General features: G+C 64.2%; 45 protein-coding genes, 1 tRNA gene, 3 pseudogenes and 2 riboswitches (1 of these 51 running past the window's edge). Of the genes and pseudogenes, 24 read left to right on the top strand and 25 right to left on the bottom strand.

What is annotated here, in order from left to right; genetic code table 11:
- Nucleotides 1-494 carry the 5' portion of a GyrI-like domain-containing protein gene (locus tag DIE02_RS29850; protein ID WP_124486836.1) on the bottom strand. Its footprint begins 385 nt before the window's first position, so only the first 494 of its 879 coding nucleotides appear in the window; it begins with the start codon at nucleotides 492-494; its stop codon lies beyond the left edge, outside the window.
- Between the two features lie 279 nt (nucleotides 495-773).
- Between DIE02_RS29850 and DIE02_RS29845 the strand changes: the two genes are divergently transcribed.
- The 4 genes from DIE02_RS29845 to eutC all read left to right on the top strand — a co-directional run bounded on the left by DIE02_RS29845 (nucleotide 774) and on the right by eutC (nucleotide 6,155).
- Entirely contained in the window at nucleotides 774-2,237 is a 1,464-nt protein-coding gene (locus DIE02_RS29845; RefSeq protein WP_124486837.1) for a mechanosensitive ion channel, read from the top strand.
- Between the two features lie 210 nt (nucleotides 2,238-2,447).
- Nucleotides 2,448-3,860 (top strand): ethanolamine permease, encoded by a 1,413-nt coding sequence (gene eat, locus DIE02_RS29835; RefSeq protein ID WP_124486838.1) that lies wholly within the window; start codon nucleotides 2,448-2,450, stop codon nucleotides 3,858-3,860.
- Between the two features lie 106 nt (nucleotides 3,861-3,966).
- Nucleotides 3,967-5,364 (top strand): ethanolamine ammonia-lyase subunit EutB, encoded by a 1,398-nt coding sequence (locus tag DIE02_RS29830; protein WP_124486839.1) that lies wholly within the window; start codon nucleotides 3,967-3,969, stop codon nucleotides 5,362-5,364.
- The gene (eutC, locus tag DIE02_RS29825) at nucleotides 5,361-6,155 is read left to right on the top strand and encodes an ethanolamine ammonia-lyase subunit EutC (RefSeq protein ID WP_124486840.1); all 795 of its coding nucleotides are present in this window, start codon (nucleotides 5,361-5,363) and stop codon (nucleotides 6,153-6,155) included. Before DIE02_RS29830 ends, eutC begins: the two co-directional genes overlap by 4 nt.
- Before the next feature lie 36 nt (nucleotides 6,156-6,191).
- Here eutC and DIE02_RS29820 read toward each other — a convergent pair whose 3' ends face one another.
- Nucleotides 6,192-7,076, bottom strand: coding sequence for a LysR family transcriptional regulator (locus DIE02_RS29820; RefSeq protein WP_044848388.1), 885 nt, complete (start codon nucleotides 7,074-7,076; stop codon nucleotides 6,192-6,194).
- Between the two features lie 150 nt (nucleotides 7,077-7,226).
- Between DIE02_RS29820 and DIE02_RS29815 the strand changes: the two genes are divergently transcribed.
- The gene (locus tag DIE02_RS29815) at nucleotides 7,227-8,834 is read left to right on the top strand and encodes an MFS transporter (RefSeq protein WP_124486841.1); all 1,608 of its coding nucleotides are present in this window, start codon (nucleotides 7,227-7,229) and stop codon (nucleotides 8,832-8,834) included.
- 277 nt (nucleotides 8,835-9,111) lie between these two features.
- Here the strand turns inward: DIE02_RS29815 and DIE02_RS29810 are convergent, their stop codons facing one another.
- Nucleotides 9,112-9,540 (bottom strand): pyridoxamine 5'-phosphate oxidase family protein, encoded by a 429-nt coding sequence (locus DIE02_RS29810; protein WP_124486842.1) that lies wholly within the window; start codon nucleotides 9,538-9,540, stop codon nucleotides 9,112-9,114.
- Nucleotides 9,541-9,857: 317 nt separating this feature from the next.
- On the opposite strand from DIE02_RS29810, the gene DIE02_RS29805 reads away from it, so the two are divergent.
- The 3 genes from DIE02_RS29805 (at nucleotide 9,858) to DIE02_RS29795 (ending at nucleotide 13,429) form a co-directional block, all read left to right on the top strand.
- Entirely contained in the window at nucleotides 9,858-11,384 is a 1,527-nt protein-coding gene (locus tag DIE02_RS29805; RefSeq protein ID WP_124486843.1) for an aldehyde dehydrogenase family protein, read from the top strand.
- Nucleotides 11,385-11,663: 279 nt separating this feature from the next.
- Nucleotides 11,664-12,209: a hypothetical protein gene (locus tag DIE02_RS29800; RefSeq protein ID WP_124486844.1), complete on the top strand. Its 546-nt coding sequence runs from the start codon at nucleotides 11,664-11,666 to the stop codon at nucleotides 12,207-12,209.
- A gap of 185 nt (nucleotides 12,210-12,394) precedes the next feature.
- A complete protein-coding gene (locus DIE02_RS29795; RefSeq protein ID WP_044848383.1) occupies nucleotides 12,395-13,429 on the top strand; it encodes a helix-turn-helix domain-containing protein in 1,035 nt (344 codons plus the stop codon).
- A gap of 66 nt (nucleotides 13,430-13,495) precedes the next feature.
- Here the strand turns inward: DIE02_RS29795 and DIE02_RS29790 are convergent, their stop codons facing one another.
- Complete coding sequence (locus DIE02_RS29790; RefSeq protein WP_124486845.1) at nucleotides 13,496-14,584, bottom strand: ADP-heptose--LPS heptosyltransferase; 1,089 nt, start codon at nucleotides 14,582-14,584, stop codon at nucleotides 13,496-13,498.
- Nucleotides 14,585-14,586: 2 nt separating this feature from the next.
- Nucleotides 14,587-16,290, bottom strand: coding sequence for a thiamine pyrophosphate-binding protein (locus tag DIE02_RS29785; RefSeq protein WP_124486846.1), 1,704 nt, complete (start codon nucleotides 16,288-16,290; stop codon nucleotides 14,587-14,589).
- A gap of 119 nt (nucleotides 16,291-16,409) precedes the next feature.
- Between DIE02_RS29785 and DIE02_RS36205 the strand changes: the two are divergent.
- From DIE02_RS36205 to DIE02_RS29770, 3 genes and pseudogenes are all read left to right on the top strand, one after another.
- Nucleotides 16,410-16,723, top strand: a pseudogene (locus DIE02_RS36205) (hypothetical protein); the annotation flags it as partial.
- Nucleotides 16,720-17,004 carry a type II toxin-antitoxin system RelE/ParE family toxin gene (locus DIE02_RS29775; protein WP_124486847.1) on the top strand — a complete coding sequence of 95 codons (285 nt, stop codon included), beginning with the start codon at nucleotides 16,720-16,722 and terminating at the stop codon, nucleotides 17,002-17,004. The pseudogene DIE02_RS36205 and the gene DIE02_RS29775, both read left to right, overlap by 4 nt.
- Nucleotides 17,005-17,032: 28 nt before the next feature.
- Nucleotides 17,033-17,167: pseudogene (locus tag DIE02_RS29770) on the top strand (VapC toxin family PIN domain ribonuclease); the annotation flags it as partial.
- Between the two features lie 66 nt (nucleotides 17,168-17,233).
- Here the strand turns inward: DIE02_RS29770 and DIE02_RS29765 are convergent.
- The 7 genes from DIE02_RS29765 to DIE02_RS29735 form a co-directional block, all read right to left on the bottom strand.
- Entirely contained in the window at nucleotides 17,234-18,622 is a 1,389-nt protein-coding gene (locus DIE02_RS29765) for an L-serine ammonia-lyase (protein WP_124486848.1), read from the bottom strand.
- Nucleotides 18,623-18,652: 30 nt separating this feature from the next.
- Nucleotides 18,653-19,792: an alginate lyase family protein gene (locus tag DIE02_RS29760; protein ID WP_124486849.1), complete on the bottom strand. Its 1,140-nt coding sequence runs from the start codon at nucleotides 19,790-19,792 to the stop codon at nucleotides 18,653-18,655.
- Nucleotides 19,793-19,944: 152 nt separating this feature from the next.
- Complete coding sequence (gene gcvP / locus DIE02_RS29755) at nucleotides 19,945-22,872, bottom strand: aminomethyl-transferring glycine dehydrogenase (RefSeq protein ID WP_124486850.1); 2,928 nt, start codon at nucleotides 22,870-22,872, stop codon at nucleotides 19,945-19,947.
- A 59-nt stretch (nucleotides 22,873-22,931) separates the two neighbouring features.
- Nucleotides 22,932-23,312, bottom strand: coding sequence for a glycine cleavage system protein GcvH (gene gcvH / locus DIE02_RS29750; RefSeq protein ID WP_044848374.1), 381 nt, complete (start codon nucleotides 23,310-23,312; stop codon nucleotides 22,932-22,934).
- Nucleotides 23,313-23,438: 126 nt separating this feature from the next.
- Nucleotides 23,439-24,557, bottom strand: coding sequence for a glycine cleavage system aminomethyltransferase GcvT (gene gcvT / locus DIE02_RS29745; RefSeq protein WP_124486851.1), 1,119 nt, complete (start codon nucleotides 24,555-24,557; stop codon nucleotides 23,439-23,441).
- Between the two features lie 86 nt (nucleotides 24,558-24,643).
- Nucleotides 24,644-24,777: riboswitch (glycine riboswitch) on the bottom strand.
- Nucleotides 24,778-24,808: 31 nt separating this feature from the next.
- Nucleotides 24,809-24,912: riboswitch (glycine riboswitch) on the bottom strand.
- A gap of 120 nt (nucleotides 24,913-25,032) precedes the next feature.
- A complete protein-coding gene (locus DIE02_RS29740; RefSeq protein WP_044848372.1) occupies nucleotides 25,033-25,401 on the bottom strand; it encodes a hypothetical protein in 369 nt (122 codons plus the stop codon).
- 200 nt (nucleotides 25,402-25,601) lie between these two features.
- Complete coding sequence (locus DIE02_RS29735; RefSeq protein ID WP_044848371.1) at nucleotides 25,602-26,654, bottom strand: oxidoreductase; 1,053 nt, start codon at nucleotides 26,652-26,654, stop codon at nucleotides 25,602-25,604.
- Between the two features lie 494 nt (nucleotides 26,655-27,148).
- Between DIE02_RS29735 and DIE02_RS29730 the strand changes: the two genes are divergently transcribed.
- The gene (locus tag DIE02_RS29730; RefSeq protein WP_124486852.1) at nucleotides 27,149-29,236 is read left to right on the top strand and encodes a UvrD-helicase domain-containing protein; all 2,088 of its coding nucleotides are present in this window, start codon (nucleotides 27,149-27,151) and stop codon (nucleotides 29,234-29,236) included.
- A gap of 97 nt (nucleotides 29,237-29,333) precedes the next feature.
- Here the strand turns inward: DIE02_RS29730 and DIE02_RS29725 are convergent, their stop codons facing one another.
- Nucleotides 29,334-30,233: a cytochrome c5 family protein gene (locus tag DIE02_RS29725; protein WP_124486853.1), complete on the bottom strand. Its 900-nt coding sequence runs from the start codon at nucleotides 30,231-30,233 to the stop codon at nucleotides 29,334-29,336.
- A gap of 265 nt (nucleotides 30,234-30,498) precedes the next feature.
- Between DIE02_RS29725 and DIE02_RS29720 the strand changes: the two genes are divergently transcribed.
- Nucleotides 30,499-30,574 (top strand) — tRNA-Arg (locus DIE02_RS29720).
- 175 nt (nucleotides 30,575-30,749) lie between these two features.
- On the opposite strand, the gene DIE02_RS29715 is transcribed toward DIE02_RS29720, so the two are convergent.
- A complete protein-coding gene (locus DIE02_RS29715) occupies nucleotides 30,750-31,259 on the bottom strand; it encodes a hypothetical protein (protein ID WP_124530099.1) in 510 nt (169 codons plus the stop codon).
- Between the two features lie 320 nt (nucleotides 31,260-31,579).
- Between DIE02_RS29715 and DIE02_RS29710 the strand changes: the two genes are divergently transcribed.
- Complete coding sequence (locus tag DIE02_RS29710; RefSeq protein ID WP_124530098.1) at nucleotides 31,580-33,202, top strand: AAA family ATPase; 1,623 nt, start codon at nucleotides 31,580-31,582, stop codon at nucleotides 33,200-33,202.
- Nucleotides 33,203-33,237: 35 nt separating this feature from the next.
- Complete coding sequence (locus tag DIE02_RS29705) at nucleotides 33,238-34,458, top strand: hypothetical protein (RefSeq protein ID WP_124530097.1); 1,221 nt, start codon at nucleotides 33,238-33,240, stop codon at nucleotides 34,456-34,458.
- A 19-nt stretch (nucleotides 34,459-34,477) separates the two neighbouring features.
- Here DIE02_RS29705 and DIE02_RS29700 read toward each other — a convergent pair whose 3' ends face one another.
- Nucleotides 34,478-35,656, bottom strand: a complete 1,179-nt coding sequence (locus DIE02_RS29700; protein WP_175874055.1) for a site-specific DNA-methyltransferase — start codon at nucleotides 35,654-35,656, stop codon at nucleotides 34,478-34,480.
- Between the two features lie 245 nt (nucleotides 35,657-35,901).
- Here DIE02_RS29700 and DIE02_RS29695 point away from each other — a divergent pair, with 245 nt between their 5' ends.
- The 4 genes from DIE02_RS29695 (at nucleotide 35,902) to DIE02_RS29675 (ending at nucleotide 40,714) form a co-directional block, all read left to right on the top strand.
- Entirely contained in the window at nucleotides 35,902-36,804 is a 903-nt protein-coding gene (locus DIE02_RS29695; RefSeq protein ID WP_124530096.1) for an HNH endonuclease, read from the top strand.
- Between the two features lie 352 nt (nucleotides 36,805-37,156).
- A complete protein-coding gene (locus tag DIE02_RS29685) occupies nucleotides 37,157-38,911 on the top strand; it encodes a recombinase family protein (RefSeq protein ID WP_124530094.1) in 1,755 nt (584 codons plus the stop codon).
- Entirely contained in the window at nucleotides 38,904-39,818 is a 915-nt protein-coding gene (locus DIE02_RS29680) for a ParB/RepB/Spo0J family partition protein (RefSeq protein ID WP_124530092.1), read from the top strand. The genes DIE02_RS29685 and DIE02_RS29680 overlap by 8 nt, the downstream gene beginning before the upstream one ends.
- Nucleotides 39,815-40,714 (top strand): plasmid partitioning protein RepB C-terminal domain-containing protein, encoded by a 900-nt coding sequence (locus DIE02_RS29675; RefSeq protein ID WP_124530090.1) that lies wholly within the window; start codon nucleotides 39,815-39,817, stop codon nucleotides 40,712-40,714. Before DIE02_RS29680 ends, DIE02_RS29675 begins: the two co-directional genes overlap by 4 nt.
- A 76-nt stretch (nucleotides 40,715-40,790) precedes the next feature.
- On the opposite strand, the gene DIE02_RS29670 is transcribed toward DIE02_RS29675, so the two are convergent.
- The 3 genes from DIE02_RS29670 to DIE02_RS29655 form a co-directional block, all read right to left on the bottom strand.
- Nucleotides 40,791-41,171, bottom strand: a complete 381-nt coding sequence (locus DIE02_RS29670; RefSeq protein ID WP_124530088.1) for a hypothetical protein — start codon at nucleotides 41,169-41,171, stop codon at nucleotides 40,791-40,793.
- Between the two features lie 1,202 nt (nucleotides 41,172-42,373).
- Complete coding sequence (locus DIE02_RS29665) at nucleotides 42,374-42,685, bottom strand: helix-turn-helix domain-containing protein (RefSeq protein ID WP_124530086.1); 312 nt, start codon at nucleotides 42,683-42,685, stop codon at nucleotides 42,374-42,376.
- Nucleotides 42,686-43,090: 405 nt separating this feature from the next.
- Nucleotides 43,091-43,501 (bottom strand): hypothetical protein, encoded by a 411-nt coding sequence (locus DIE02_RS29655; RefSeq protein WP_124530082.1) that lies wholly within the window; start codon nucleotides 43,499-43,501, stop codon nucleotides 43,091-43,093.
- A gap of 377 nt (nucleotides 43,502-43,878) precedes the next feature.
- Here DIE02_RS29655 and DIE02_RS29650 point away from each other — a divergent pair, with 377 nt between their 5' ends.
- On the top strand, nucleotides 43,879-44,271 hold the full coding sequence (locus DIE02_RS29650) for a hypothetical protein (protein ID WP_124530080.1): 393 nt from the start codon (nucleotides 43,879-43,881) through the stop codon (nucleotides 44,269-44,271).
- A 58-nt stretch (nucleotides 44,272-44,329) separates the two neighbouring features.
- Entirely contained in the window at nucleotides 44,330-45,103 is a 774-nt protein-coding gene (locus DIE02_RS29645; protein ID WP_124530078.1) for a hypothetical protein, read from the top strand.
- Nucleotides 45,104-45,279: 176 nt separating this feature from the next.
- Here DIE02_RS29645 and DIE02_RS29640 read toward each other — a convergent pair whose 3' ends face one another.
- The 6 genes from DIE02_RS29640 to DIE02_RS36200 form a co-directional block, all read right to left on the bottom strand.
- On the bottom strand, nucleotides 45,280-45,639 hold the full coding sequence (locus DIE02_RS29640; protein ID WP_124530076.1) for a hypothetical protein: 360 nt from the start codon (nucleotides 45,637-45,639) through the stop codon (nucleotides 45,280-45,282).
- Nucleotides 45,640-45,732: 93 nt separating this feature from the next.
- Nucleotides 45,733-45,987: a DUF2442 domain-containing protein gene (locus tag DIE02_RS29635; RefSeq protein ID WP_124530074.1), complete on the bottom strand. Its 255-nt coding sequence runs from the start codon at nucleotides 45,985-45,987 to the stop codon at nucleotides 45,733-45,735.
- A 148-nt stretch (nucleotides 45,988-46,135) separates the two neighbouring features.
- A complete protein-coding gene (locus DIE02_RS29630; RefSeq protein WP_124530072.1) occupies nucleotides 46,136-46,912 on the bottom strand; it encodes a hypothetical protein in 777 nt (258 codons plus the stop codon).
- Nucleotides 46,913-47,522: 610 nt separating this feature from the next.
- Entirely contained in the window at nucleotides 47,523-48,311 is a 789-nt protein-coding gene (locus DIE02_RS29625) for an ATP-binding protein (RefSeq protein WP_124530070.1), read from the bottom strand.
- Nucleotides 48,292-49,242 (bottom strand): DUF1376 domain-containing protein, encoded by a 951-nt coding sequence (locus tag DIE02_RS29620; protein ID WP_124530068.1) that lies wholly within the window; start codon nucleotides 49,240-49,242, stop codon nucleotides 48,292-48,294. The genes DIE02_RS29625 and DIE02_RS29620 overlap by 20 nt, the downstream gene beginning before the upstream one ends.
- 5 nt (nucleotides 49,243-49,247) lie before the next feature.
- Nucleotides 49,248-49,643, bottom strand: a complete 396-nt coding sequence (locus tag DIE02_RS36200; protein ID WP_260441534.1) for an AlpA family transcriptional regulator — start codon at nucleotides 49,641-49,643, stop codon at nucleotides 49,248-49,250.
- A gap of 297 nt (nucleotides 49,644-49,940) precedes the next feature.
- Between DIE02_RS36200 and DIE02_RS29610 the strand changes: the two genes are divergently transcribed.
- A complete protein-coding gene (locus DIE02_RS29610) occupies nucleotides 49,941-52,079 on the top strand; it encodes an ATP-dependent endonuclease (protein ID WP_124530066.1) in 2,139 nt (712 codons plus the stop codon).
- Nucleotides 52,079-53,872: a UvrD-helicase domain-containing protein gene (locus DIE02_RS29605; protein ID WP_124530064.1), complete on the top strand. Its 1,794-nt coding sequence runs from the start codon at nucleotides 52,079-52,081 to the stop codon at nucleotides 53,870-53,872. Before DIE02_RS29610 ends, DIE02_RS29605 begins: the two co-directional genes overlap by 1 nt.
- A gap of 176 nt (nucleotides 53,873-54,048) precedes the next feature.
- Here DIE02_RS29605 and DIE02_RS29600 read toward each other — a convergent pair whose 3' ends face one another.
- Nucleotides 54,049-55,188 carry a site-specific integrase gene (locus DIE02_RS29600; protein WP_124530062.1) on the bottom strand — a complete coding sequence of 380 codons (1,140 nt, stop codon included), beginning with the start codon at nucleotides 55,186-55,188 and terminating at the stop codon, nucleotides 54,049-54,051.
- Nucleotides 55,189-55,939: 751 nt separating this feature from the next.
- Between DIE02_RS29600 and DIE02_RS29595 the strand changes: the two are divergent.
- Nucleotides 55,940-57,671, top strand: a pseudogene (locus DIE02_RS29595) (heme utilization protein); the annotation flags it as partial.

The raw sequence follows: 57,671 nt of genomic DNA, 5'->3' as shown, positions 1-57,671 counted from the left end.
AACGCGTCGCCGACCTTCAGGTAAGCGCCCGTATGCGCCACCGCGTAACCGCGCAGTTCCGGCTGCCGCCGGATCTCGACTTCATGCTTGAACATGTCTTCCTCTCCTCGCTGTAACGGATAGATCGGCCGGTGGACCCCGGCGCGACGGTGCTGCGCGGGCGGCACGCCGTAAGCATCCCGAAATGCGCGTGCGAACGCGTGCGTCGAACCGTAGCCGGCGCGCCGGGCGATCGCGTCGAGCGGCAGCGCCGTGCAGACGAGGTCCTCCGATGCGCGCACGATCCGCATCCGCCGCACCGTCAGCACGATCGACTCGCCGTACAGCGCGCGATAGACGCGCTGCCAGTGATATGGCGACAGGCACGCGATGTCGGCGAGCCGGTTCAGGTCGAGCGTGTCGTCGAGGTGCGTGCGGATGTGGTCGTGAACGCGCGCGATGCGTGCTGCATAGCGGGTCCACGCGGGCGTTTCGGCTTTCGTGTCGACGGTCATGCGTGCGTCCCCCGGGCAGGAATCGACGTCACGGTAGCACGCCGCCGATTGATAAATCTTGCGGAGATGCGTAGGCCAACAAAATCTGCCCCTTTTTAATTTCGCCGAAATGGGGTCTCGTCCCCGTCGAGATATGTCTAAAGTTAAAGACGGTGAAATCGGGTGATCGCGTCATTTTTCTCGGGTAAGTTGCTTGGGGCGGCAACGCACGGTTTTCGAAGTACGCAGGTAGTTCGTCGATGTTCAATCGCAACGCCACGTTTTTCGGGAGAAGAAGAAATGGATGCTTCCAGCTTCATCACGTCGCTGCAGACCACGCTAGGCGGATACCTGCCGAAGATTGCCGGCGCGATCGGCATCCTGGTGATCGGCTGGCTGATCGCCGTCGCGGTGCGCGCCGGCGCGCTCCGGCTGCTCAACGCGCTGAAGGTCGATCAGCGGATCAACGAAAGCACCGGCCAGGGCGCGCGCGTCGAGCGGATCATCGCCGGCGGGCTGTTCTGGCTCGTGCTGCTCGTCACCGCGGTGGGCATCTTCAACGTGCTCAACCTGTACGCGGTGTCCAATCCGTTCTCGCTGCTCGTCACCCACATCGTCAACTACCTGCCGAACCTGATCGGCGGCGCGGCGCTGACGCTGATCGCGTGGCTGATCGCGTCGCTCTTGCGCAGCCTCGCGAACCGTGCGCTGAAGGCGAGCAAGGTCGACGACAAGCTGTCCGAAAGCGCGGGCATGCAGCCGATGAGCGGCTATCTCGGCGACGTGCTGTTCTGGCTCGTGATCCTGATGTTCCTGCCGGCGATTCTCGCGTCGTTCGCGCTGTCCGGCCTGCTGTCGCCGGTGCAGGGGATGGTCGACAGGCTGCTCGCGATCGTGCCGAACCTGTTCGCGGCCGCGGTGATCGGCTTCGTCGGCTGGGTCGTCGCGCGCGTGCTGCGCGGCCTCGTGACGAACCTGCTGGTTGCCGCAGGCGCCGATCGCCTCACGCAGGGCCTCGACAGCCCGACGCCGGTGCGCGTGTCGAGCCTGATCGGCACCATCGTCTACGTGTTCGTGTTCGTGCCGACGCTGATCTCCGCGCTCGACGCGCTGAAGATCGACGCGATCTCGATTCCCGCCACCAACATGCTGAACCAGTTCCTCGGCGCGGTGCCCGACATCGTCGCGGCGATCGTGATCGTGCTCGTCACGTTCTATTTCGCGCGCTTCGTCGCGTCGCTCGCGCAGAAGCTGCTGGAAGCCGCCGGCGCCGACGGGCTGCCGGCCGTGCTCGGCGTCGAGCGCGTGTTCTCGGGGATCCTGCAGCCGTCGGTGCTGGTCGCGCGGCTGATCGTGTTCTTCGCGATGCTGTTCGCGTCGGTGGAGGCCGCGAACCGGCTCGGCTTCACGCAGGTGCGCGACGTCGTCACGCTGTTCATCGAATTCGGCGGCCATGTGCTGACGGGCGGCGTGATCCTCGTGATCGGCGTATGGCTCGCGGGCCTCGCGCGCCGCGTGATCGAGCAGGCCGATCGCGAGCACAGCGTGCTGTTCGCACGGATCGCGCAGTTCGCGATCCTCGGCCTGGTGTTCGCGATGGGGCTGCGCGCGATGGGCATCGCCAACGAGATCGTGCAGCTCGCGTTCGGCCTCGTGCTCGGCGCGATCGCGGTGGCGGTCGCGCTGTCGTTCGGCCTCGGCGGCCGCGAGGCGGCCGGCAAGCTGCTCGACCGCTGGTTCAACCAGCGCGGCGGCGGTCAGTAACGCTGGTGACGCGTCGGCCGTCCGGCCGCTTCGCGCGGCCGGACGGTGTGTGCACGACGCTCGTGGAGAGCCGCCCACCGCCCACCGTTGCCGTCAGCGAAACGTCAGCCGTCATCTTTGCCGAATTTCGATAACACGTCGTTTAATGACTCTCTAGCATCGATTCTCAGTCGCGCGGGCCCGCAGGCCGGCGCCTTTCAGGAGAATCCGATGAAAGCAGAGTCGAATGGCCGGCCCGCCGCCGGCGCCAAGTCGTCCGGCCAGCCCGCGCTGCAGCAGACGCTCGGGACCTGGCAACTGTGGGGCATCGCGGTCGGCCTCGTGATTTCAGGCGAATACTTCGGCTGGAGCTACGGCTGGGCGAGCGCCGGCACGCTGGGTTTCGTCGTCACCGCGCTGTTCGTCGCGGCGATGTACACCACCTTCATCTTCAGCTTCACCGAGCTGACGACGTCGATCCCGCACGCGGGCGGCCCGTTCGCGTATGCGCGCCGCGCATTCGGCCCGGCCGGCGGCTATCTCGCCGGCGCCGCGACGCTCGTCGAGTTCGTGTTCGCGCCGCCCGCGATCGCGCTCGCGATCGGCGCGTACCTGCACGTGCAGTTTCCGGGGCTCGAACCGAAACACGCGGCGATGGGCGCGTATCTCGTGTTCATGGCGCTGAACATCGTCGGCGTTCAGATCGCCGCGACGTTCGAGCTGGTCGTCACGCTGTTCGCGATCTTCGAGCTGCTGGTGTTCATGGGCGTCGTGTCGCCGGGCTTCGCGTGGAGCAACTTCATGAAGGGCGGCTGGTCGGGCGCCGATCATTTCAGCGTCGGCGCATTCCACGGCATGTTCGCCGCGATCCCGTTCGCGATCTGGTTCTTCCTCGCGATCGAAGGCGTCGCGATGGCCGCCGAGGAGGCGAAGAACCCGAAGCGCTCGATCCCGATCGCGTACGTGGCAGGCATCCTGACGCTCGTCACGCTCGCGATCGGCGTGATGGTGTTCGCCGGCGGCGCGGGCGACTGGACCAAGCTCGCGAACATCAACGACCCGCTGCCGCAGGCGATGAAGTACATCGTCGGCGCGAACAGCGGCTGGATGCACATGCTCGTGTGGCTCGGGCTGTTCGGGCTCGTCGCGTCGTTCCACGGGATCATCCTCGGCTATTCGCGCCAGATCTTCGCGCTGGCCCGCGAAGGTTATCTGCCGGAATGGCTCGGCAAGGTGCATCCGCGCTTCAAGACACCGCATCGCGCGATTCTCGCGGGCGGCGTGGTCGGCATCGCCGCGATCTACAGCGACGAGCTGATCCAGTTCGGCGGCCAGACGCTCACCGCGAACATCGTGACGATGTCGGTGTTCGGCGCGATCGTGATGTATATCGTAAGCATGGCGGCGCTGTTCAAGCTGCGCCGCTCGCAGCCGAACCTGGAGCGACCGTTCCGCGCGCCGCTGTACCCGTTCTTCCCGGCGTTCGCGATCGTTGCGGCCCTGATTTGCCTTGCGACGATGGTGTACTTCAACGGGCTGGTGGCGATGGTGTTCATCGCGTTCCTCGCGCTCGGCTACGCGTACTTCCTCGCGACCCGTTCGCAGCGTGCGAGCGCACCGGGCGACGCGCTGCTCGAGGAATGAGGATGGCCGACCCGAACGGCCGTTCGTGACGGCATGCGGCGCGCCCCGTCGAACGGGCGCGCCGTCGGCGTCAGGCAAGGCAAGGACTGGCAAGGAGATTCGAACGATGTCCTACACGGAGACGATCGGTCCGCGCACGTACCGTTTCGCGGACCTGAAGACGCTGCTCGCGAAGGCGAGCCCGCTGCGCTCGGGCGACCAGCTCGCCGGCGTCGCGGCGGCGAGCGAGGAGGAGCGCGTGGCCGCGAAGATCGCGCTCGCGGGCGTGCCGCTGAAGGCGTTCCTGAACGAAGCGCTGATTCCGTACGAACACGACGAGGTCACGCGCCTGATCCTCGACGATCACGACGCGGCCGCGTTCGCGGAGATCTCGCACCTCACCGTCGGCGACTTCCGCAACTGGCTGCTGTCGCCGGCTGCCGACGGTGCCGCGCTCGAACGGATCGCGCCGGGCCTCACGCCCGAGATGGTCGCGGCCGTGTCGAAGCTGATGCGCAACCAGGACCTGATCGCGGCCGCGCGCAAGCGCCGCGTCGTCACGCGCTTTCGCAACACGGTCGGGCTGGCCGGCCGGATGTCGGTGCGGCTGCAGCCGAACCATCCGACCGACGACGTGAAGGGCATTGCCGCGTCGATGCTCGACGGGCTGATGTACGGCTGCGGCGACGCGATGATCGGCATCAACCCGGCGACCGACAGCCTCGCGGCGATCGTGAAGCTGCTCGCGATGATCGACGGATTCCGCGAACGCTACGGCGTGCCGACCCAGTCGTGCGTGCTCACGCACGTGACCAACACGATCGCGGCGATCGAGAAGGGCGCGCCGGTCGACCTGGTGTTCCAGTCGATCGCGGGCACCGAGAAGGCCAACGCGAGCTTCGGGATCTCGCTCGGGCTGCTCGGCGAGGCGCGCGAGGCCGCGTTGTCGCTCAAGCGCGGCACCGTCGGCAACAACCTGATGTACTTCGAGACGGGGCAAGGCAGCGCGCTGTCGGCGAACGCGCACTTCGGTGTCGACCAGCAGACCTGCGAGGTGCGCGCGTATGCGGTCGCGCGCAAGTTCGATCCGTTCCTCGTGAACACGGTGGTCGGCTTCATCGGGCCCGAATACCTGTACGACGGCAAGCAGATCATCCGCGCGGGGCTCGAGGATCATTTCTGCGGCAAGCTGCTCGGCGTGCCGATGGGCTGCGACATCTGCTACACGAATCACGCGGAAGCCGACCAGGACGACATGGATACGCTGCTGACGCTGCTGGGCGCGGCCGGCATCAACTTCATCATGGGCATCCCGGGCGCGGACGACGTGATGCTGAACTATCAAAGCACGTCGTTTCACGACCAGCTCTACGTGCGCGAGGTGCTCGGCCTGCGCCGCGCGCCCGAGTTCGAGGAATGGCTGGAGACGATGGAGATCGCCGACGCGCACGGCGCGCTGCGCGCCGCGAGCGCGCGCGTGCCGCTGCTCGCGGGCGCGAACGACTGGATGGGGATTTCGGCATGAGCGACGCCGTCGAAAAGAACCCGTGGGCGCAGCTGAAGTCGTTCACGAACGCGCGGATCGCGCTCGGCCGCGCGGGCAGCAGCCTGCCGACCGCGCCGCTGCTCGCGTTCAACCTGTCGCACGCGCAGGCGCGCGACGCGGTGCACCAGCCGCTCGACGCGGACGCGCTGCGCCGCGAGATCGACGCGGCCGGCTTCGCGACGCTCGGCGTGCAGAGCGCGGCGCCCGACCGCCAGCACTACCTGCGCCGGCCCGATCTCGGCCGCAAGCTGTCCGATGACGGACGCGCGCTGCTGGCCGGCTACGGCGCGGCGCTCGACGACGCGCCGGAGGTGGTGTTCGTGGTCGGCGACGGGCTGTCGGCGTTCGCGGCCGCGAAGCAGGCGCTGCCGCTGCTGCAGGCCGTGTGCCCGCGGCTCGAAGCGGACGGCTGGCGGATCGGCCCGGTGGTGGTCGCGACGCAGGCGCGCGTCGCGCTCGGCGACGAGATCGGCGAACTGCTGCGCGCGCAGGTCGTCGCGATGCTGATCGGCGAACGGCCGGGGCTCAGCTCGCCGGACAGCCTCGGCGTGTACCTGACCTGGGCGCCGAAGGTCGGCTGCCACGACGCACTGCGCAACTGCATCTCGAACGTGCGGCCCGAAGGGCTGCCGCATGCCGCGGCCGCGCACAAGCTGCATTACCTGATGACGCACGCGCGCCGGCTCGGCCTCACGGGCGTCGGGCTGAAGGACGACAGCGATGCGCTGTTGCCGCAGGCGGAAGCGGAGCGGATCGGCGCGGATTGGTGAGGATCGATGGCGCGACCGCGCCGTCCGTCTACTTGTCTACTTGAACAGCCGCTCGCACAGGAAGTCGACGAACACGCGCAGCTTCGGCGACAACTGCCGGCTCGACGGCCACACGATCGAGAACTGCCCCGGCGCGATCCGGTAGTCGTCGAGCACCGTGACGAGCGCGCCCGTGTCCAGCGCGTCGCGCGCGAGGAAATCGGGCATGTAGCCGATGCCGAGCCCCGCCATCACCGCGCCGCGCAGCGCTTCCATGTTGTTGCAGGTCATCGCGGTGCGCAGCTTCAGCGGCGTGCCGTCGTCGGCGGCGAGCGCCCAGTCTTGCAGCTTGCCGGTGGTCGGGAAACAGTAGCGCACGCAATCGTGCGCTTCGAGATCGCGCGGCGCCCGCGGCGTGCCGGCCTGCGCGAGATACGCGGGCGTTGCGCACAGCACGAACGCGAACGGGCCGAGCCGCCGCGACATCAGGCTCGAATCCGACAGCGGGCCGCTGCGGATCACCGCGTCGAAGCCGCCTTCGACGACATCGACCATCCGGTCGTTGAAATCCAGGTCGAGCTCGACGTCCGGATAGCGCTGCCTGAATTCGGGTAGCACCGGCAGCAGGAACCGGTAGCCGATCACCGGCAGGCTCACGCGCAGCTTGCCGCGCGGGCGCTGGGCGGCGGCCGTCACGGTCGCCTCCGCATCGCGAAAATCCTCGAGGATCCGCTGGCAGCGTTCGTAGAAATGGCGCCCTTCGTCGGTCAGCGTGACGCGCCGCGTCGTGCGGTTGAACAGGCGCACGCCGAGCGACTGCTCGAGCCGCGCGATCGTCTTGCCGACGGCGGACGCCGAGATGCCGAGCGCGCGGCCGGCCGCGACGAAGCTGAGCGCTTCGGCGGTGCGGACGAAGGCGGCGATGCCGTTCAGGTTTTCCATCGACGTAGGCGGGCGAGCGGATGCGATGCGGTGAATTGAGGAATTTTAGTCCGTTATATACGGAGTAACGCATTGTTTTTCGGTGATTGAATCGAAATTATCCTTGATCGCGCTTGAGGCGCATCCGCGCCGGCTTTTCGAGGAGCAATGATGGATCACCCGTTTTCAGCCGATTCAGCCACATCGGCACGCCGGCGCGCGTGGGTGCTGGCCGCCGTCTGCATGGCCGCCGTCGCGCTGCCGCTGTCGTTTTCGGGCGGCGCGGTCGCGACGCCCGCGATCGGCCGCGACCTGCACGGCGGCCCGGTCGCGATGAACTGGATCACCAACGCGTTCATGCTCGCGTTCGGCAGTTTCCTGATGGCGGCGGGCGCGCTGGCCGACCAGTTCGGCCGCAAGCGCGTGTTCGCGATCGGCGTCGGCGGCTTCACGCTGATGTCGGTTGCGCTCGCGTTCGCGCCGTCGATGCTCGCGGTCGACCTGCTGCGCGGCGCGCAAGGGCTCGCGGCGGCCGCGGCGCTCGCGGGCGGCACGGCCGCGCTGGCGCAGGAGTTCGACGGCGCGGCGCGCACGCGTGCGTTCAGCCTGCTCGGCACGACCTTCGGCATCGGGCTCGCGTTCGGGCCGGTGCTCGCCGGCTCGCTGATCGCGCACGGTGGCTGGCGTGCGATCTTCGTCACGGGCGCGGCGGCCGGCACGCTGTCGCTCGGGTTCGGGCTGCCACGCATGCACGAGTCGCGCGATCCGCACGCGACGGGGCTCGACTGGCCCGGCACCGCAGCGTTCACCGCCGCGCTCACGCTGTTCACGTTCGGCGTGATCGAGGCACCCGCGCGCGGCTGGACGCATCCGCTCGTCGTTGTGCTGCTGGCGGGCGCGGCGCTCGGCGCGTGCGCATTCGTCGCGATCGAGACGCGCGTCGCGCGGCCGATGCTCGACCTCTCGCTGTTCCGGATTCCGCGCTTCGTCGGCGTGCAGGTGCTGCCGGTGTCGACCTGCTGCTGTTACATCGTGCTGCTCGTCGTGCTGCCGCTGCGCTTCATCGGCATCGACGGTTTCAGCGAAATCGACGCGGGCTGGCTGATGCTCGCGATCTCCGCGCCGATGCTCGTCGTGCCGCTCGTCGCGGCGACGCTCACGCGCTGGCTGTCGGCCGGCGTGATCTCGGGGCTCGGGCTCCTGCTCGCGGCGGCGGGCCTCGTGTGGCTGGGCGTCGCGCTGCGCGGCGGCGCGGGGCCGGCGGCGATCGCGCCGATGCTCGCGATCGGCGTCGGGGCCGGCATGCCGTGGGGGCTGATGGACGGGCTGTCGGTCGGCGTCGTGCCGAAGGAGCGCGCGGGGATGGCGACCGGGATCTTCAGCACGACGCGCGTGGCGGGCGAGGGGATCGCGCTCGCGATCGCCGGCGCGGTGCTGGCGACCCTCGCGCACGCCGATTTGCGGCAGGCGGCGACGGGAACATCCGACGCGACGCTGCGGGCGGCCGCGCGCCTCGCGACCGGCGATCTCGCCGGTGCGGCGGCCGGGTTGCCGGGCGTCGGTCGTGCGGCGCTGCTCGCGAGCTATGTGCATGCATTCGATCGGCTGCTGATCGGGCTCGCGGTCGTCACGGTGCTGTGTGCGGTGGTGGTGTTCGCGTTTCTCGGTGCACGGCCGGCAGTGGCGAAAGCGCGCGGCGATGACGGCGAGCAGGCGCATACCGACGCGCGGGCGCGTCGCCGGACCGAACCGGCTTGCGTGGAAGCAAGCGGGCGGTGAGTGTGCGGTGAGCGGGGCGTCGTCGGGGGCGTGCAGGTCGACAATCGCGGACCGCGCGCCCGGGCATTTTGCGATGGCGCGAATCCGCGTACCGACGATCGGCCCCGTGCGAATGACCGTAGAGCGTTGCGTCGCCGGGCACACGTTCATCGGGAACGGCGCCGGCGCGCTCCTGCACCGACGACTCACCCGGCGCGTCACGTTTGCGCAAGCGGCCGCAGCGCCTCATCGGCCCATGCGCGCCCGCCTTGCCGCGACGGCGGCATGGTGCGGCGACTCACGCCAGCACGAGCGGCGGCAATTCCGCATCGGCCCGCGCGTGCGCGCTTTCCACGTCAACGACCACATAACGCAGCGCATCCGGCCACAGCTGCGCGCGGCTTCCCGCCTCTTCGTCGATCGTCGCGCGCCCCTGCACGAGCCACGTCGTCTGCCGGACGAAATCGACGAACAGCAGCGCGATCGCCGGATTCACGAGCAGGTTGCCGATCGTGTTGAACAGGTTGTTGCCCGCGAAGTCGGGCAGCACGAGCGTGCGGCGATCGGGCAGGTCGACGAGCGGGGCGAACGAACCGTCCGCGCGCGGCTGCCGGCCGCGATACGAGCAGTCGGCGTCGCCCGCCGCGTTCGCGGTCGCGACGATCAGGAATGCCTGTTCATGGATGAACGCGACGACATCGTCGCTCAAGGGGCCCGGTTGGTTCATGGTTCGGTCGGCGCGTGGCCGATGCGTGCGGATCCGCGTTCCGCACGCAAGCGACATGCCATGCGGCGAGCGTGACGCGCAGCGGTGCGTGCGCAGCTGCGCTGTGAAAAATCCGAACACCCGTCGTACCCGCTGTGCCGTCCCGGTGTTCAGAATCGGGACACTCGTGTTCGATGCGCCGGCATCGCCCCCGGCGGGCGCCCGGACGCACCGCTCCTGTTCCGTTTCCGCCCGGTTTGGCACGCATGTTGCGTAAACCGTGCAGCGCGATCCAACCGGCGCTGCATTCACACAAGCACGATGAACAGGAGACATGTATGAACCCGTTTGACCTGAAACAACTGGGCCTCGACGTCGAATACCCGTACCGTCAGCAGTACGACAACTACATCGGCGGCAAGTGGGTTCCGCCGGTGAAGGGCGAGTATTTCGAGAACGTGTCGCCGATCAACGGCAAGCCGTTCTGCCGCGTGCCGCGTTCCAGCGCCGACGACATCGAGGTCGCACTCGATGCCGCGCACGCCGCGCGCCGCAAGTGGGGCAAGACGTCGGTCACCGAGCGCGCGAACCTGCTGCTCGCCGCCGCCGACCGGATGGAAAAGAACCTGAAGCTGCTCGCGGTGGCCGAGACGATCGACAACGGCAAGCCGCTGCGCGAGACGATGGCGGCCGACCTGCCGCTCGCGATCGACCACTTCCGCTATTTCGCGGGCTGCATCCGCGCGCAGGAAGGCGGCATCTCCGAAATCGACGACAACACCGTCGCGTATCACTTCCACGAGCCGCTCGGCGTTGTCGGCCAGATCATCCCGTGGAACTTCCCGCTGCTGATGGCCGCGTGGAAGCTCGCACCGGCGCTCGCGGCCGGCTGCTGCGTGGTGATGAAGCCGGCCGAGCAGACGCCCGCGTCGGTGCTGGTGCTGATGGAGCTGATCGGCGACCTGTTCCCGGCCGGCACGATCAACATCGTCAGCGGCTTCGGCAAGGAAGCGGGCGAGGCGCTCGCCACCAGCAAGCGGATCGCGAAGATCGCGTTCACCGGTTCCACGCCGGTCGGCAAGCACATCCTGCGCGCGGCGGCCGAGAGCCTGATCCCGTCGACGGTCGAACTGGGCGGCAAGAGCCCGAACATCTTCTTCGCCGACGTGCTCGACCAGGACGACGCGTTCCTCGACAAGGCGCTCGAAGGCCTCGCGATGTTCGCGCTCAACCAGGGCGAAGTGTGCACGTGCCCGTCGCGGATCCTGATCCAGGAATCGATCTACGAACGCTTCATCGAGAAGGCTGTCGCGCGCGTCGAGCGCATCAAGGGCGGCCACCCGCTCGACCTGCAGACGATGATCGGCGCGCAGGCGTCGCAGCAGCAGCTCGACAAGATCCTGTCGTACATCGACATCGGCCGCGACGAAGGCGCGCAATGCCTGACGGGCGGCGAGCGCACGGCACCGGCCGCCGACCTCGGCACGGGCTATTACGTGAAGCCGACGATGCTGTTCGGCAACAACAAGATGCGCGTGTTCCAGGAAGAGATCTTCGGGCCGGTCGCGTCGGTGATGACGTTCAAGGACGAGCAGGAGGCGATCGAACTCGCGAACGACACGTTCTACGGGCTCGGCGCGGGCGTGTGGACGCGCAACGGCACGCGTGCGTACCGGATGGGCCGCGAGGTCGAGGCCGGCCGCGTGTGGACCAACTGCTACCACCTGTACCCGGCGCACGCGGCGTTCGGCGGCTACAAGCAGTCCGGCATCGGCCGCGAGACGCACAAGATGGCGCTGTCGAACTATCAGCAGACGAAGTGCCTGCTGGTCAGCTACCAGGCCGAGGCGCTCGGGTTCTTCTGATCGCCGCAGCAGGGGGCGAAGTGCCGGGGCCGGACGGCGGCGACGCGTCCGGTGCCGGCTTGCCGTGGAAGGTGCGGCGGTCGGGCGCTGGCTGTCCAGCCTTCGGCCGTCGGGCGGCGTCCGCGGCGAGGCGGCAATGCGCTGGCGCCGGTTCGTCCGGCACTTCGCCGTTTTCGTGTTCCGATCTTCGATACGGGCGTCGGCATTCGCACCGGCCGGTGCGCGTTCGCGCCCGTATCGTGCCCGTATCGCACCCCGATGGCCCCGACGGAAACCAGCATGTCAGAACTGCCCGGATCCTATCCGCGTCACCCGGTGTTTCACGCGGGCGAGCTCGACGCGCATCACCGCTTCGGCGTCGCCGACGAAGCCGAGCGGATGAGCGACGTCGTGACGACGCGGCTGAGCATCGGTGTGCGCCAGTTCGTCGAATCGCAGCCGTTCATGTTCGTCGGCACGGCGAGCGGCGGCCCGGCCCCGTCGCGCATGACCTGCGACATCGTGCAGGGCATGCGCGACGCGAACGGGGATCTATGGCCGGTCGTGCGCGTGATCGACACGAAGACGCTGCGCTTCGCGCTGCCGGCGCACGGCGGCCACCGGCTCGATGCGCTGGCGTGCGACGGCTGCGGCGTCGGGCTGCTGTTCATCGATTTCGTGCGCGGCATCCGCTACCGGATCAACGGCCGCGCGACGTTGCGCACCGATCTGCCGGAAGCGGACGCGGCGCCCTGGCCGGCGGGCAGTCCGATCGTCGAACTGGCGGTCGCGCAGGCGTACGGCAACTGCGGCACGCGGGTCGTGCGGTTGCGGCCGGGCGCGTAGCGCGTCGCCGGGCGGCCGGCGGCACGCATGCCGCACCCGCGCGGTGCGCGGCATGCCGCCTCCGGGTGCGCCCGCATGGCGCGCATCGGCCGCACGGCGTTGAATGACGGGCTTGTCGCCGGACAACGCGGATCGGCACGGGACTTGCGTGTTGGACGTGGTCCCGGGCGGGTGAGGAGAACATGATGGGTCAACGAGTGGAGTGCATGGCCGAGCCGACGGCCGAGGACACGCGGTGCAGCGCGCAGGGCGACGACGCGCTGGCCGGCCAGGCCGTGGTCAGCGTCGCGCACGACGCCGACGAGCAGGCGCGCAACCTGATCGGCTGGCGGCAGACCTACGACCAGCTCGCGGCCGGCCGCTTCGTCGGCACGCTGACCGAGCTGCCGCTCGACACGATGAAGCTGTTTCGCGAATCGACCAGCCACCTGCTGCGGCAGGCGTGCGAGGTGCGCGGCGACGCGTACTGGTTCGGCATCCCGCTGACGAGCGACGGCACCGCGCGGGTCGATGCGTGCCGCATCGGCCCCGGCGCGCTCGCGTTCCGGCCCGGCAACGTCGAATTCGAATTGCTGACACCCGCGCAGTTCTCGATCTACGGCGTGGTCGTGCGCGGCGACGTGCTGCGCCGCTACGCGGAGGAAGTCGAACACCGTGCGCTCGACGAGCGGCTGTTCGCGCAGCGCGTGATCCAGATCGGCGATATGCGGCTCGCGCGCCTGTGTGCGCTGCTCGGCGGCCGCCTCGACGGCGCGGCGGCCGCGGGCGGGCCGCTGCCCGACGCACAGCGCGACGACCTGCAGGCCGAGGTGCTGGCCGCGCTGTTCGACGCGTGTGCGCAACCCGCTGACGACGGCGCGGGCGGCGCCCCGTCGACACGGCGCTGGATCGTCGAGCAGGCGCGCGAGTACGTGCTCGCACACCGCACGCGCCCGGTCGGCGTGCCCGAGCTGTGCGAGCAGTTGCACGTGAGCCGGCGCACGCTGCAGTACTGTTTCCAGGACGTGCTCGGCATGGCGCCCGCGACCTATCTGCGCACGCTGCGGCTGAACGGCGCGCGGCGCGACCTGTGCGGGCGGGCGGCCGGTTCGGTGCAGGACGTCGCGGAGGCGTGGGGCTTCTGGCACCTGAGCCAGTTCGCGACCGACTATCGGCGGCTGTTCGGCAAGCGGCCGTCGGAGACGCTGCGCGAGCGGGCGGTGACGGTGGCGGCCGGGTGAGGCGGGCGGCGGCGCGCGGATGCCGCGGTGCGTCCGGTCATCCGGGCGACTCCCTTTTCTCCATCCCTATCCGGCGGTAGCCGCCGCTTCGCGCGGTGCAGGCCACGGCAAGGCATCCCAGTCGATCGCCCGGTAAGCGGCTTCGACCGCCGCGAGGTCGTCCGGCCGCTCGCTGCGATGCAGCCCGTGCAATGCGTCCGGCACATCGAGCGCGACCGGTACGCAGTGCGGATAGTCGCGCACGCGCAGCGCCGGGCCGATCGTCGTGAAACAGCCGAGCGTCGGCACGTCGAAACCGTCGGCGAGATGCAGCGCGGCCGTGTCGGGCGCGAACAGCACGCTCGCCCCCCTGACCCAGGCAATGAAGCGCGCGGTATCGGCCGCGTCGCGGCTCACGTCGACATAGGCCGGATGCGCGACGGGGCCGAAGCCGACCACCGGCAGCCCGTAACGCCGCGCGAGCCGCTCCACGAAAGCCGCGCGCAGCGCCGGCGGCACGCTGCGCACCGCGGTGCTCGCGCTCGGGCAGAACAGCACGTACGGCCGCCGCCATTCGGCCGGCAGGGCGGGCAGGGGCAGCCGCGCGAGCCAGCGATTGCGCTTCGCGGTGGCCGGCACCGTGGCCGGGTCCGTGCCGAGCGCGTCGAGGAAGAAGTCGATCATCGGTTGTCGCGCGAAAGCGGGCCAGTACAGGTGATTGCCGAGATCGATGCGCGGCGCGTGCTCGGGCAGTGCGTCGGCGGCGCACGGCAGCGCACGCGACGGCGCGACGACGTCGGCGGCGAGCGCATACAGCGCGTCGACGTAGCGCGGCGCGCGGGCCGGCCGGTAGAGCGTGAAGCGCAGGCCGGGATGCATCGCGCGCAGCGCGGCGAGCGCGGTCAGCCCGATCACCGAGTCGCCGAGCGCGACGCCCATTCCGTTGATCACGTACACGTCCGCCGTGCGGCCGTAGTCGAGCCGGAACGGCCGGTGGGCGGCGTGCAGCAGGCCGAGCGCCGGTGCGGCCGGCACGTGATCCTCCGCGGGGCCGCCGCCGTGCTCGAGGTCGTAGGGGGCGACGAGCGTGCCGTCGGGCGCGAGCAGCGTGCCCGGATGCGTCAGCGCGTCGTCGCGCGACAGCGCGAGGCCGGCCGGCGCGGCGCGCATTTCCATGATCACGCGCCGCGCGCGCGGCGGCCCTGCTCGCGGATTTGCTCGAGCGTCGCGGCCGGCGTGCTGGCGTCCTGCGGGATGCGGATCTCGATCAGCGCCGGCAGCCCGCAGGTCAGTGCGCGCTCCAGTGCCGGCGCGAAGTCGGCGGTGCGCTCGACCGTCTCGCCATGCGCGCCGAACGCGCGCGCATACGCGGCGAAATCGGGGTTCGTGAGCCCGGTGCCGTGCACGCGCCCCGGATAGTTGCGCTCCTGATGCATGCGGATCGTGCCGAAATGCCCGTTGTTGACGACGATGGCGACGATGTTCAGCCCGTACTGCATCGCGGTCGCGAGTTCGTTGCCGGCCATCATGAAGCAGCCGTCGCCGGCGAGCGCGACGACGGCCCGCGACGGATACAGCGACTTCGCGGCGAGCGCGGCGGGCAGCCCGTAGCCCATCGCGCCGCTGGTCGGCGCGAGCTGCGAGCGAAAGTGCCGGTACGCGAAGTGGCGATGCAGCCAGATCGCGTAGTTGCCGGCGCCGTTGGTCAGGATCGCGTCGTGCGGCAGGCGCTCGCGCAGCTGCACCATCACGTCGCCGAGCTGGACATCGCCGGGCATCGGCAGCGGCGCGTGCCATTCGCGGTACGCGCGGTGCGCGTCGGCGGCCGTGCCGGCCCACGCGGGGTGCACCGGCGGTTCGAGCGCGGCGAGCGGCGCCGCGATTTCCGGCATCCCGGACACGATCGGCAGGTCGGCCGCATACACGCGGCCGAGCTCGTCCGCGCCCTGGTGCACGTGGATCAGGGTCTGGCGCGTCTTCGGGATGTCGAGCAGCGTGTAGCCGCCCGTCGTCGCTTCGCCGAGACGCGGGCCGAGCACCAGCAGCAGGTCGGCGTCGCGGATCCGCTTGGCGAGCGCGGGATTGATCCCGAGGCCGACGTCGCCCGCGTAGTTCGGGTGCGCGTTGTCGAAGGTGTCCTGGAAGCGGAACGCGCACGCGACCGGCAGTTGCCAGCGCTCGACGAAGGTGCGCAGGTTCGCGCATGCGTCGGGCGTCCAGCCGCTGCCGCCGACGATCGCGAACGGCCGCTCGGCGCGCGCGAGCCGTTCGCGCAGCTCGTCGACCTGCGCGGCCGACGGCGACGCCGCGACGCGTTTCGCGGCCGGCACGACGGGCTGCGGCGCGCACGCGTCGGACAGCACGTCCTCGGGCAGCGCGAGCACGACCGGGCCGGGCCGGCCGGACGTCGCGACGTGGAAGGCATGGCTCAGGTATTCGGGAATGCGGCGCGGGTCGTCGATCTGCGCGACCCATTTCGCCATCTGGCCGAACATCCGGCGGTAGTCGATTTCCTGGAAGGCTTCGCGGTCGAGGTGCTCGCGCGCGCACTGGCCGACGAACAGGATCATCGGCGTCGAATCCTGGAATGCGGTGTGCACGCCGATCGACGCGTGGGTCGCGCCGGGCCCGCGCGTGACGAACGCGATGCCGGGGCGGCCGGTCAGCTTGCCGACCGCTTCCGCCATGTTCGCGGCCGCCGCTTCGTGGCGGCAGACGACCGTCTGGATCCGCGCGGTGTCGTCCGCCAGCGCATCGAGTACGGCGAGAAAGCTCTCGCCCGGCACGCAGAACACGCGTTCGACGTGATTGGCGAGCAACGCATCGACGAGCAGTCGCGCGCCGGTGGTGGCGCGCGGCTCGAGATCCTTGGAATGCGACATGGGCTGCCGTCTCCCTGGGTAGCGGGATGTACAGATTACGCCTGTTGTCGGGGCGCCGGCACGCTGGCCGATGAAAAGTGTCGGAACGCGGGGAGCTCGGGGGCGTGGATGTTGCACGCGACGTGCGGGTGTTTCGCCGCTTTGAAACGCTGGTCGGCTTTCTGCGCGACATCGGTATCAGCCGTTTCGATGTGGATGCGTCGGAGTTCGACCCGGATGCGGCCGGCCGGGCGACCCGGCCCGATCGGGCGGCCGCGATGAGGGCGGCACACGAGGCGGCGGCCCACGATCGCTGGTTTCGCGAGCAGGTGCAGCAGGCGCTGGACGATCCGCGCGCGTCGATTCCCGACGCGGAGGTGAGCGCCGACTCTTCGCGTCGCGCCGTGCGGCGCTGCGTGAACGGCTCGCGGGCAGGCGAGGGGATGCTTCTTGACCTTCGCGCTGCACTGGAATCCGAAGGCGTACGAGGATCGCGCCGCGATCATGGACTACATCGGCGAGGACGACCCGCAGGCCGCAATCGAACTCGACGAACCGCTGGAACAAAGGGCCGCCACGTTGCCGGCCCGTGCAGAGCTGTATCGGCAAGGGCGAGTGGCCGGCACGCGCGAACTGGTGGTCGCGCCGAACCACGTGCTCGTGTATCGCATCAGACCGGCTGAGGGGATCGTCGAGATCCTCCGCGTGCTGCATGCGCGACGGCAGTGGCCGTGATGCCCGATATCCGCAAGTCGGCGTCGAGCAGCGGAAGAAGGATCATCTCGACAAGCTGATCGCCGCGCATGCGGTGTCGCTCGACGTCGCGCTCGTGACCAACAACGAGCGGGATTTCGTCAGCTATCCGGGATTGCGGCTGGAGAACTGGCTGAACGATTGATGGCGGTGATGGTGTCCGACGGTCATGCGTGATATCGATCCACCCGCATGACCGCCGGACCCTGCATCAGCACTCGACGATATTCACCGCCAGCCCGCCGCGCGACGTTTCCTTGTATTTCGTCTTCATGTCGGCGCCCGTCTCGCGCATCGTCTTGATCACCGAGTCGAGCGACACGTAGTGCGAGCCGTCGCCGCGCAGCGCCATGCGCGCCGCGTTGACCGCCTTCACCGACGCCATCGCGTTGCGCTCGATGCACGGGATCTGCACCATCCCGCCGACCGGGTCGCAGGTGAGGCCGAGGTTGTGCTCCATCCCGATCTCGGCCGCGTTCTCGACCTGGCGCGGCGTGCCGCCGAGCACGGCCGCGAGCGCGCCGGCCGCCATCGAGCACGCGACGCCCACTTCGCCCTGGCAGCCCACTTCCGCACCCGAAATCGACGCGTTGAGCTTGTACAGGATGCCGATCGCGGCGGCGGTCAGCAGGAAGTCGATCACGCCCTGTTCGTTCGCGCCCGGCGTGAAGCGCGTGTAGTAGTGCAGCACGGCCGGGATGATGCCGGCCGCGCCGTTGGTCGGCGCGGTGACGACGCGGCCGCCGGCCGCGTTTTCCTCGTTGACCGCGATCGCATACAGGTTGATCCAGTCGACCATCGACAGCGGATCCTGCAGCGCGCGCTCCGGATGGCCGGTCAGCGCACGATACAGCTGCGGCGCACGGCGCTTGACCTGGAACGGGCCGGGCAGGTTGCCGTCGGCTTCCGGGTTGCCGATCCCGCAGCCGCGCGACACGCACGACTGCATCACGGCCCAGATCTTCAGCAGCCCGTCGCGCGTCTCTTCCTCGGTGTGCCACGCGCGCTCGTTTTCCCACATCAGCTGCGCGATCGACTTGCCGGTCGACTCGGTCAGCGCGAGCAGCTCGGCGCCGGTGCGGAACGGATGCGTCATCTGCTCGGCCGCGCTCAGCACCTTCGTGTTCGGCGCACCGGCCGTCACGACGAAGCCGCCGCCGACGGACAGGTAGGTGCGCTCGACCAGCACGTCGCCGTTCGCGTCGGACGCGCGCAGCTTCATGCCGTTCGGGTGCTCGGGCAGCGCCTGCCGGTAGAACGCGATGTTCTCCTTCAGCACGAACGGCACCGGATGCGTGCCGAGCAGCGCGAGCTTCTTCGACTTGCGGACGTCTTCCAGACGCGCGTCGATCGTCTCGGGATCGACGGTGTCGGGCGCGTCGCCGAGCAGGCCGAGCATCACGCCGCGGTCGGTGCCGTGGCCCTTGCCGGTCGCGCCGAGCGAGCCGTACAGCTCGACCTTCACACTGGCCGTCGCGTCGAGCATCCCGTCGCGCTCGAGGCCCTGCACGAACATCAGCGCCGCGCGCATCGGTCCGACCGTATGCGAACTGGACGGGCCGATGCCGATCTTGAAGAGGTCAAACACGCTGACTGCCATCTTGATACCTGCCTTGCTTTAAGAATAATGCTAGCGCGCCTGCAATGGCAGGCACGCGGCGAGCCATGCGGGCGGCATGGGGGAGAGTTGCCGCGCGACGCGCGCATAGCGCCCGTCGAGACGCGCGGCCAGATGAAAGAGTTCGGTGGCGTTTTTCGGGTCCCACTGCCCCGTATAACCCGGCAAGCCGGCCTCGCGGCGCTTCGCGTCGAACGGCACCGGCGAATTCACGAATTCCTCGTGCGTTTTCTCGCCGAGCGCGTACGGCACGAGCCAGTCGAGCGCGGCCGCGAGCGTCGCGCCGTTCGCGCCGCGCTCGCGCAGCCAGTTGCGGTTGAAGCGGCGCGCGGCGAGCGCGGCCGTCACCAGCGGTTGCAAGTCGTACACCGCGTAATGCAGCGCATCGCGTTCCTCGAAATCCCAGGTCTTGCCGTCCGGGCCGATGTTGTCGGCGAGATGCTCGACGAACAGCCGCTGCGCGGCGTTCATCATCTTGCGGTCGCCGAGCGTGAACGCGGACAGCGCGATCAGCTTGATCCGGTGGCTCTGCCAGTTGTTGCGCCAGGTGCCGGCGAGCGGGCGCTTCTGTGCGTCGATCTGCGCGACGTAACCGGCGCCGAGCTTCGCGATGAACGCCGCCGTCGCGTTACGCGTCTTGACCGGCAGCGCGCTCGCCGTCATGTCGTACGCGATGATCAGGCTGTCGAAGCGCGTCTCGTCGATCGGGTTGAAGCCCGGCTGATAGGTCGACACCCACGCGGACAGGAAGCGGTCGACGAGCTGCAGGTAGCGCGGCGCATTGGTCACGCGCCACGCGAGCGCGGCATCGCGCATCAGCTCCATGTCCTTCAGCGCATCGACGCTCTGGTCGTAGATGCCTTCGTGCGGCAGCGTGCCCTCGGTGTGCACGCGCGCCATTGCCTTCGGCTGCTCGCCGATGCGCGCGTCGACGCTGCGGATCAGTGCCTGCACGCCCGGCTCGGCCTGCGTCGTCTCGCTCGCCTGCAACGCGGGCGCCGCGCAGAAATTCATCGCCGCGCGCGCGCTGCCGGCCGTGCCGAGGCCGGCGGCCAACGACAGCGACGCGACGAGCAGCGGCACGACGCGGCGCGTGCGCGTGCGCGGCCGCTCCTGCGTGGCACCCTGGCCCGGAAACATCGGACGCACCATGCGGAACTCCTTGATTGGCTGAATCGCGTGTGATGTTAGCCGGATTGGCGGGCAAGCGTGAATCGATCGGGCAGGCAGCGGACGCAAAAACCGCACGCAACCGAGGGTTGCGTGCGGTGTGGTCACGGCCGGACTCCGGAGCGCGGCGAGCGTTATGCGTAGTCCGACACCGGCACGCACGAGCAGAACAGGTTGCGGTCGCCGTAGGCGTTGTCCGCACGGCCGACCGGCGGCCAGTACTTGTTCGTGCCGAGCGACGCGACCGGGTACGCCGCCTGCTCGCGCGAGTACGCGTGCGGCCATTCGTTCGCGGTGACGACGGCTGCCGTGTGCGGCGCGTGACGCAGCGGGTTGTCCTCGCGGTCGGCGCGGCCTTCCTCGACGGCACGGATTTCCTCGCGGATCGCGATCATCGCGGCGATGAAGCGGTCGAGTTCTTCCTGCGATTCCGATTCCGTCGGCTCGACCATCAGCGTGCCCGGCACCGGGAAGCTCATCGTCGGCGCATGGAAGCCGTAGTCCATCAGGCGCTTCGCGACGTCGTCGACGCTGATGCCGCTCGTTTCCTTGAGCGGGCGCAGGTCGAGAATGCACTCGTGCGCGACCAGCCCGCCCGGGCCCGAATACAGCACCGGATAGTGCGGCGCGAGGCGCTTCGCGATGTAGTTCGCGTTGAGGATCGCGGTTTCCGTCGCGGCGGTCAGGTTCTTCGCGCCCATCATCGCGATGTACATCCACGAGATCGGCAGGATCGACGCCGAGCCGTACGGCGCGGCCGACACCGCGCCGATGCCGTCTTCCGCACGCGCGTAGCCGGTCGAACGCTGGTTCGGCAGGAACTTCGCGAGGTGCGCGCCGACCGCGACCGGGCCGACGCCCGGGCCGCCGCCGCCGTGCGGGATGCAGAAGGTCTTGTGCAGGTTCAGGTGCGACACGTCGCCGCCGAACTGGCCCGGCGCGGTCAGGCCGACCATCGCGTTCATGTTCGCGCCGTCGACGTACACCTGGCCGCCGTGCGCATGCACGATCTCGCAGATCTCGCGGACGTTCTGCTCGAACACGCCGTGCGTCGACGGATACGTGATCATGATCGCCGCGAGATCGTTCGCGTGCTGCTCGGCCTTCGCCTTCAGGTCGGCGATGTCGACGTTGCCCTGCGCGTCGCACGCGACGACCACGACCTTCATGCCGGCCATGTGCGCCGACGCCGGGTTCGTGCCGTGCGCGGAGGCCGGGATCAGGCATACGTCGCGATGCGCTTCGCCGCGCGATGCGTGGTAAGCGTGGATGATCAAGAGGCCCGCGTATTCGCCCTGCGAGCCGGCGTTCGGCTGCAGCGACACGGCCGCATAGCCGGTCGCGGCGACGAGCATCTGCTCGAGCTGGTCGATCATCTCGCGATAGCCGACGGTCTGCTCGGCCGGCGCGAACGGGTGGATCCGGCCGAATTCGGGCCACGTGACCGGCAGCATTTCCGACGTCGCGTTCAGCTTCATCGTGCACGAACCGAGCGGGATCATCGAGCGGTCGAGCGCGAGATCCTTGTCCGACAGGCTGCGCAGGTAGCGCAGCATTTCGGTTTCGGAATGGTGGCGGTTGAACACGTGGTGCGTCAGGTACGCGCTCGTGCGCTCGAGGCCGGCCGGCAGCACGGCGACGCCGCCGAGGCCCGCGTCCAGCGCGTCCACGGCCGGCGCGGTGCCGCCCGCGGCCTGCGCGAACACGGCGAGGAGATCGGCGAGGTCGTCGCGGGTCGTCGTTTCGTCGACCGACACGCCGACTTGCGTGTCGCTCACGCGACGCAGGTTGATGCGCTTGGCCTTCGCGAATTCGTGGACCTGCGCGGTGCGCGCGCCGGTATCGATCGTCAGCGTGTCGAAGAACGTGTCGTTGACGGTCGCGAAGCCGAGCTGCTTCACGCCGGCGGCGAACAGCGCCGCGATGCGGTTCACGCGCAGCGCGATCGTCTTCAGGCCGTGCGGGCCGTGGTAGACCGCGTACATGCTCGCCATGATCGCGAGCAGCGCCTGCGCGGTACACACGTTCGACGTCGCCTTCTCGCGGCGGATGTGCTGTTCGCGCGTCTGCAGCGCGAGGCGCAGCGCGGGCTTGCCCTGCGCGTCGACGGTCACGCCGACCAGGCGGCCCGGCATCTGGCGCTTGAATTCGTCACGCACGGCCATGTACGCGGCGTGCGGGCCGCCGAAGCCCATCGGCACGCCGAAGCGCTGCGTGTTGCCGACCGCGACGTCCGCGCCCCATTCGCCGGGCGGCGTCAGCACGGTCAGGGCGAGCAGGTCGGCCGCGACGACCACATGGCCGCCGGCCGCGTGGATCGCTTCGGTGAGCGCGCGGTAGTCGCGCACGTCGCCGTATACGCCCGGGTACTGGAGCAGCACGCCGAACGCGTTGGCCTGCGCGGCGTCGGCCGCCGGGCCCGTCTTGACCTCGATGCCGATCGGCAGCGCGCGCGTGCGGATCACTTCGAGCGTCTGCGGCAGCACGTCGTCGGCGACGTAGAACACGTTCGACGCCGGCTTGCCGGTGCGCTGCAGCAGCGTCATCGCTTCGGCCGCGGCGGTTGCTTCGTCCAGCAGCGATGCGTTCGAGATCGCGAGGCCCGTGAGGTCGGCGACCATCTGCTGGAAGTTCAGGAGCGCCTCGAGGCGACCCTGGGAAATTTCGGGCTGGTACGGCGTGTAGGCCGTGTACCACGCCGGGTTTTCGAGCACGTTGCGCAGGATCACGGCCGGCGTGTGCGAGTCGTAATAACCCTGGCCGATATACGAGCGGAACACCTGGTTCTTGTCCGCGAGGGCGCGCAGCGCGGCGAGGGCTTCGGCCTCGCTCTTCGGTTGCGCGAACGGGCCGAGCGGCAGCGTTTCGGCGCGGCGGATCGAGGCCGGGATCACGGCGTCGATCAGGGCGGCGCGCGACGCGAAGCCGAGCGTGTCGAGCATGGCCTGCTGGCTGGCGGCATCGGGGCCGATGTGGCGTTCTGCGAACGCGTCGTGCGTTTCGAGCGCGGCGAGCGAGAGGGGCGTGCGGTTCATCAGGCGGTCCGGGTGTTCGAGCTTCATGGCGTGACTCTGGTCCCGCGCGGGCCGAGGCCGGCCCCGCGCGGTTCGGGTAAGGAAAATTAGTCGATCAGCTTGCTGTAGGCGTCAGCGTCGATCAGCTTGTCGGTCGAGGCGCCGGCCGCGAGCTTGATCTTGAAGAGCCACACGCCGTATGCGTCGCTGTTCACTTCTTCCGGCGAGTCGGCGGCTTCTTCGTTGATGGCGACGACTTCGCCGGACACCGGCGAGTAGATGTCGGATGCCGCCTTCACCGATTCGACGACGCCGACGGCGTCGCCCGCGTTCACCGACTTGCCGACTTGCGGCAGTTCGAGGAAGACGATGTCGCCGAGCGTGCTCTGCGCGTGATCGGTGATGCCGACCGTCAGCGTGCCGTCGGCTTCGGTGCGGACCCACTCGTGTTCGTCGGTGTACTTCAGATCGGCCGGGACGTTGCTCATCGGATGCTCCTGGATAAAAGGGTGTGTTCGTTATGCTGGCGCGCCGCCGGGGCGCGCCGGGTGTGGTTGCGCCGGGCGCCATTTCCCGGCTTCACGGCAGGCGGCCTCCCGGCCGCCTCCCGGTCGTTACGCAGCGAGGACCTTGCCGTTGCGCACGAACGGCAGTTTTACCACGCGCGCGGGAAGTTGCTTGTCTCGAATCTGCACGTGGACCGTGTCGCCGACCTGGACGGCCGCCGGCACGCGCGCGAATGCGATCGACTCCTGCATCGACGGCGAGAACGTGCCGCTCGTGATCTCGCCTTCGCCGTGCGGCGTGACGACCTTCTGGTGCGCGCGCAGCACGCCGCCCGCCTTGCCGTTTTCCTTCTGCAGGATCAGGCCGACGAACGCGGCGCGCGTGCCGTTTGCCTCGAGCGCGGCGCGGCCGACGAACTCGCGCGGCGCCGACAGGTCGACCGTCCATGCGAGGCCCGCGTCGAGCGGGGAGACGGTGTCGTCCATGTCCTGGCCGTACAGGTTCATGCCGGCCTCGAGGCGCAGCGTGTCGCGCGCGCCAAGCCCGCACGGGCGCACGCCGTTTTGCTGCAGCGCGTTCCACAGCGCTACGACGTGCACGGCCGGGACGATCACCTCGAAGCCGTCTTCGCCGGTGTAGCCGGTGCGCGCGACGGTGAGGTCGCCGAACGGCGTGCCGGCGACCTGCGCGGCGTTGAACGGCTTCAGCTCGCCGGTCGCGGCGCGCGCGGCGGGCACCGTCGTCCAGACCTTTTCACGGGCGTTCGGGCCCTGAACGGCGACGATCGCGAAATCGCGGCGCGGCACGATGGTCAGGCCGTAGCCGCCTTGTTCGTTGAGCTGGTTGAACCACGCGATGTCCTTCTCGGCCGTGCCGGCGTTGACGACGACGCGGAAGAAGTCTTCGGTGAAGTAATAGACGATCAGGTCGTCGATGACGCCGCCCTGCGGATTGAGCAGGCACGAGTAGAGCGCCTTGCCGGGGATCTTGAGCTTGCCGACGTTGTTCGCGATCGCGTGCTCGAAGAACGCGCGCACGCGGCTGCCGGTGAAATCGACGACGCACATGTGCGACACGTCGAACATGCCGGCGTCGGTGCGCACGGCTTCGTGTTCTTCGATCTGCGAGCCGTAGTTGACGGGCATGTCCCAGCCGCCGAAGTCGACCATGCGGGCATTGAGCGCGCGGTGCGCGGCGTTGAGCGGGGTTTGATTCAGTGCAGTCATCGAGGCCTCAGGCAAGGCGCTTGCGCGCGGGTCAGAACGGCCATGTGCCGACCGTCGCGGCCCTGGGGCCTGCGAAACGATCCGGTACATGCCCCTCTGTCCTCGATACCTGAGAGATTGCGCCGCGGCCACAAGCCGGCGAACGCGCGCCCCTTCGGTGGGCAGCCTGCCCGCGCAGCCAATGTGCTGCGGGCTACTGCCGCTCTCCAGAGTGCGGGGAGTGCGGCCCGCGCAATGCGCGGACGGGATTCCCCGACGCGGTCGGTCCTTTTGCCTGAGAGTTTGCGGGTGTGCCCCTTCGGCGGCGCGACCGGCGTTGCTGCTATGCGGTCACACGCTCTCCCGACGCGTGCGGGCGACTGTACGCGAGCGGGTGGGCATTGTCAATTTGAGCAAAAGAATGTCGCTTCGCGACAAGCGGCGGCGTGGGCGCCGCCGCTTCTGCCGGCACCGGCGGGCGCCGGCATGGCCGGGATTACTCGCCGATCGCGCGCGCGGCCGTGTCGAGTTCCTGGTTCAGCACGCGCTGTTCGTCGCCGGACAGGCCGCCGTTGTGCTGGCCCGACATGTCGTTCGCTTCCTGGCGGATCACGTCGAGGCGGTGGTGCAGCTGCGCGCCGTACGGCGGCGGGTAGTAGCCGCCGTTCACGCGCGCGTCGATGCGCCGGTGCAGGTTGTCGATCCGGCCCTGGACCTCCTGCAGGCGATCGTTCGCGACGACCTGCGGATTCGGCCGCGGCGGGGGCGGGGGCGCCTGTCGGGCCGGCCGCTGCGGCTGCACGACACAGGCCGCGAGCGAGGAAACCAGGACGCAGCATGCCGCTGCGCGAATCAACCGTTGCATCACATTCTCCTGACGGTTTGGTGTCGGATCGACTTTTTGAGAAACGCGTCAGACCGGACGACCGCTGACTTTCGTTCCCGCACCATTTGTAACGGAATGTTCGGGATCGTGGCGCCGTGGCGGCTGACGGGGGCGCGCAGCCGGGGCGGCGCGGCGCGAGGTGGCGGCTGCGGCCGGGGCGACGACCCGGCCGGCGGCCGTCAGACTGTGCGACGCACGAACGGTACCCGGCGGCCTTCGTGCTCGCTCTGCGCGGCGAGCTCGATGATCGTCATCACGTCGACGGCGTCCTGCGGCGTGACCGGGAACGGCGCGCCGTCGTGGACCGACGCGGCGAGCGCGCGATAGAACTCCGCGTACTGCCCGTCGAGCGTCGGCACAGGCCGCTCGACCTCGACCTCGCCGTCGAGCACGCGCAGCACGCCGGGCGGGTTGCCGCCGCCGAACTCGACGTGATCCGGCGTGAGGCCGGCCTTCAACTGGTCTTCCTGCGTGTCGAGCCCGAACTTCTGGTAGCTGCCGCGCGTGCCGTGCAGCGTGAAGCGCGCGGGCTCGATCGCCGACAGCGCGCTCGCATGCAGCGCGACGTCCTTGTCCGGATAACCGAGCAGCAGGTGCACGAAATCGGGCGCCGTGCCGTTGTCGCGGCGTGTCTTGACCGTGGCGCTGACCGTTTCCGGCAGCCCGAACAACGCGAGCGCCTGATCGATCAGGTGCGGGCCGAGATCGAGCAGCAGGCCGCCGCCGCGTGCGGGCTCCTCGCGCCAGCGCGTGCGCGGCGTCGGCCGGAAGCGGTCGAAGTGCGACGCGAAATAGGTGAGCCGGCCGAGTTCGCCGGATTCGACGATGCGGCGCACGGTGAGGAAATCGCCGTCCCAGCGGCGGTTGTGGAACGGTGCGAACAGGCGGCTGCGCGCGTTCGCGAGCCGCGCAAGCGCGAGCGCTTCGTCGGCCGTGAGCGTGACGGGCTTGTCGACGACGACGTGGCGGCCGGCCTGGAGCACCTGGCGCGCGAGCGCGAAGTGCGTGTCGTTCGGCGTGGCGATCACCACGCAGTCGATATCGTCGAGGCCGAGCAGCGTGTCGAGATCGGGGACGATGCGGGCGCCCGGAAAGGCGGCGCGCGCGCGATCGGGTTGCCCCGTCGCGATCGCGGCGACCTCGGTGCGGCCGCTCGTGGCGATCACCGGCGCGTGGAACGTCGCGCCGGCGAAACCGAAACCCATCAAACCAATCCTGAGCAATGACGACATGGCAATCCCTGGCTGCGTACGAAACGAAAAGAGGGCGCGCCGCTGGGGCGCGAGGACGACCGGCTATTTTGGCATGGCGCGGCGGCCCGCACCGGCGCGTTCGGCAAAACGCGCGGCACGATGCGGCGCATGCGCGGCCGCAGCCGGCATTTGGCGCGGGACGGGCAGGCGCTGCACTCGGCAGGCCGGGCGGCCGACGCTGCGGCGTGCGGGCCGGGCACTTCCCATCGCGACGGTCGCCCATTGTGACCGATCGGGCCGTGGATGGGGCCGGATTGGCCGTCCGGACAAGGAAGCGAGGGCCGGATCAAGCGCCGAACCGGGAGACGAAAACGACGGCCTGCCCGCCCGGCCCCGTCCGGCGGCGCTCCCGAAAAGCGCGTCGCCGACGTGTTAACATGCGCGTCCTGCCCCGTGTGTCCGCCTGCATTCCAGGCCCGTCGCGCGCGGCATCCTCCCGGCGTTCGCCGTCAACCGCAACATCATCCGCCATCATGTCCGCAGGCCTCAACTCCGCTCAGAACGAAGCGGTGCGCTACCTCGACGGTCCCTGCCTCGTGCTCGCCGGCGCGGGCAGCGGCAAGACCCGCGTGATCACGCAGAAGATCGCGCACCTGATCGAAGCGAAAGGCTTCGAGCCGCGCCACATCGCGGCCGTCACGTTCACGAACAAGGCCGCCGCCGAAATGCGCGAGCGCGTGTCGAAGCTGCTCGAGGGCAAGACGCTCACCACGCCCGGCAAGGAAGGCCGCAAGGTGCCCGTCAACCAGCTCACCGTGTGTACGTTCCACTCGCTCGGCGTGCAGATCCTGCGCCAGGAGGCCGAGCACGTCGGCCTGAAGCCGCAGTTCTCGATCATGGATTCGGACGACTGCTTCGGGATGATCCAGGAGCAGATCGGCACCACCGACAAGGGCCTGATCCGCAAGATCCAGAGCACCATCTCGCTGTGGAAGAACGGCCTGATCATGCCCGAGGAGGCGATGACGATCGCGGCCAACGAGGACGAGCACCAGGCGGCGCTGGTCTACCGCAACTACGTCGCGACGCTGCATGCATACCAGGCGGTCGACTTCGACGACCTGATCCGCCTGCCGGCCGAGCTGTTCGCGAAGAACGAGCAGGTGCGCGACCGCTGGCAGAACAAGCTGCGCTACCTGCTGATCGACGAATACCAGGACACCAACGCGTGCCAGTACGAGCTGCTGAAGTTGCTCGCCGGCCCGCGCGCCGCGTTCACGGCGGTGGGCGACGACGACCAGGCGATCTACGGCTGGCGCGGCGCTACGCTCGAGAACCTCGCGCAGCTCGGCAAGGACTTCCCGAAGCTGCACGTGATCAAGCTCGAGCAGAACTACCGGTCGACGGTGCGGATCCTGACCGCTGCCAACAACGTGATCGCGAACAACCCGAAGCTGTTCGAGAAGAAGCTGTGGTCCGAGCACGGGATGGGCGACTCGATCACCGTCACGCCGTGCAACGACGAGGAGCATGAGGCCGAATCGGTCGTGTTCCGGCTGTCCGCGCACAAGTTCGAGCGGCGCGCGCAGTTCCGCGACTACGCGATCCTGTATCGCGGCAACTTCCAGGCACGGATCTTCGAGCAGGTGCTGCGGCGCGAGCGGATTCCATACGTGCTGTCGGGCGGCCAGTCGTTCTTCGACAAGGCCGAGATCAAGGACCTGTGCGCGTACCTGCGGCTGATCGCGAACGCCGACGACGATCCCGCGTTCATCCGCGCGGTCACGACGCCGCGCCGCGGCATCGGCAACACGACGCTCGAGGCGCTCGGCTCGTTCGCGGGCCAGGCGAAGGTGTCGCTGTTCGAGGCCGTGTACATGGGCGGGATCGAGGCGCGGCTGTCCGCGCGGCAGGTCGAGCCGCTCAGGATGTTCTGCGACTTCATCCAGCGCCTGACCGATCGCGCGGACAAGGAGCCCGCGACCGTCGTGCTCGACGACATGATGGAGGCCATTCACTACGAGGCCTACCTGTACGACGCGTTCGACGAGCGGCAGGCGCAGTCGAAGTGGCAGAACGTGCTCGAATTCCTCGAATGGCTGAAGCGCAAGGGCACCAAGCCCGAGACCGAAGCCGTCGACGGCGAGGCCGACGGCTTCCACAACGCGGACGGGCTTGCGGACACCGGCAAGAACCTGCTCGGCCTGATCCAGACCGTCGCGCTGATGTCGATGCTCGAAGGCAAGGACGAGGATCCGGATGCCGTGCGGCTGTCGACCGTCCATGCGTCGAAGGGGCTCGAGTATCCGCACGTGTTCCTGGTCGGCGTCGAGGAGGGCATCATGCCGCACCGCGGCGGCAGCGAGGACGACGGCCCGATCGACAACGAGCGGATCGAGGAGGAGCGCCGGCTGATGTACGTCGCGATCACGCGCGCGCAGCGCAGCCTCCACCTGAACTGGTGCAAGAAGCGCAAGCGGGCGCGCGAGACGGTCGTGTGCGAGCCGTCGCGCTTCATTCCCGAGATGGGGCTCGACGAAGCGCCGCCGCCCACGCCGGAGGAAGCGCCGATGACGCCGAAGGACCGGCTCGCGAGCCTGAAGGCGCTGTTGCAGAAGTGAGGTGGCGCGCTTCGGCGCTCGGACGCCCCGGCGATCCGGATAAACGAAACCCCCGCGATGCGTGTGCGCCGCGGGGGTTTTTTCTGGCCGGCGAGCGTTACTTCGACGCGTTGACCATGTAGTCGACGGCCGCCTTCACGTCGGCGTCGGACGCACTCGACCCGCCCTTCGGCGGCATCGCGCCCTTGCCGTGCAGCGCGTAGTTGTAGACGGTATCCATCGAGTCCTTCAGGCGCGGCGCCCAGTCTTCCTTGCTGCCGAACTTCGGCGCGCCGAGCACGCCGGCCGCGTGGCACGCCTGGCAGACCTGCGTGTACAGCGCCTTGCCGGCGGAGGCGGCGTCGGCGCTGGTCGGCGCGGCCGCGGGCTTTTCGCCGGCCTTCGGAATCGCGGCGATCGCGGCCATTGCAGCGGCGGCCTGCGCGTTCGATGCATCGGCGCCTGAAGCGCCTGCCGCACCCGCCGCGCCGCTCGCCGCCGGTGCCGCATTGGCGGCCGGGGCAGCCGGTTCGGGGAAGTTCGCGCCGTCGTTGTTCGCCATGTAGACGATCGCACGCGCGATTTCATAGTCGCTGACGTCGTCGGGGCTCGTGCCGCCGCGCGGCGGCATCGCGCCCTTGCCCGACAGCGCCGTTTTCAGCAGCGTGTCGAAGCCCTGCGAGATGCGCGGTGCCCAGTCGTCCTTGTTGCCGAACTTCGGCGCGCCGGCGGCGCCCGTGCCGTGACAGGTCACGCACACGGCCTTGTAGACTTCCTCGCCGGTCTTGTACGTGCGGGGCGCATTGGCGTCCTTCACGTCGACTTTCGCGAGCGGTGCGATCCGCGCGGCGACCTGTTCGTCGGATAGCGCATCCGTGCCCGCGCCCGAACGGAACGCATGGTTGGCATAAGTGGCAAACAGGACGATCAGGGCGATCGGAATCGCGAATGAGGCGATGACGACGGCAATCAGCTGCCCGGGGGTTTTGACGGGAGATTCGTGGGGTGCTTCGCTCATGCTTGCCTCGTCTCCGTGATTAGGAATTGTGAGCGCGGTGCAACGGCAAAATGGCTGGCGATCCAATGAGTCCGGACGATTATAGACGGAACGTTTACATCACGGCGAGCGGCGCGAAGGCGCGTGTTTACCCGCACGAATTGCGGGCCTGACGGGGTTTCGGCGGGCAAGGTGGACGCGTTTTGGGAAACCGGGTATCCTTGCGGTCTTGTCAATGGTGGGCGGCCGGTTTATTGGGGTCGTTTCACTGTCGTCACTGTCATATGCGCCCGTAGCTCAATGGATAGAGTACTGCCCTCCGAAGGCAGGGGTTGCTGGTTCGATCCCAGCCGGGCGCGCCAAAAGTTCGTTTAAATACAGTAACTTATCTGGCGACCTATTTTCAGTCTTTGAGCCGTACGGAAACTGTACGGAAATTCTGACCGCTCCGGAACAGTGTTTCTGTGCTGCCCGTCGTGTTCGCGAGCTCATCCAAGGCCCTTTCGTACTTGAAAAAGGAGTAGCGACAGACGCGTCCTACTCGACTGGGTCAGCATTGTCGATGGTGTCTTGGGTGATCGTCTGGACTGTCTGAGAGACGAACTCGATAAGCCGGTCGCTGTATCGCGGATCTGAGCCAACAAGTGCCGGATCAACGAGCATGGGCACAAGCTTATGCAGGAGCTTGGTGAGCTTGTCGATATGTTTCGTTATCGACGTTCTGTCGGCGACGATAAGCTCGTTCAGGGCTTCGCCATCTTCTTGCCAAAAGTGCAATGTCCGGATTTTCTGAATTGCGACATCGATCCTATTGCTGCGGATTCCGGCGCGCACGATTCCGTCGGCGATCTCCAGTGCGCGCTGCATACTCACTGACTGTTTGCCCTGACGGTATTGCATCAGGATCTCAGCGCTCAGTTGCCGGCCGCTGTTTTCTTTGAGCGATAGGAGATGCGCCAGAGATTGCCAGTCCCCCTTAGCTTGTTGTTTGTGCAGCTTGTACGCATGATCAAGTAGCTGCCCCAGTAGAAGTTTGTGATTCTCCACAACCGGTCTCCTTCTTTGTCGTCAGCTGTATAGCTCACATGGCGAAATCATTCAGTTTCTTCATGCAGATGTTCGCAGCTTAATGGGATCTTGATAAGCGGGTCACGTCGCCCAACCGTCGACAGTAGAGTGACGGAAGACAGGTGGGAGCTCGTAACCAGCGGCGGACCCGCGTAACATGGCAAAAAATTCCGAAGAAAGGGTCCGTTTTGCCATCCTTGCCACGCAACATCTTGGGGGCCGAGACCGCCGCAAAGGCAGCCAGCTCTGCTCCGCTTCGTCCTTTCGCATACACTCGCCGATCGTCGGGAACAAAGGATTTGTCTCTCAAAGAGGAAGTCCTGGAAGAGACCGGCTATTGGGCGAAGCCGAGCGGCGTGAGTAGCAAGCCGCCACGATGGATCGTCCACATTGACGCGACACGCGAGGTTCCTGTCGCCCGGCTTGCGCAAGATTCGTCAGGCATGACGCCTCCCGCTGCGATGACCCCCGGCTACATTAATAACGGCTCAGGCAAGTGCGCGCTCGCGGCGTTCCGGCTGATGCCGGCGGTCAAGCTGGGACCGGCCAGCTATAAGTTTCCGGACGAATGGGAGTGGATTGTGCAGTTCGCATTTGCCAGGGCGTTGCCGGTCGGCACGTCGGGCGATGTCCTGACCGATTTCAACGTCCAGGACAGCACCTTGTCCTACAAGGGCCGCGAGACGCCGAAGACGGCCTATCCCATCGCGCACATCAGTCTGATCAAGACAATGGCCGAGCCCGAGCCAATTCAGCTTGCTTCGGGCGAACTCTTCAGCTACGAAGACGCGACGGCCACGCTGTCGGCCTGGCTGAGCGACGGAAACGCGAACTTCGGCGTTTATTCGGCGGACAGCCAGGAGGACATGGAGCGGCTGCAATACGATCTAGGGTCGGTCTTCGAGGCCGAGGCAGACGCCGAAATCGAGCCAGCACAGAATTTGGAGGTGTTGCCGGCCCCTGACCTCTTCGGCGTTCCGCCGGTCGTCTATAAGCTGATCAACGCCGCCTTGGCCGCTGGTAAGCGCCATTTCGTCTTTCATGGGCCGCCTGGGACTGGCAAGACCACGCTTGCAGAATATGTGGCGGAGCAGATCGCGGGCGATGATTTGTCGGAGGGCGAGGCGCCTTACACGCTGTTGACGGCGTCGTCGTCATGGAGTTCGCAAGACCTCGTCGGCGGGTATCAGCCGCTTGGCCCGGGCAAGATGGGATTTGTGCCGGGCGCCATGCTGCGGGATTTCCACAAGCCGATCATCATCGACGAGCTCAATCGCTGTCCGATCGACAAAGTGATCGGGCCGTTGTTTTCCGTTCTGAGCGGACAATCGACCTCCCTGCCGTATCGAGTGAAGGTCGAAGACGCGACAAGCGAAAACTATCGCATCCTGCCAAAGCCGAACCCTTCCAAGGCAGAACACGAGTTCGCCCCCGGTCCCGCATGGGCGATGCTGTGCACGCTCAATCAGGTCGACAAGTCTCAGTTGGAGCAGATCAGTTTCGCATTGTCCCGGCGCTTCACGTGGATTCGAATCGGCATACCCGAAGACCCGGCGGCCTTCGTCAGAGAACGGCTCGAAAAGCTCGGGTTGCTGAAAGGGGGCGCCGACGCCGCGTTGCCGAATCCGGTCGCGGATTTGTGGGCGATCGTCAATCGTCATCGCGAGCTGGGCGGGGCGCCCGTGATTGATTTCTTGAAGCTTGCCGCCGCGATGGACCCCGACATCGACTTTCTGTCATCTCCGACCCCGGAGACGCAAGAGACCTTCGTCGTGGTGATGGCCTCGACCTTCTTGCCGCTGCTCGACGGCATCAGCCGCGCGGAAGCGATGGATTGCTCGTCGGCGATTGTCTCAGCGTGGGGGCTGTCGGGCGCTGCGTCCGCCGACGTTGAGCAGCGTTTCATGGAGCTTGCGCCCTGAGCATCCCACTTGCCTCCACGCTGTCCGATCATTGCTTGGCCGCGCTCTTGCGCTGCCATCGCTCGCCGCATGGCAATGGATGGGACTCGAAGACTCCACGTGTTGACATCGAGGAGCGCGAGGAGCTTTTGCTGCGCTGGGCGCTTTCTGACGGGGTTCGGCGCATCGCGGAGCGCGTGATCGCAAACCCGCGAGACATTCGATCTTCAATCGCTTTCGAAACGCAGACGCACTCGGGCCAGATACCGGGAGTCGTCGACGCTCGGGCAACGCTCTGCGAGCAGGAACTCTCAGGCGACTCGACTCTCTTTGTTGTGTCCGAGCCGGCACTCTCTGCGCTGACTCGTCGCAACCATGTTCTCGCCTGGGTGCTTCGCGAAGCCGAGTCGCTGGCCCTGTCGGCCATTCGCCGACACAAGCTTGGACCTGACCAGGATTGGATACACGCGCGCGTGGGCCTTCTCGAACGGGCCAGCCGCACCCGGATGCTGCGCGAGGTGATGCTGTCGCCCGCAGGGCGGCGCAGACCGGGCGGGGCTGCGATAAGAGACGCGCGCAAGGGTTTGTCGCTGCTCTATCGGATGGCCGCGGATTCGATGCTTCTGTTTGAAGGCGTCGAGCGCATGGACGTGGATGCGATACGCTCCATTTTGTCGAGCACGCTGGTCGCTCAATTGGAGGACTGGCAGAAGCTCGAATTGGCGACCGCGCTCTCGGCGGCCGAAGCTTTGGCGCAGGAAACGGGCGAACGGATCAGGTGGAAGGGTTCGATTGCCGGAGGGTCCGAGATCGCGACCGTTGGGCGTTATCGAATCAGATGGCAGAATGCGTTGGCCAAACGCGCAGCCGAAAATCTCGACCCGTCCGAAGTCATGGTCAGGGAAGCGGCGGAGGCTCTGAGCGCAGGCATGGGCCTAGCGCGAGCCGACGTCTCGATTCGGGACGCGGAAACCGGAATCGACGTCGCCCACTTCGAATGCAAATGGTTCGGCTCGCCGCTTTCAGCGTCCGCCGCAATCGTCGATGCGATATCCCAGCTTGTGCGATATTGCCGCGATTCTCGGCCCGATAGCGTCGAGCAAGCGCGAACGATGCTTCGCGACTGCGCAGTAGTGTGCTCTGGATTGTCAGGCTTCGAAGAAGCGATGGACGGGGCAAAGCCGGTTGGCCTGACTGATTTTTCAGGAATGGCAAGCGGAGCCTTGATCGCGTGGGCGGCAAGGCTGCATCGCAGGCTTGCCGCCGATCCGATCTAGCGCCAGCAATCGGTGTTTCTTACCTTGTCGCTCCACCGTTCGCGACCAGCGGAACCTCTTCCTCGTCCGCGGGCTGCGAGCAAGGTGTGCTGATCGAATAGTTGGCGGGGCGTGAGCGCGCGGTATCGGTGTCGGACTGAAAGCGAGCCATACCGCCGCGGATATATTCGCTCGACAGTTCAACGCAGGCCCATTTTCGGCGCAGGTTTTCCGCCACCATACCGGTCACACAGGACCCGGCGAACGGGTCGACCACGAGGTCACCCGCGTCGGTCAGCATCCGTATGAAATACTCAGGCAGCAGCGCGGGGAAGCGAGCCGGGTGAATGTCGATCCCGTTCGCTCGGCAATAGTCTTGATATTGCCCATTGCTCTCTGTGTTCGCAATGGCGAGCAAGTTTGGAGGCACCGAACCCCCATTGTCCTTAGAGAATTTTTCCGAAATGTCATGTCCAGACGGCCGCAGCTTCGCCTTGTAGCCGTTCTTCAAAAGCCCCTTCATCGACTCGGAATACGGCGCGAGAACGCGCTTGTTGTTCGCTTTCGGATACGGCGTTTTCGAGAGCCACCACACGCAATTAACGGCGTCTTTGACACGAACACGGCGAATGTTGACCCACTCTGCGGGCGAGGGCAGCTTGGCCGGATTCCACCAGTAGTGCTCTTGAGCAAGGTGGAAGCCAAACTCTTCGCAGAGCATGATCAAGAGCTTGAAGTGATAGAGGGACCGTGTTGGCGTGCCTGGCTTCCAGGCGCCGCCGATGTCGATCACCAAACTTCCGTCGTCGCGCAGCACGCGATTGAACCCCTCCGCGAACGGACGGAACCAGTCGCAATACGCAGCCGCGTCTTCATTCCCGTACGACTTTTTGCGAACCAAGCCGAAAGGCGGCGAGGTCATGATCAAGTTGACGGAGTTGGGCTTTGCACGATGGTGCAAGTATTCGAGCGAGTTGCCGTTGTAAATCTTCCCGAGCTTCGTTTCGTGAGCGATGGAGAACGGGCCATAGCTCTCGCCGTTGATTCGCTCCGGCTTCTTGTCCTGCTTCGCGGCGATGTTGTGAAGATGACGGATGTAGTCGCTCAGCGACTTGAACCCCAACACATTGGAGATTGCCTCCATCTCTTGCCGTTCGTTCAGGGTGAGCCGTAGGCTCGCGATGTTGTCTCGGGGTTCGGAGACATGCGGACGGACCATTCTTTTCCTCTATGTTGCACGCTGGTTTTGCGCACGCATCTAACTGGCAGGTTATTGTATTACGCTAACCTGGATCGGCGCCAGGAATTTCTGAGAGATCCGCTCTGCTTGGGAGCGCGAGGCTAGATTCCTCTATCATTCGACGAAGACCAAAGATCGTCGGGGGAATCGTGGCAAGGCTATCGAAGACTGAACTGCTGGCAAGAGTGTTGGACGGAGTCAGGGAGGGAGGATGGCTCCCGCTGGTGATTGACGGCACGCATCCATTCCTGATCAGGGCAGCCCGCGCGGACAGCAGAAGCTTCGACTTCCGAGTCTATATCTGGAATTGCACGCACGGCGGGGCAAATCGTGCGGATGACGAGTATCGGATTCAGTTCACGAGCGTGCCCCACGGGCACGAGGGGACGCCAACACTGCTTCTCGGATGGCATGACGAACTAGAGGTGTTCGCCGCCTGGGACATCTCGGCCCACGATGGGCAGAGTTCGGCTTCGCCATCCGCGCAGATTCGGGAGCGAACCTTGGAAGCGGCCGCAGGTGGTGCGTTTGCGACCCAGGCTAAGGAAAATGAAATCGTTGTGGCCTTTCGTCCGTTCCTGCTGGTCGACTACGCGCAGTCGACCAGCAGCTTGCATCAAACGGGGCGCGCGCATCGCGACATGAACCTCTTAAACGACCTGGACTCGCTGGATGATGAGCAAATCGCGGCTGTGGCCAATCGTCCGAGGCAAATGGTGATTCGAAGGATCGCTAGGAGATATCGCGCGGCGAATTTTAGCCGCAAGGTCCTCGAGGCTTATGGCCATCGGTGCGCGTTTTGCCGTGTCCAGCTCGGCCTGCTAGATGCGGCTCATATCGTGCCGGTGTCCGCGTCTGGCAGCACCGATGAAGTTACAAACGGCGTGGCTCTTTGCAAGCTTCATCATTTCGCCTACGACTCCAATCTGGTCGCTTTTGACCGCCGATACAGAATCCGTGTCAGCGAGTCGCGCGTGGGAGAGTTGGCAGAAGCCGAGTTGGATGGAGGCATCAGGGGTTTTCGAGATGCCCTTGCGCCAACGCTCGTCCTTCCCGCCAACGTGCGCTATCACCCCAACCCGGCTTACGTGCAAACGGCCCTTCGCGTTAGAGGATGGCGGCCATGATGACGCGGCGGGTAGATGAAGACGGGTTCGCGAAAACAACAGCGGTCGGAACAAACGCAATCACGTTCACGAAAGACGACGCGCGGTTAGGAGGTTTAACGCCTCTCTTAGCAAGGCCACGCCTGCGTTGATGTCCGATGCCGAGCCGTCGATCCGTCCAGTCATTGATAGATAGGCAAAGTGGACGGCCGGCGAATGCCGCGCCAACGCCACTAGGTGCGGGCCGCTTGGGCCGCGCACGCCTCCTAGCCAGTTTTGTACCGTCCTCTCGCTCGCGCCCGTCCATCGAGCGAGCTTCTTGATCGAGTTTCTCGATCCGCCCATTTCTTCTTTGAGCGCCATGGCGATCGCCATGGGATATTCCGCGCCGATTCTTTCCCTTTCTTCGCGCAAATTCTTGCGTGTTGTCGGCAACATTTTTCGCGCCTCCAAAACTATATTCCCTGAACGCAAGCGAAAGAGCGGGCTCGCGTGTCGCCTCCGCGCGGAGGCCTGCGGCGACACGCGGCTGCCCCCTCGCGGCTCGAAGGGAGGCAGGGTGGAACGGACAACTCGCAACAAACATCCGCAAGGCGCGGCTGGCCGAGGCCGCGCGGCGGCTTACGTGCGAATGTCGACGGAGCACCAACAATACTCGACCGAAAACCAAAAGGACGTCATCTTGGCGTTCGCGGAAAGTCGCGATCTGGACGTAGTGCGTGTCTACGCGGATGAAGGGAAAAGTGGGCTGCGGCTCGACGGGCGCGACTCTTTGAAGGCCTTGCTAAGAGACGTGGAGTCAGGCGCGGCCGACTTTTCCGTAATTTTGGTCTATGACGTTAGCCGATGGGGTCGTTTTCAAGACCCAGACGAAAGCGCAAGCTATGAAATCCGTTGCAAGCACGCGGGTGTGAGAGTGCTGTACTGCGCCGAGCAGTTCGAGAACGACGGAAGCCCCGTGTCAAGCATCATCAAGAGCGTTAAGCGAACGATGGCTGGCGAATATAGCCGCGAGCTCAGCGTGAAAGTGCACGCCGGCCAATGCCGCCACATCCGGAACGGTTTTCGGCAGGGCGGCCCGGCGGGCTTCGGCCTCCGCCGCGTACGGGTCGAGCCGAACGGGCAGAGGCACGAGCTCAGACGTGGCGAGCACAAGGCGATCCAAACCGATCGCGTCATTCTTGTCCCGGGGCCGTACGACGAGGTAGCTACTGTACGCGACATCTACCGATGGTTCGTCGAGGAGGGGCGCTCCGAGGCCGAGATCGCCGCTGCGCTGAACGAAGCTGGCGTGCGCACCGATCGCGGCGTCGCGTGGACTCGGGGAACGGTCCACCAGATTCTCACAAACGACAAGTACGTCGGCGATAACGTCTGGAATCGGGTGTCGTTTAAGCTCAAACAAGAGCGCGTCCGCAATCCGCCGGCGTCATGGGTTCGCGCGGACGACGCATTCGAGCCGATCGTCGATCGGATCATCTTCGAGGCCGCCCGCCAAATCATCCTCGCGCGCTCCTACCGGCTCACCGACGCGGATATGCTGGAAGCTCTGCGAAAGCTGCTGCTTCGAAACGGCTACCTCTCCGGCATCATCATTGACGAGTCGCCCGGCTGCCCGTCCAGCAGCGCCTACGCGAGCCGCTTCGGCAGCTTGCTTCGCACCTACGACCTGATCGGCTACGCGCCCGCGCGCGATTACAGGTACGTCGAGCTTAACCGCCGCCTGCGGGAGCAGCATCCCGAGGTCGTATCGGCCGCTGAGCGGGCAATGCTTGACGCGGGCGCGCGCGTCGAGAAGGACATCGCGTCCGGTTTGCTGTGGGTCAATGAAGAGTTCAGGGTGTCGCTGGCCTTGTCGCGCTGCCGGCCGACCAATGCGGGCTCGAACCGCTGGATCATCCGCTTCGACACCGCGTTGCGCCCGGACATTACCGTCGCCGTTCGCATGGAGCTAGACGCGCAATCGATCCGCGACTACTTCCTTTTGCCGGCCATCGATGTTTCGACGGACGTGGTCCGCTTGGGTGACCACAACGATTTCGGCTTTGAGGGCTATCGCTACGACGACCTGGAAATGCTCTGCCACCTAGCTCGCCGGGTTCCGCTGAAAGGAGTCAGATATGAATGACCGCGTCGACAGAATTGTGTCTGCGCTTTCGCGCAGCGACGAGATCGCGCAAATTCCGGTCGCGCAGCTGAGAGTCCTGAATCCAAGGACGCGCAACCCGTATTTCTTCTCCCAGCTTGTCGAGAACATTGCGTCGGTTGGCCTCAAGAGGCCTATAACGGTGGCCCATGGCGGCCGCGACGCCGATGGCGAGTGGTATGAAGTGCTGTGCGGGCAGGGCCGCCTCGAAGCGCTCAAAGCGCTTGGCGAGAGCATGATTCCGTGCTCGATCGTCGAGGCCAGCGAAATCGATCGCTACCTCATCACGCTCACGGAGAACATCGCGCGGCGACGTCATTCCACCGCCGAACTGTTGGGCGGCTTGCAAGTCCTTCGCGCCAAAGGCTACTCGACGGCCGAGATTTCCCGCAAAACGAACCTCGACGACGCCTACGTCAACGGCATCCTGCAATTGTTGGAAAAAGGCGAGCAGCGACTCCTGCAGGCTGTCGAGAAGCGCGTCATGCCCCTCTGGCTTGCCGTCGAGGTCGCCCGCTCGCCGACGGAAGAGGTCCAGGCGGCGATGGTCGCCGCCTACGAGTCTAAGACACTGACGGGTGACCAATTGTTGCGCGTGCGCCGAATCCTGAGCAAGCGCGAGGCGGCGGGCAAAAAGATGGGAGGTCGTCCAGTTCAGCGCGAGAAGCCCACGCCGCAGAAGTTGCTGCGAACCTACAGGAACGAAGTTCGCCGCCAAAAAATGATTGTGCAGAACGCCAACCTGCAAGAGCAGCGCCTTCTGCTTATTACTTCAGTCCTTCGCCGCTTTCTCGCCGACGAGCATTTCAGAACGCTTTTGCGGGCAGAAGGCGTCAAGGATATCCCCGAGGCGGTCGCCTCCCGCATTCCGCCGGAGCTTATGCCATGAGCAATGTCAGACACGGTTTCGAGGCGAAAGTTATTGAAGTTCCTTTGGGGCGGATCGTCTCCAGTGCGCCGCTGGGAAAGGGCGTGCTTGAAACGGCGAAATATAAGACCATCCTTGGCTCCATCGAGGAGCTTGGCGTCATCGAGCCGCTCGCGGTGTTTCGGTCGCCTCGCCAGTTCGGAGACTTCGAGCTGCTTGACGGCCGGTTGCGACTTGAGGCGCTCAAAGAACTGCGTCGGGATACCGCGCCGTGCATGGTCTCCACCGACGACGAGTGCTTCACGTTCAACCGCCACGTCACGCGCTTGTCGGCCGTGCAGGAGCACAGGATGATACGGGCGGCGCTCGCCAAGGGCGCCTCTGAGAGGCGAATCGCCGAAGTTCTCCGTATGGACGTACGCAGCATTCGCGAGCGGGCAGCCCTGCTCGACGGAGTCGCGCCGGAAGCGGCCTCGCTTCTCAAAAATCGTCAGGCAGCTCCCAAAGTGTTTTCCGTTCTGAAGAAGATGAAGTCATATCGCCAGATTGAGGCGGCCGAGATGATGATCGCGGCGAACAAGTTCACCGCGACATACGCCGAAATGATCTTGGTCGCCACGCGCTCCGAGGCGCTCGTCGACGGCCCCAAGTCCAAAAAGAAAGACGAAATATCGCCCGAGGACCTGGCCAGGATGGAGGCGGAAATGGAGCGGTTGCGGCAAGACTGCCAAGCCGTGGAGGACGAGATCGGCGAGACTATGCTGTCGCTGGTCGTCGCCAAGAGCTTCATGGCTCGTCTCCTCCGCAACGAGAACATTTATGGCCACTTGAAGCGGCACCACAGCGACTTGCTTACGAGCTTGGTCTCGACCATGGACGCGATCGCGGCGGACAACCGCGTCACCGAGCAGGAATGAGGCGGTCCGCATCGGCAACGCCAATAGAGGCGGCAAAATCAAAACAGGAGGGCAATTTGCCCTCCTGTGTCCTTCGTTAAAACGGGAACCCGTTGTTCTCATCTTCCGGTGGAAGATGAGCGGTTGGGGTATGACTCGGCAGGACACCGATTGCTGTGGCGGTGAAGTCGCCGGTTTTTATGCAGCGCCAGGTCCAGCTAGACGGGGTGTCCAGCTCGGGCGCCCTGCGCCAACTGCCCGATCGATACGGGCGAAACTGCCACCGGCCGCCATGCTGCGTGTGGAACAACGCCAGGCGTCCGAATTCGCCAACCTGCGCTTCACAGTTGTCCAGCCGGACGACCCGAACTTCCTCACCAAAATCGAATACGGCCTCGTCGCGCACGACGCAGAGCAGTTCGACATCGAGGAAGAAATCGCACGCGACGTGTTTTGCCGATTTGGGGATGTTCTCCATTTCTCATTCTCCTGTTATGCCGGGCCATGAAGGGATGGGTGTTGGTCCGGGCAGGAGAGAGATGGCGAACGCGAAGTGATAAACAGAATCGGCACGCGTATGCCTACCTGTTACCTTCCCGATCGGTGAATATCCCTATAACAGACGCGCGTATAGTGAGTTTCTGAATTACTGTTAGCATGACTATGCGATCCGTGAAAGGGTCGGCAGTCCACACACTCTCTAGAATGTGCCGGGGCTGCCAACCCCAGACACGTTCGTGCACTTCAGTTTCAGCTGACTGCCAATCAGCTGGAATCGACCGCTGAAGCGTGGTGCCTGTAATTGGGCTCGCCACGTTACGCAGGGCGCTGGGGGCTGCGATGCCTCCTTCGACCCAATCCAGTTTTGCGGAGTGGGAAGTCGGGCGACACGGAAACGGGCCTCCAGGCGACTGGAGTATCCCTGCCATGTGCGAACGGGTGAAAATCCCGACAACGGGCAGCCCGAAAGGGTTGGACGGTGTCCTGGGTGGTGGGCTTCTGAGGCGTCGGTAACGGCGCAGGGACGTGAGGGGAAATCTGGATCGTCTGGTACTCGTTGGCGCAAGCCGATGAGATCGATGCATAGCTCAAGCCATTTATTGCATCCCAAGAGGATGCATCCGGGTAAGTCGTGACGGGCCGCTGGCCGGTTCACCGGGAGGTGGGCTGGTTAGTCAGGGCGCGGTGATGCGCCGGCAAAGTAGGGGAGGTGCTCTGGAACCTCGACCCCCTGAAACCCGCTGCAAGGCGGGGTAGGCCCACAGGGCTAATTGCTGGTAGCGGAGCGCGGCGGCATGTTACGTCGACACATGTGGCTAACGTGGGAATCACCAACGGCCGATTGAACCCGGGTGGCACCGGGCAAGGTACGGGTGAGGGAGACTGGCTGATTAGCAGCGATGCGAGGGCAGACCTGACGGTTGTCCAGGCGGAGCGAAAGGTCGGAGCGGTATTTTGAAGTGTACGAGTGTGTTCTGGGTCACGGCAGGGCCTGGCAGCCCTGCTCATTTTCACGGAGAAACGGCGTAGTAAAAACATCAGACCAACGGCCGTAGGGCCAAAGTCGTCACATGAAGTGGCGCAACCACTGCCGGGGTAGTTCGACCCGGCAGTTTCCTTTCGCACTTCGGTGTTATCTGTGGGTCACGGGCCGCCCGACAGGAACTACGTTCCGGAAGCCTATATCTCGCGCGCCGCTGCCAGCAACCGCGCCCGAGCTCGCTTTGACGCCTGCCCGTAAAGCAGGATCAATTCGGCAAGGTCGTCGTCTTCGGCAAAGAAATAGGCAGGTGGGACCGAAAGCTCGGCGGCCAGCCGGCAGGCAAACGGGTAATCCACCTTGTGGATGCCCAGTTCGTAGCGGTTGATACGGGTGCTGGCGACGAAAGGGTCCAGGCCCGCCGCAATGCCCAGCGATTTCTGCGACAGCCCGGCACGAAGGCGGGCTTCCTTCAGCCGACCTCCGAAGACCGTATTGTCTGTTGCCGACATTGCGTAACTCTGTATTTTCAGAGTTACGAATATCGTAGTTAATCGCAATTCCAGATACTACGAAGATCGTAGTGGATGAGGATGTCTACCGGGAGGGCGACGGTTGTGCACATCAGACCGGAGAAATCAGGACAGACCCGTCCGAACCCCGGGGATTCCCGATCAGCGCCGATCCTGGGTGCCGTTATGGGAGCGAGCATCAACCGGCTCGTCGGGGTGCCGATCGCATCGACTGTGTCTCATCTCTCGACGAACTGCTTCAATCGCCCCCGTGATGGGGAGGAAGAACAGCCTTGGGGCCTCTCTGGCTGCCTTCATGAATTCGCGCATGACGGCATTCATTTGGGATGCTCCTTCGGTACGTGCGAAACCTGCCGGTGACCGTCAGTCCGTATGGTTCCACGACTAATGAGAATTGTCGTGGAAAATGTTTGCCGAAAACCATGAATAGCTTGGATCGGTATACCAGTCGTCTTCCAGACGAGGGCGCCCTGACAAGTCCCATGAGTCGTCGTCGTGAAGGCCACGAACGAATGGATCGCCGTAGTCAAATCGCCGTGTTCCGCCCGACCGCGCTCCACGAAACAGGGGGGCGAAGAAAGACAGCATGGGGGCAATCAGCGTGACGACGACGGGAGCGAACGCTGTCTGCACAATGATGTCGGCGACAAACAGGTTGATGTGGAAATGGGCCCACACAATATCCAGCAGATCCTTGATCTGGATGAGTACGGTTAGCGCTAGCAGGCCGACCGACGCACGCATCCAGAACGGCGCCCTGGTAAAACGACTGTAGGACAGGATCAGAGGTTTCATTTCAGGTCCCTTGCATCGCACTTCCGTGTTGTTGTGCTGGCTATTCATCTTCCATGGACATCGTCCAGCCGGGACGACCTTCCCGGAGGACGTCCCGCTGGGAGTTGACATACTACGATTATCGTAGCAAGCTCCCGTCCAGATAGCTACGAATTTCGTAGTCATCCGGTGGTGGTGCGAGCCGGAAAAAAGAGAACTTGACCTCAGGGGCCTGAGAAATTGAAAAGCCAGGATCGAAATGCCTCGTAGCGTACGGATTGCGCGCTTGGCCTGAATCGCCGCGTCAGGTTTCTGCTTGCCCATCTGTTTTCATCCGTGCGGCGGACGGGGTGCTCTTCGCCGCTGCGCGTCATTTCTTTCCAATCCGGGGATTCACCATGAGGAAGATTCTGGTTGCCGCATCGGTCGCGGCTTCGGCTGTGCTGGCTGGCTGCGCCGTGAGTGCGGGCAATGAGGCACTGAGGGATCAGAGCCAGACGTCGGTCGGCAATTCGATCGTTGAGGGCAAATCGACCAAGGTTGACGTGCAGACGGCATTTGGTTCGGCGAACAAGGTGTCGTTTACCGATGCCGGCCTGGAAATCTGGAACTACGAATTCGACCATGCTACGCCTCAGGCCATCAACTATGTGCCGGTCCTGAATCTTCTGGCGCATGGCGCAAACATCGAGAAGAAGACGCTGACGGTGCTGTTCGACGAAAAGGGAATCGTGAAGAAGTATACGTTCGCCGAAAGCAGCAACGTGGTACGTGGCGGTATCGCCCGGTAAGAGTTCTGGCTGTCCGGGAGGACAGCCAGACATCCAGTCAATCAAGGGCGATATCGATATGAAAAAGCTGTTTCTGATCTGCACGCTGGTTACTTCAATCTGCGGCTGTGCCGTCAACACGGCTCCGCTCACGCGGGATCAGGTCGCCGCGAAGGTTGCGGTCCAGGTGGGTTATGCCGGTTGTAACAGCTGCAACATGGTCAGGACGTACGTCGCACCGCGTCTGTACAGGCAGCAATTCATCAACGCCCCGGATTTCCATGGCTGGCTGGATCTGAACCTGCAGCTGGTCTCCACAAACTACAACACCGCTGGCCACGCCCAGGCGTACCGGATCGTCGCCGGGGTGATCGCAAACGGCGGCTTTCAGGATGCCTGGATGACGCACGTTCCCGGCGATCCGCAAGATCGTTGCCCCCGTGATGCAGAGGTCGTGCATGGCTATCACGGGTTCCACACGGGCAACGGCATCGAGTTCTGGCTCGTGAAGGGTGACGGTACATACGTGGCGCTGGGTCATGTGGCCGACAGCAATGGCGAGACGATCAAGGATCTGGAATGCTTCAACAATGTCGGCAGCGGGGCGTCGTGGACCCAGATGATCGACCTGCCGGCAAAGGTCGTTGAGGATGCCGAGCGCGAGAACCAAGGTATCCGGATTTTTGCCGGCCGTGCGTTGACGAAGTACGAGTCGGCGAGCGACGGCTACAACCCGGTGACGACCGCGCATACGGTTCGCAAAGGTTTGATGCTGGAGTTCAGCCCCGACTATCTCGGCGGTTTCGCGGATGGCCTGAAGCGGCTGGGTGCCGGAACGCCTGTTGCGCAATAAGGCATCGGTACAGACGGCGGCACGATTGACTCGCTACATCGGCGTAGGACATGGAAGCCCTCAACGTTTACGTTGAGCAACACGGTCCCCGCTTGAAAACTATCAAATCTTTTGCCAGCAAGATCCCGTGCCTCGATTTTCTCCCCGTGACATTGCCACGGGGAGAACCGCTTCGGTTAGTCCGTTGAATCAATGAAACCCCAGTCGATCGCCAGTTGCTCAAAGCGTTTTATGCCGTGGGCAAAGTAGTGAGCAACGTTATGCGAGCAGGCCCGCGTATCCATTTGCAGGACGCGCAGGACATCGTCGAAACATTCCTGGTCCAGCATGCGCAGATCTGCGAGCGGGAACGGGAAACGTTTCTGGTCATAGAGGCCCAGCAAAAACTCGGCTGCGACGTAACTCGAACCGCCGTCTTCGTGTGCGACGGCATAGAGTCGGCGCAGGGCTGGCAGTCCTGCATCGATCAGATCCTGGTTGGGGTTGCCGTGCAAGACCTTGTTGAGAAATACGGAGAAAGGATCACGTGTCGACATTGGATGACTCGATCGGGTTGTTGTGGCCCATCGCAATGTCAAACGCCCGCATATAAATATGCTCTCGACGGTGGCAGGAGATGTCTTAGCCGGCTACATCTCGCCAAGTCGACGCGACCGGTTACTCATGTCGCCGCGACCGTCCAACAGACCCTCGATCGAGATGTCCTCATCAATGGATTCCCAATGAAGTCCGTAGCGGCCGACATCGCAGGCGGCTTGTTGCGCTGGTGTCGCGTGCAGCAAACGAGGGAACCAGGCCAGTGGAACGCCTAGCGTGCGGCCGTCGGATAATTCCACCCACATGGTGCAATCGTCGAATCGAACTTCTTTAGCTGAAGTGTTCATTCCATGCTCTCTCGACTTCGCCACAGCGACAGAGTTTATGCGACGATGCGTCTATGCCCGCACCAAAGTTGTAGTACCCGCCGCCCGCCAGCTTGGCTTTACCGTCTGTCGCTGTGGGCCAGTAGCGCAACTGTTGTGCCGGTCGCAATTACTCTGGCGCCCTATGCGCGTCTGTTCCGGCCTGATCGGGAAAGGCAATCCGGAAAGCCTCCCGTCGCTCGGCTTGCGTGAGCCCATTGACGACCGGCCGGTTCGGCAGAAACCGGACGTAGGCGAGGAAGGAGCGTTCTGTCGGCTGCGGCCCACTGGCTGGCCGAAGCCGTTTCCAGTCGCGCCGAAGTTCGGCGACAAGCTTGCCGACCTGCCGCCGCACGAGACGAAAGCCCGGTTCAGCGTAGAGCCGGTCGAGCAGGATTTCGGCGTCGGCATCCCGCAAGGCGCCGTCGATTTCGATCTGCCGGCGCCGATCCGGGGGCAACGAAGCGATCCGGTGAATCCGCTCGACATATTGGTTGTAGCTGCGGTGAGTCAGTCGCCACGACCAGGTCTTGCCGTCGTGGACCAACTCGTGCCGCTGATCCGGCGATTTCAGCCGCGAGCGTGGATCGCGCAGATCCTGGAGCTGCTCGCGGTGGGTCACGAGGCCGAGCCCCGCGCTGACCAGCAACACCCAGTCGACAGATAGCTGGCCATTCTCGCTCCGGGTGGCGAGTCGTACGCCATGAAGGCAGCTACTGGCCTCGCCGGCCAGCCGGTGTTTGTGCTTTGTCTGGCGACTGAGATCGGTACCGTACGCATGGGCGAATTTTTTTGTTAGCCGATCGAAGCCCGAGACATCGGTTCGTCCCGCAGCGTAGAAGACGTGCTGATGAACCGCGGCCTGCTGGAGGCGCTGCATGAAGCGGATCTTGTCGGGATGGAGCATGATGCACACCGAGTATGATTTGCATGATTATAAATTCGGATAACTGATGAAACGATATTTAAATTTAATTTTACAATTATTGATACGTGTTACGGGTCATATGCGATATCTTCTGAAGCCCAGCTTCGCTGGGCGAATGCGCAATGAGATATGCGCAATGCGATATGTGCAGTGCGCATTGCACATAGGGCACATGGAAGAACAGTGAGGCAGGCGTCAGCGGGGACAGCATAAAGAGACGTCATATGCGTCGCGAGGGTTTGCAGTCGTGAAAATGAGTCGCCGAAGGCGACATAATTATTAGAGGTTCCGGTTTTGCGGGCTTTCCACGAGAATGGGCCGAAAATACGCGATGAAAGCACATTTTTCATTCGATAAAATCTGGAAAGCGAGGGAGATGCGACGCTCAACGCTGCACCGTCCTCCCGCCTCGACTTCGAGAAACTGCATCTTGCCGGGATCGGGGCGCCGCCTGAATACGGATGTAGTTGCTCTTGACTGACGACTACCGCCATTCGAGTTTGCCGCCTGCTTGCACGCGGTGACGTGACGACATCACCGGTCGCGCACGCCATTGCTTCGGTCGCGCAAGGCAGCTTCAGGACGTACGTCAGGATTGCCCCCGTCTGTTTGCGCCACGGTAAGACGTCCAGTCAAAGATGACCCATGTGCCAATCTCGCGCAACCGGTCAAAACTGCGATCTCCAAGAAAGTCCTTCATTCCATCTCGGTTGAGGTTCGTGAGCAAGATCATCGGCTTTGAGTCGCGATACCGACGATTGATGACATCGAAGAGGATGACCTTTTCGCCTTCTGTACCATATTGCACCCCAACTTCGTCAACTATCAGCAAGCCCACAGAGGACAAATCGTTCAATACATCGAGTTCGGTCAGCGGCGAACCACGACGCCACGTGTCGCGTACCATCCGAATCAAATCGAGGGCATTAACGTAAATGACGGTACTATGAACCATAACGGCTAGTCCGACCGCCACGGCAAGGTGGGTTTTTCCGGTCCCATGCCGACCGGAAAAAATCAGTGAATTGCCATCATTGGAATTTTCTGCGAAGTTAGCTGCGAAATCGGACGCGATTTTCAAGGCGAAGAGCTTTTCCTTCGTGTCAGCAAAAAAGCTATGGAAATTTCGATCAATGAATCGGCGAGGGATGCCAGCGATTTTGAGGCGTTGTTCAATGCGGTGCTGGCGGTTGCGCTCGAATTCAGCAGATCGTCTCGACTCCTCCGCCGTACGCAATTCGGTACCGCATCGATTACATCCGTACCAAATCGTCCGATTGAGAATCGAGAGCATAGTTCCGATTTCCTCGTATGCGCCATGTTTCTCGCATCGGCTGGTGCGCTTCAATTCGGTATATTTAGAAAATGTGGCCGCCATCTTCCACTCCAGCTTGGTAGTCGGTATCGTCCGATTCGGTGCTGCGGCTTTGTTTGCCTTTGCCGTTCGGGATGCGAGACGCAAGCCAGGCAACAGGCTCGTTCGGCGCAGCATCAATGCATTGCTGTCCCAGTTGTCGAGCGCTTTCCGCGCCAAGCGTTTTAATGGCTGAGCCCATGAGCGAACGGGCATGCCTGTCCTCGACTCCATGCAAGGTGAGCCACGGGACAACAACCTGAAAAATGTAACCGTGTGCGCTAAGGTTCGAAGATGAGGCGAATGCGCCTGTGCCGGGAGGCACGGAAGAGTGTCCCTCTTCGTTTCCATTTCCGTTTCCAGACCGTGACATGGCCGGATCTTCGCTGTGATCGTCACCATACTGTCTTTGTGACAGATCGGCAGAGTCGGGAAATTTCTGGGTGAACAGGTTGCGCAGCTCCCTCGTCGAGACGTTCCACTGGAGGATGATCCCAGCCTTCCGCAATTCCCTGAACATCATGCTGCGATCCGTACGCTCACGGCGTTTCCGGACATTGAGATTGCTAAGTCGGGCACGATGTTCTAGCTTGGCTTCCCAGCTTTCCCGGACTTTTTCGCAAACGGTCGGATGGTAAAGGCGCCCATCGTTGCACTTTACCCATCCCGCCAGTACCTGATCACGCAACCTTTTCCACTTGACGGGCGAGCACATTGCCAAATCAGCCAGCACTTCATCATCATCTTCGAGAGAACCCGCCGGCACCTCGTGCCACGCCGCAGTCCACAGGTTTATCAGAGGGAATGCCAGTTCGGGATTGCGCTTCGCGTTGCGCCAGGTCTTGCTGCGGCGCAGTCGTGCGATTTCCAAGGGCATGAAGGGAAAATCACTCAGGTCGCACTCACGTGGTGTCAGCGGCGCGGGCAACAGCACCGAATTTTCGTTCGCAGCCATCTCGCTCACTCCCCGAGGCTTTGGATCAGGGCACGAATGTCTTCGACCCGCCAGGCAGTGATGCGAGCGGACAGCTTGATAGGTTTCGGATACCGGCCGTCTTTCACGCCTTGAAGCCAGTGGGCACGAGAGATGGGTAGTGGGCCGTGCGGCTTGACGATTTGGTTGACCCGAACAAATCCTTCCTCAGGCATTTTTATACTCTCTTGGTTCACGACAACCTCCTTTGGACAATTGACAGTGGGAGGATGGCGCACGCAAGCGATTCCGAAAATGAGGAAGGGGCTCTCAAAAATTTTCCTGGAAAAATTCAGAGTTTCCAACGGAATGAGGTTGGGCCGATGATGTCGCCCATGACCATGCATATTCAAATGCGCCAGCGATTCACGAGGAGTTGGCATGGTCCGTGCCGGCCGGCGGATGTACAACGCGAGCTGTGCGGCCCCTGACGGCATCCGCACTTCAGGATGCGGCCGCTTGTGCCGAATGCGTCTTGCATAAGTTTGCGTTCGTCGAGCCGACGATCGTCAGGCTGGTATGAGCGGCGCCTCACATTGAGATCGCCGAGAAGTGAATGATTGTCGTCCACGGCGAGGCAGACGGCGTCACTCTTGCCTTAAGGGACGGGGTTGCTATAGTGGAACGGTTTTTCGGCAGGTGAATAACACAGAACGATCAAACGGGACAGTTCCATCGCGATGCACATCTCAAAATTCACGCTGGTCAACTACCGCAACTTCCCGAGCACGACGCTGACGTTCAACAAGGGCGTCAACACCGTCATAGGGGAGAACGGTTCGGGGAAGACGAATCTCTTTCGGGCAATCCGGCTTCTGCTTGATGACAACATGCTGCGCTCGGCCTACAAGCTGGAAGCGTCGGACTTCAATCGCGGCCTGAGTGACTGGCGCGGGCACTGGATCATCCTTAGCTTGGAATTTGACGAAATTGGGCCGGACGAAGCGATTCAAGCGCTCTTTCTGCACGGCACCGGTGTTGTTGCCGGAGGCCCGATCGGCCGCGCGACATACAACCTCATCTTCCGCCCCAAGAAGGAGCTCAGGCTGAGGCTTGCACAACTTGCCGATTTTGACTTTGCAGGGCTTACGGCGATCCGCGAGACCATCACCGTCGCGGACTATGAGACGGTGTTCACAGGCAGGAGCGAGGCGGACTTCTCTAACCCAGCGGTCTACAAGGAACTCGCAGGTGACTTCGAAAATTGCATATTCAGTCCCGAGATTGACGATCCTAGAGTTGGTGCGCGCGTGCCAGTCTATCTCTCTGTCGCGAAAGAAGTGTCCTTCACGTTCATTCAGGCACTACGTGATGTAGTAGCCGAGTTCCACAACAACCGGACCAATCCGCTTCTAACACTGCTTAAGGCGAAAAGCGGCGACATTTCGCCTGCCGTGATGACTCCTATTGTGGAAAAGGTTCTCGATCTGAACACCGCGATCGAAGACCTCGAAGACGTACAGACAGTGCGGTCGGACATTCGCGATACGATCAAGGATGCCGCTGGAGAGACGTACTCACCAAGCTCGCTCTCGATCAAGTCCGAACTGTCCGATGAACCGGATAAGCTGTTTCAGTCGCTGCGATTGTTCGTTGGTGAGTCGGAAGAAGACTATGAGGGCGCCATTCACGAACTCAGTCTTGGCGGCGCGAACCTAATATATCTGACGCTGAAGCTACTTGAGTTCAAGTACCAGCAGGTGCATCAAGCGATCGCAAACTTCTTGATCATAGAAGAGCCAGAGGCCCACATTCACACGCACATCCAGAAGACCTTGTTTGATCGCATAGCGTATGAAGACACCCAGATCATCTACTCGACGCATTCAACGCATATCTCGGAAGTAAGCAAGATACAAAGCGTTAACATACTGGGCAGACGCGGCCACGCATGCGAGGCATACCAGCCAGCGACAGGTCTTTCGCCAGATGAACTCGGCAACCTAGAGCGCTACCTTGATGCCGTGCGCAGCAACTTGCTCTTTGCCAAGAGCGTTGTGCTGGTCGAGGGGGACGCGGAAGAAATTCTGATTCCGGTGCTGTTCAAGAAGGTCCTGGGACTTAGCCTTGACGAGCTTGGCGTAAGCCTTATCAATATCCGCAGCACGGGCTTCAAAAATGTCGCCGTTCTCTTCCATGCGTCCAGAATCCGCAAGCGCTGCAGCATCATCACAGACCTTGACTCCGCATTCATCGACACCACGCCGGTGGCGGGCGAGCCGGCAGCGCAGGCAACATATAAGCAGCGCTGTCTTGCCTCACAGGTTTCCGGCGCAGCGCGTAAGGTCGCGCTTGACGCGTTTGCGGCACCGAATCCATTGCTGTCAGTTTGCTACGCTGAGCACACGTTCGAGGTCGACTTTATTGCGGCTGGTAATGGGGAGGTCGTGAAAAGGATCGTGCCCGACGTATATGCCTCGCCCGCTACTATTGCAGCCTCGGAGGCCGAACTGACATCGGGAGACAAGGCAGCTTTCGGATCGAGGGTGCTGACTATGGCGGCGAGCCAAGGCAAGGGATGGTTTGCGGTATTGCTATCGAAGAAGATCGACCACAAAACCATCTTGCCCGATTACATCAAAGATGCAATCTTCTTTGCTCGGCCGACTCTTAACAGGGAGCTTTTCTTTAACATCTACGAATACCGCGTCGCGCAGGCGCTAGCGGTCAATGACATTCCGAACGCTGTCGCAGGCACGGCGCGGGCGAGGCTGGCAGAGTACCGGCAGGGCACTATTGATTTGGCAGCACTCAAAACAGCAATGATGCCTTGCCTCCCAGGCGACCAGATTCACGGCATCCTTGCGGAGGTGGTTTAATGTTCGCCTGGACCACCAGCGAACTAAATGCGGAGCAGGCAGAGGCGGTTCGCGAAGCAGGTAGCGTCTTCCTGATCGCATGCCCGGGCAGCGGCAAGACACGGACGTTAACTTATAAGATCGCTTACGAACTGTCACGTCTTCAATCGGAGCGGCAGTTCGTAATAGCTATAACATACACCCATCGCGCCGCCGACGAGATTCAGCAGCGAATTGAGGACTTGGGGGTTGATACCGCGAGGCTGTGGATCGGAACGATTCACGCGTTCTGCCTTGAATGGATCATCAAGCCTTACGGCATCTACGAGCCAGCTCTCGCTCACGGCTATCGCATCATCGACCAGCACGAAAAGGAGTTGCTGTTGGAGCAGCTCTGCCAGCCGTATGCGAGAGAGCGAATCACTTTCTTCGATTGCGAATACTACTTCGCGCACGACGGCTATCACTTGGGCTGCCCGAATCCGGCAAAACACCTAAGCCTACATGCCATCTTGGCAGAGTACTTCAGGACACTCGAAGCGAATCGACAGATTGATTTCGAGTTGCTGCTGTGGCATGCCTGCAAGCTTGTGGAGCGGATACCCGACATCAGCCGTCTTCTGTCCCAGGTGTTTTCGATTGTGCTTGTCGATGAATATCAAGACACCAAGGAAATTCAGTACGCGATCATCGCGTCAATCTTGCGTTCCGGTGCGGGAGCTACCCGACTCTTCATGGTTGGAGATCCCAATCAGGCGATCTATGGCTCGCTTGGGGGATACCCCATAGATCTGGCTGATCTACGCGCGCTGACCAATCTGGCAATCACGCCCAAGCATCTCTCGTTTAACTATAGGTCCTCATCCAGAATCATTGAGTACTTTGGCAATTTCAACGTCTATAATACGCAGATAGTCCCAGGCGGCGAGGATCAGGACTACCCGAGTCTTATCTCGTACAACACCCAGGTGGCCCGCGAAGATCTCATAGAGGAAATCGCAAGACTGGTCCGCCACAACATCGAGAACTTGGGCATTCCGCCGCAAGAGCTTTGCGTACTGGCGCCCCAGTGGGTGCACCTGGCGACCATCACACGTGGCCTTGCCGCCGCGCTACCGCAGTACCAGTTCGACGGCCCCGGCATGGTGCCGTTCGCGAGAGATACCGAGAACTTTTGGTACAAGCTTTCGCGCATTGCTCTGACCGAGCCATCACCCGGCATGTACAGTCGTCGTTTGCGCTGGGCTGAGGAAGTGCTTCGCGATCTTCGACACGTCGGCGTGGACACGTCGAATCTTTCTGCCAAGACATTTTTGCGGGAGTCGAATGCAATAGACGTCCAGGAGCACGCGGGCCTCGAATACCTGAGGCGGTACTTTGATGAAATCTTCCAACGCCTGCAAGTTCAGTACCGCGAGATCGGACAGCTGCGAGATCATCATGCCGCATTTTTCGAGAGTTCCGCGCGGCGCATTGCGCGTCTACAGAACGATGGCGTTGCTGGCATCGCCGACCTTGAGTTCTTTAGGCGTGTCTTTCAGAATCGCGAGGGCATCACAGTGTCCACGATTCACGGAGTGAAAGGGGCTGAGTTCGATGTCGTTCTGGCGTTCGCTCTCCTAGAGGGCATGGTTCCTCATTTCAATGACCAGAATGGCCCGCAGAGTGCGAGAAAGCTTCTGTACGTGATTGGATCGAGGGCGAGGAAGAACTTGCATCTCTTCTCGGAGCGGGGCCGGCCGCGAGGGCGGAACAATGTCTATTTGCCAACTCGGAGTCTGGCCGCTTGCGTCTTCAACTATGACGTGGTTTGATGGCGAGCACACGCCAGATGATGCGGACTCTGTTCTCACCGAGAGTGTAGGGATGAGCAATGAGTCACCGCCTGCGTCCCCAGCCCGAGGTGACTAAGTCATTCTCCACGGCGAACGGTACTGTGGCACGGAGGAAGTGCAAATGCCCGAGGGGCGGCGACGTCGTACTGTTGAGCCTAGATGATGGCAATTGCATCGAGCTTTGCGCGCATCCGGTCGTGTCGCAGATGTCCGTAATGCTTGTCAATCATCTCAGTCGACGTTCCAGCCATCCGAGCTACCTCGAAGCTGTCGATGCCGCTCGCGATCATTTCGCTGATTGCCGTATGACGTAGGGAGTACATCACGACCGAAGCGGGAAGCTCAGCTTTTTTGGCCGCGTCTTTGAAAGGTTTCTTCCACGAGTCCTTGTTCCAGGGCTGCCCATACTCCGTTGAGAAGACGGACGCGTTGGCGATTTTGCCTTTGATTTGCTCCTCGAAGAAGCGGATGGCGGCCGACGACAGAGAGACGATGCGATGCCCGGTCTTGCCGTCGAGGACGAGTGTGCCTTGCTGGCGATCAAAGTGTTTGACGCAGGTGCGTGCCAGCTCCCCTGGGCGAGCTGCGGTGAACAGCATCGCTTTTACCAGTTGCCGAATGTCTGCAGCGCACGCCTCAAGCAGTGCGCTTCGCTGCTCTGTCGGAAGGAACGACTGTCTGCGACGCCCGACATCCTTAAATTTCGTGACCGTTTTCCATCCCGCGTCGGTCGCAACGAGGCGGTCATGCAGCGCGAGGTTAAGGGCCGCCTTCAACGACGCGAGATTGCGGTTTGCCGAGTCCTTGGCGCGTCTGAGGTCGTCCTCGTCCTCGGCGGCCTCCTCGATCTCGCTGATTTGTTCGCTGAGCCAGTCCTTGACGTGTGACGTACGCAGCTTCGCTAGATCGATGCGCCCAATCTTGTCTCCGTAAACCAGCCGCTTGAAACGGCCTTCGGCGTCCGACTTGCTGGAGGCGCCCTTGTGCAGCCCTAGGTGCTTGACATAGTGCTCGCAGGCATCTTTAACGGTTGTGGTCTTGCTGGACACCCCGGCGTCGACCGCCTTCGACCATTCGAGGGTAGCTTTCACCGCGTCATCGAAATTCGGGAGGGTACCGAGCGCCTTGTATTCTTGCTTGCCCGCCTCATTGCGTCTGCGAGCGATCCAGGTCCCGTCGCCTTCCGCGAGCTTACGGAACCCGACGTATAGACCGGACTGAACTCGGGCGAAATAGGGCTCGCGGCGCGGGGAAAGCCTGTCGCGTGCGGTCTTGCTGACGATAGATGTGGCCATGATTTTCGTACGGAAATGGTACGGAAATTTTAAGCTGGATATCGTTGGACGACAATGTGATTCTTTGTCAATGAAATCAATATGTTGTATGATTATTTTGGATGTTGTTGGATCGCCATGAATCCGATTTCCCGCCCTCCGAAGGCAGGGGTTGCTGGTTCGATCCCAGCCGGGCGCGCCAAGCCTGATCGAGCATTCTTCGTATCGATTTCCTTTTTTGATCGTTCATCTCGCTTGCCTGACCAGGGCAACGTGAGGGCAACGCGCGCCGGTCGGCTCGGGCATCGACAGCGCGCGAGTCACTGATACGGCAGCTTGCGCCGCGCCGCTAGCCCGTGCGCGAGCGATCCAGACGCTTCCGCCGCTCCACTTCAACGCAAGCCTGCGCACGCAGCCACCCGCCGACGCCGGATGCGAAATGGCCGTCACGCGCTCGTGAAATCTTTCAGAACGCATTCAAATCCTGCCGCTGCATCGGCAGCGTCTCGCGCATGTCCCGGTGACATGCGATCGATCGCCTGGTCTATCTAAAGTTTGTCGCTCCATGGTCGTTAATCAGTCGGGTGCAGGATAGGGCCAAATCAAAGTAAAGCGTCGGCTGACGGGGGGCAGTCTCGGACATGCCGCTTCTGAACAACGAACTTGGAAAGGATGAAGCATGACTTCGATCGTAACGGGCATGTCTACGGCGCAAATCGCGGCGCTTACGACGGCGCAGGCGCACGCGCTTACAGGGACTGACATCGGTGCAATGACGACCGACCAGGTCAAGGCGCTGACGACCGACTCGGTGGCTGCGCTGACCACGTCGGCAGTCGTCAGCCTCAGCACGACGGCTGTCGCGATTCTCAGCTCCGACCAGCTCGGCTCGCTGAATACGGCGGACATTGCCGCGCTCAAGACGAACCAGATTGCAGCACTCACGTCCGATCAACTCTCGAAGCTGAGCGCGCCCCAGGCCGGTGCGCTGTCGAGCGCTCAAGTGGCGGCGCTGACGACCAGCCAGGCACAGAACGGCCTCACGACGGACCAGATTCACGCGCTGACGACGGCGCAGGCCGCTGCCTTGTCGACGGCCGACGTCGCGGTGCTGACGACGGCGCAAGTCACGGCGCTGACGACGGCCGATGTCGCGGCGCTGAAGACGAACCAGGTCGCTGCGTTGACGACGACGCAGGTGCAGAACCTGACGACCGATCAGGTCAAGGCGCTGACGACCGCGCAGGCGGCCTCGTTGACGACGGCGCAAGTGGCGGCGCTGACGACCGATCAGGTGAATGCGCTGACGACGGCCGCGTTCGCGGCGCTGAAGCCGACGCAGGTCGCGGCACTGACGACGGCACAGATCGCCAATCTGAGCGCGGCGCAGGAAGGTGCGCTGACGAGCGCGCAGGTGGCGGCGCTGACGACGAATCAGGTGCAGAACGGCCTGACGACCGACCAGGTCAAGGCGCTGACGACGGCGCAGGCCGCGGCGTTGACGACGGCGCAGGTCGCCGCGCTGACGACGGCGCAGTCGAGCGCGCTGACGACGGCCGATGTGGTCGCGTTGAAAGCGACTCAGATTGCGGCGCTGACGACGGCCCAGGTGCAGAACCTGACGACCGCTCAGGCTGCGGCGCTGACGAGCACGCAAATCGCCGCGCTGACGACGGCGCAGGTGCAGAACGGCCTGTCGACCGATCAGGTCAAGGCGCTGACGACGGCGCAGGCGTCGGCCATGACGACGGCGCAGATCGCGGCGCTGAGCACGGACCAGGTGAACGCACTGACGACGGCCGCATTCGCCGCGCTGAAGCCGACGCAAGTCGCGGCGCTGACGACGACGCAGATCACCAATCTGAGCGCGGCGCAGGAAGGCGCGCTGACGACCGCCCAGGTCGCGGCATTGACGACCGCGCAGGTGAAAAACGGCTTGACGACCGATCAGGTCAAGGCGCTGACGACCGCGCAAGCCGCGGCGCTGACGGCGGCTGACGTGACGGCGTTGTCCACCGCGCAAGCGACTGCACTGACGACGTCCGCCGTGGCGGCGCTGAAGACAGGCCAGATTGTGGCGCTGACGACGGCCCAGGTGCAGAACCTGACGACCGATCAGGTCAAGGCGCTGACGACCGCGCAGGCCACGTCGATGACGACCGCGGAAGTAACGGCGCTGACGACGGCGCAGATCACCAATCTGAGCGCGGCGCAGGAAGGTGCATTGACGACCGCGCAGGTGGCCGCGCTGACGACGAGTCAGGTGCAGAACGGCCTGACGACCGATCAGGTCAAGGCGCTGACGACCGCGCAGGCCTCGGCGCTGACGGCCGCTGACGTAACGGCACTGTCGACGGCGCAAGTCACGGCGCTGTCGACGGCGAACATCGCGGCGCTGAAAACGCCCCAGATCGTCGCGCTGACGACGACGCAGGTGCAGAACCTGACGACCGATCAGGTCAAGGCGCTGACGACCGCGCAGGCGGGCGCGTTGACGACGGCGC

This window comes from Burkholderia sp. Bp8991 (assembly GCF_003853795.1).
In the GTDB taxonomy this organism is placed as follows: domain Bacteria; phylum Pseudomonadota; class Gammaproteobacteria; order Burkholderiales; family Burkholderiaceae; genus Burkholderia.
This window is presented reverse-complemented; position numbering and strand designations above follow the sequence as displayed.

Coding starts and splice junctions, on each gene's coding strand:
- DIE02_RS29845 (WP_124486837.1), top strand. CDS start 774: ATGGATGCTTCCAGCTTCATCACGTCGCTGCAGACCACGCTAGGCGGA.
- eat (WP_124486838.1), top strand. CDS start 2,448: ATGAAAGCAGAGTCGAATGGCCGGCCCGCCGCCGGCGCCAAGTCGTCC.
- DIE02_RS29830 (WP_124486839.1), top strand. CDS start 3,967: ATGTCCTACACGGAGACGATCGGTCCGCGCACGTACCGTTTCGCGGAC.
- eutC (WP_124486840.1), top strand. CDS start 5,361: ATGAGCGACGCCGTCGAAAAGAACCCGTGGGCGCAGCTGAAGTCGTTC.
- DIE02_RS29820 (WP_044848388.1), bottom strand. CDS start 7,076: ATGGAAAACCTGAACGGCATCGCCGCCTTCGTCCGCACCGCCGAAGCG.
- DIE02_RS29815 (WP_124486841.1), top strand. CDS start 7,227: ATGGATCACCCGTTTTCAGCCGATTCAGCCACATCGGCACGCCGGCGC.
- DIE02_RS29810 (WP_124486842.1), bottom strand. CDS start 9,540: ATGAACCAACCGGGCCCCTTGAGCGACGATGTCGTCGCGTTCATCCAT.
- DIE02_RS29805 (WP_124486843.1), top strand. CDS start 9,858: ATGAACCCGTTTGACCTGAAACAACTGGGCCTCGACGTCGAATACCCG.
- DIE02_RS29800 (WP_124486844.1), top strand. CDS start 11,664: ATGTCAGAACTGCCCGGATCCTATCCGCGTCACCCGGTGTTTCACGCG.
- DIE02_RS29795 (WP_044848383.1), top strand. CDS start 12,395: ATGGGTCAACGAGTGGAGTGCATGGCCGAGCCGACGGCCGAGGACACG.
- DIE02_RS29790 (WP_124486845.1), bottom strand. CDS start 14,584: ATGGAAATGCGCGCCGCGCCGGCCGGCCTCGCGCTGTCGCGCGACGAC.
- DIE02_RS29785 (WP_124486846.1), bottom strand. CDS start 16,290: ATGTCGCATTCCAAGGATCTCGAGCCGCGCGCCACCACCGGCGCGCGA.
- DIE02_RS29765 (WP_124486848.1), bottom strand. CDS start 18,622: ATGGCAGTCAGCGTGTTTGACCTCTTCAAGATCGGCATCGGCCCGTCC.
- DIE02_RS29760 (WP_124486849.1), bottom strand. CDS start 19,792: ATGGTGCGTCCGATGTTTCCGGGCCAGGGTGCCACGCAGGAGCGGCCG.
- gcvP (WP_124486850.1), bottom strand. CDS start 22,872: ATGAAGCTCGAACACCCGGACCGCCTGATGAACCGCACGCCCCTCTCG.
- gcvH (WP_044848374.1), bottom strand. CDS start 23,312: ATGAGCAACGTCCCGGCCGATCTGAAGTACACCGACGAACACGAGTGG.
- gcvT (WP_124486851.1), bottom strand. CDS start 24,557: ATGACTGCACTGAATCAAACCCCGCTCAACGCCGCGCACCGCGCGCTC.
- DIE02_RS29740 (WP_044848372.1), bottom strand. CDS start 25,401: ATGCAACGGTTGATTCGCGCAGCGGCATGCTGCGTCCTGGTTTCCTCG.
- DIE02_RS29735 (WP_044848371.1), bottom strand. CDS start 26,654: ATGTCGTCATTGCTCAGGATTGGTTTGATGGGTTTCGGTTTCGCCGGC.
- DIE02_RS29730 (WP_124486852.1), top strand. CDS start 27,149: ATGTCCGCAGGCCTCAACTCCGCTCAGAACGAAGCGGTGCGCTACCTC.
- DIE02_RS29725 (WP_124486853.1), bottom strand. CDS start 30,233: ATGAGCGAAGCACCCCACGAATCTCCCGTCAAAACCCCCGGGCAGCTG.
- DIE02_RS29700 (WP_175874055.1), bottom strand. CDS start 35,656: ATGGTCCGTCCGCATGTCTCCGAACCCCGAGACAACATCGCGAGCCTA.
- DIE02_RS29685 (WP_124530094.1), top strand. CDS start 37,157: ATGGGATATTCCGCGCCGATTCTTTCCCTTTCTTCGCGCAAATTCTTG.
- DIE02_RS29680 (WP_124530092.1), top strand. CDS start 38,904: ATGAATGACCGCGTCGACAGAATTGTGTCTGCGCTTTCGCGCAGCGAC.
- DIE02_RS29675 (WP_124530090.1), top strand. CDS start 39,815: ATGAGCAATGTCAGACACGGTTTCGAGGCGAAAGTTATTGAAGTTCCT.
- DIE02_RS29670 (WP_124530088.1), bottom strand. CDS start 41,171: ATGGAGAACATCCCCAAATCGGCAAAACACGTCGCGTGCGATTTCTTC.
- DIE02_RS29665 (WP_124530086.1), bottom strand. CDS start 42,685: ATGTCGGCAACAGACAATACGGTCTTCGGAGGTCGGCTGAAGGAAGCC.
- DIE02_RS29655 (WP_124530082.1), bottom strand. CDS start 43,501: ATGAAACCTCTGATCCTGTCCTACAGTCGTTTTACCAGGGCGCCGTTC.
- DIE02_RS29650 (WP_124530080.1), top strand. CDS start 43,879: ATGAGGAAGATTCTGGTTGCCGCATCGGTCGCGGCTTCGGCTGTGCTG.
- DIE02_RS29645 (WP_124530078.1), top strand. CDS start 44,330: ATGAAAAAGCTGTTTCTGATCTGCACGCTGGTTACTTCAATCTGCGGC.
- DIE02_RS29640 (WP_124530076.1), bottom strand. CDS start 45,639: ATGTCGACACGTGATCCTTTCTCCGTATTTCTCAACAAGGTCTTGCAC.
- DIE02_RS29635 (WP_124530074.1), bottom strand. CDS start 45,987: ATGAACACTTCAGCTAAAGAAGTTCGATTCGACGATTGCACCATGTGG.
- DIE02_RS29630 (WP_124530072.1), bottom strand. CDS start 46,912: ATGCTCCATCCCGACAAGATCCGCTTCATGCAGCGCCTCCAGCAGGCC.
- DIE02_RS29625 (WP_124530070.1), bottom strand. CDS start 48,311: ATGGCGGCCACATTTTCTAAATATACCGAATTGAAGCGCACCAGCCGA.
- DIE02_RS29620 (WP_124530068.1), bottom strand. CDS start 49,242: ATGGCTGCGAACGAAAATTCGGTGCTGTTGCCCGCGCCGCTGACACCA.
- DIE02_RS36200 (WP_260441534.1), bottom strand. CDS start 49,643: ATGCCAACTCCTCGTGAATCGCTGGCGCATTTGAATATGCATGGTCAT.
- DIE02_RS29610 (WP_124530066.1), top strand. CDS start 49,941: ATGCACATCTCAAAATTCACGCTGGTCAACTACCGCAACTTCCCGAGC.
- DIE02_RS29605 (WP_124530064.1), top strand. CDS start 52,079: ATGTTCGCCTGGACCACCAGCGAACTAAATGCGGAGCAGGCAGAGGCG.
- DIE02_RS29600 (WP_124530062.1), bottom strand. CDS start 55,188: ATGGCCACATCTATCGTCAGCAAGACCGCACGCGACAGGCTTTCCCCG.